46 protein-coding genes and 2 tRNA genes (1 of these 48 running past the window's edge) are annotated in these 57,671 nt (G+C 33.7%); 23 read left to right on the forward strand and 25 right to left on the reverse strand.

Going from position 1 to position 57,671, the window contains the following annotated elements:
* The first annotated feature begins 191 nt into the window (after positions 1-191).
* From IR010_RS06920 to IR010_RS06930, 3 genes are all read left to right on the forward strand, one after another.
* Positions 192-1,133 (forward strand): L-threonine 3-dehydrogenase, encoded by a 942-nt coding sequence (locus tag IR010_RS06920; protein WP_029271529.1) that lies wholly within the window; start codon positions 192-194, stop codon positions 1,131-1,133.
* A gap of 93 nt (positions 1,134-1,226) precedes the next feature.
* Entirely contained in the window at positions 1,227-2,981 is a 1,755-nt protein-coding gene (locus IR010_RS06925) for a DUF885 domain-containing protein (protein ID WP_194602708.1), read from the forward strand.
* A 194-nt stretch (positions 2,982-3,175) separates the two neighbouring features.
* The gene (locus IR010_RS06930) at positions 3,176-4,375 is read left to right on the forward strand and encodes a DUF418 domain-containing protein (protein ID WP_194602711.1); all 1,200 of its coding nucleotides are present in this window, start codon (positions 3,176-3,178) and stop codon (positions 4,373-4,375) included.
* A gap of 78 nt (positions 4,376-4,453) precedes the next feature.
* Here IR010_RS06930 and IR010_RS06935 read toward each other — a convergent pair whose 3' ends face one another.
* Together IR010_RS06935 and IR010_RS06940 are read right to left on the reverse strand one after the other, a co-directional pair.
* Complete coding sequence (locus tag IR010_RS06935; RefSeq protein ID WP_194602714.1) at positions 4,454-6,334, reverse strand: M1 family metallopeptidase; 1,881 nt, start codon at positions 6,332-6,334, stop codon at positions 4,454-4,456.
* A 61-nt stretch (positions 6,335-6,395) separates the two neighbouring features.
* Positions 6,396-8,021 (reverse strand): S8 family peptidase, encoded by a 1,626-nt coding sequence (locus IR010_RS06940; protein ID WP_194602718.1) that lies wholly within the window; start codon positions 8,019-8,021, stop codon positions 6,396-6,398.
* Between the two features lie 306 nt (positions 8,022-8,327).
* Between IR010_RS06940 and IR010_RS06945 the strand changes: the two genes are divergently transcribed.
* Together IR010_RS06945 and IR010_RS06950 are read left to right on the forward strand one after the other, a co-directional pair.
* A complete protein-coding gene (locus IR010_RS06945) occupies positions 8,328-13,571 on the forward strand; it encodes a T9SS type A sorting domain-containing protein (protein WP_194602721.1) in 5,244 nt (1,747 codons plus the stop codon).
* A 2-nt stretch (positions 13,572-13,573) separates the two neighbouring features.
* On the forward strand, positions 13,574-14,269 hold the full coding sequence (locus IR010_RS06950; RefSeq protein WP_194602725.1) for a hypothetical protein: 696 nt from the start codon (positions 13,574-13,576) through the stop codon (positions 14,267-14,269).
* A gap of 278 nt (positions 14,270-14,547) precedes the next feature.
* Here IR010_RS06950 and IR010_RS06955 read toward each other — a convergent pair whose 3' ends face one another.
* The 4 genes from IR010_RS06955 to IR010_RS06970 all read right to left on the reverse strand — a co-directional run bounded on the left by IR010_RS06955 (position 14,548) and on the right by IR010_RS06970 (position 19,484).
* On the reverse strand, positions 14,548-16,188 hold the full coding sequence (locus tag IR010_RS06955; RefSeq protein WP_194602726.1) for a hypothetical protein: 1,641 nt from the start codon (positions 16,186-16,188) through the stop codon (positions 14,548-14,550).
* 6 nt (positions 16,189-16,194) lie between these two features.
* On the reverse strand, positions 16,195-17,337 hold the full coding sequence (locus IR010_RS06960; protein ID WP_194602729.1) for a hypothetical protein: 1,143 nt from the start codon (positions 17,335-17,337) through the stop codon (positions 16,195-16,197).
* A 284-nt stretch (positions 17,338-17,621) separates the two neighbouring features.
* The gene (locus IR010_RS06965; RefSeq protein WP_194602747.1) at positions 17,622-18,479 is read right to left on the reverse strand and encodes an MBL fold metallo-hydrolase; all 858 of its coding nucleotides are present in this window, start codon (positions 18,477-18,479) and stop codon (positions 17,622-17,624) included.
* A gap of 84 nt (positions 18,480-18,563) precedes the next feature.
* Positions 18,564-19,484, reverse strand: a complete 921-nt coding sequence (locus IR010_RS06970) for a hypothetical protein (RefSeq protein ID WP_194567779.1) — start codon at positions 19,482-19,484, stop codon at positions 18,564-18,566.
* A gap of 358 nt (positions 19,485-19,842) precedes the next feature.
* Between IR010_RS06970 and IR010_RS06975 the strand changes: the two genes are divergently transcribed.
* The 7 genes from IR010_RS06975 (at position 19,843) to sufD (ending at position 25,117) form a co-directional block, all read left to right on the forward strand.
* Positions 19,843-20,172: a HesB/IscA family protein gene (locus IR010_RS06975; RefSeq protein WP_029271517.1), complete on the forward strand. Its 330-nt coding sequence runs from the start codon at positions 19,843-19,845 to the stop codon at positions 20,170-20,172.
* Positions 20,173-20,266: 94 nt separating this feature from the next.
* Complete coding sequence (gene sufB, locus IR010_RS06980) at positions 20,267-21,715, forward strand: Fe-S cluster assembly protein SufB (RefSeq protein ID WP_194602750.1); 1,449 nt, start codon at positions 20,267-20,269, stop codon at positions 21,713-21,715.
* A gap of 74 nt (positions 21,716-21,789) precedes the next feature.
* A complete protein-coding gene (locus tag IR010_RS06985) occupies positions 21,790-21,993 on the forward strand; it encodes a DUF2683 family protein (protein WP_194602752.1) in 204 nt (67 codons plus the stop codon).
* A gap of 36 nt (positions 21,994-22,029) precedes the next feature.
* Positions 22,030-22,518, forward strand: coding sequence for a flavodoxin family protein (locus tag IR010_RS06990; protein ID WP_029271513.1), 489 nt, complete (start codon positions 22,030-22,032; stop codon positions 22,516-22,518).
* Between the two features lie 14 nt (positions 22,519-22,532).
* The gene (sufC, locus tag IR010_RS06995; RefSeq protein ID WP_029271512.1) at positions 22,533-23,279 is read left to right on the forward strand and encodes a Fe-S cluster assembly ATPase SufC; all 747 of its coding nucleotides are present in this window, start codon (positions 22,533-22,535) and stop codon (positions 23,277-23,279) included.
* 84 nt (positions 23,280-23,363) lie between these two features.
* Positions 23,364-23,753 carry a four helix bundle protein gene (locus IR010_RS07000; protein ID WP_194567777.1) on the forward strand — a complete coding sequence of 130 codons (390 nt, stop codon included), beginning with the start codon at positions 23,364-23,366 and terminating at the stop codon, positions 23,751-23,753.
* Positions 23,754-23,800: 47 nt separating this feature from the next.
* Positions 23,801-25,117 (forward strand): Fe-S cluster assembly protein SufD, encoded by a 1,317-nt coding sequence (sufD, locus tag IR010_RS07005; RefSeq protein WP_029271510.1) that lies wholly within the window; start codon positions 23,801-23,803, stop codon positions 25,115-25,117.
* 288 nt (positions 25,118-25,405) lie between these two features.
* Here sufD and IR010_RS07010 read toward each other — a convergent pair whose 3' ends face one another.
* Positions 25,406-26,755, reverse strand: coding sequence for a serine hydrolase domain-containing protein (locus IR010_RS07010; RefSeq protein WP_194602755.1), 1,350 nt, complete (start codon positions 26,753-26,755; stop codon positions 25,406-25,408).
* A gap of 221 nt (positions 26,756-26,976) precedes the next feature.
* Here IR010_RS07010 and IR010_RS07015 point away from each other — a divergent pair, with 221 nt between their 5' ends.
* The 6 genes from IR010_RS07015 to IR010_RS07040 all read left to right on the forward strand — a co-directional run bounded on the left by IR010_RS07015 (position 26,977) and on the right by IR010_RS07040 (position 31,137).
* Positions 26,977-28,188: an aminotransferase class V-fold PLP-dependent enzyme gene (locus tag IR010_RS07015; RefSeq protein WP_194602758.1), complete on the forward strand. Its 1,212-nt coding sequence runs from the start codon at positions 26,977-26,979 to the stop codon at positions 28,186-28,188.
* Between the two features lie 10 nt (positions 28,189-28,198).
* Positions 28,199-28,624, forward strand: a complete 426-nt coding sequence (locus tag IR010_RS07020) for a hypothetical protein (RefSeq protein WP_194567771.1) — start codon at positions 28,199-28,201, stop codon at positions 28,622-28,624.
* Positions 28,625-28,626: 2 nt separating this feature from the next.
* A complete protein-coding gene (locus tag IR010_RS07025) occupies positions 28,627-29,049 on the forward strand; it encodes a SufE family protein (RefSeq protein ID WP_194567769.1) in 423 nt (140 codons plus the stop codon).
* A gap of 139 nt (positions 29,050-29,188) precedes the next feature.
* Positions 29,189-29,512, forward strand: a complete 324-nt coding sequence (locus IR010_RS07030; RefSeq protein WP_017494560.1) for an SUF system Fe-S cluster assembly protein — start codon at positions 29,189-29,191, stop codon at positions 29,510-29,512.
* A gap of 86 nt (positions 29,513-29,598) precedes the next feature.
* Entirely contained in the window at positions 29,599-30,108 is a 510-nt protein-coding gene (locus IR010_RS07035) for a DUF2480 family protein (protein WP_194568291.1), read from the forward strand.
* Positions 30,109-30,186: 78 nt separating this feature from the next.
* The gene (locus tag IR010_RS07040) at positions 30,187-31,137 is read left to right on the forward strand and encodes a DUF3078 domain-containing protein (RefSeq protein WP_029271504.1); all 951 of its coding nucleotides are present in this window, start codon (positions 30,187-30,189) and stop codon (positions 31,135-31,137) included.
* 172 nt (positions 31,138-31,309) lie between these two features.
* On the opposite strand, the gene hflX is transcribed toward IR010_RS07040, so the two are convergent.
* From hflX to IR010_RS07075, 7 genes are all read right to left on the reverse strand, one after another.
* On the reverse strand, positions 31,310-32,551 hold the full coding sequence (gene hflX / locus IR010_RS07045) for a GTPase HflX (RefSeq protein WP_194602761.1): 1,242 nt from the start codon (positions 32,549-32,551) through the stop codon (positions 31,310-31,312).
* A 169-nt stretch (positions 32,552-32,720) separates the two neighbouring features.
* Positions 32,721-33,587: a hypothetical protein gene (locus tag IR010_RS07050; RefSeq protein ID WP_029271502.1), complete on the reverse strand. Its 867-nt coding sequence runs from the start codon at positions 33,585-33,587 to the stop codon at positions 32,721-32,723.
* Positions 33,588-33,722: 135 nt separating this feature from the next.
* Complete coding sequence (locus tag IR010_RS07055) at positions 33,723-35,072, reverse strand: DUF5689 domain-containing protein (protein WP_194602765.1); 1,350 nt, start codon at positions 35,070-35,072, stop codon at positions 33,723-33,725.
* A gap of 18 nt (positions 35,073-35,090) precedes the next feature.
* Positions 35,091-37,928 (reverse strand): carboxypeptidase-like regulatory domain-containing protein, encoded by a 2,838-nt coding sequence (locus IR010_RS07060; protein WP_194602768.1) that lies wholly within the window; start codon positions 37,926-37,928, stop codon positions 35,091-35,093.
* Between the two features lie 224 nt (positions 37,929-38,152).
* Entirely contained in the window at positions 38,153-39,373 is a 1,221-nt protein-coding gene (locus IR010_RS07065; RefSeq protein WP_194602771.1) for an MFS transporter, read from the reverse strand.
* Between the two features lie 260 nt (positions 39,374-39,633).
* Entirely contained in the window at positions 39,634-40,674 is a 1,041-nt protein-coding gene (locus tag IR010_RS07070) for a Gfo/Idh/MocA family oxidoreductase (protein WP_194602774.1), read from the reverse strand.
* Between the two features lie 179 nt (positions 40,675-40,853).
* Positions 40,854-41,924 (reverse strand): NADH:flavin oxidoreductase/NADH oxidase, encoded by a 1,071-nt coding sequence (locus IR010_RS07075; RefSeq protein WP_194602776.1) that lies wholly within the window; start codon positions 41,922-41,924, stop codon positions 40,854-40,856.
* A gap of 199 nt (positions 41,925-42,123) precedes the next feature.
* Between IR010_RS07075 and rseP the strand changes: the two genes are divergently transcribed.
* From rseP to IR010_RS07090, 3 genes are all read left to right on the forward strand, one after another.
* A complete protein-coding gene (rseP, locus tag IR010_RS07080) occupies positions 42,124-43,464 on the forward strand; it encodes an RIP metalloprotease RseP (RefSeq protein ID WP_194567755.1) in 1,341 nt (446 codons plus the stop codon).
* An 86-nt stretch (positions 43,465-43,550) separates the two neighbouring features.
* Positions 43,551-43,624 (forward strand) — tRNA-Asn (locus IR010_RS07085).
* Positions 43,625-43,662: 38 nt separating this feature from the next.
* Positions 43,663-43,736, forward strand: a tRNA-Asn gene (locus IR010_RS07090).
* Positions 43,737-43,792: 56 nt separating this feature from the next.
* On the opposite strand, the gene IR010_RS07095 is transcribed toward IR010_RS07090, so the two are convergent.
* Both IR010_RS07095 and IR010_RS07100 read right to left on the reverse strand, forming a co-directional pair.
* Positions 43,793-44,494 carry a hypothetical protein gene (locus tag IR010_RS07095; protein WP_194567753.1) on the reverse strand — a complete coding sequence of 234 codons (702 nt, stop codon included), beginning with the start codon at positions 44,492-44,494 and terminating at the stop codon, positions 43,793-43,795.
* A 195-nt stretch (positions 44,495-44,689) separates the two neighbouring features.
* Positions 44,690-45,886: an aminopeptidase C gene (locus IR010_RS07100; RefSeq protein WP_029271494.1), complete on the reverse strand. Its 1,197-nt coding sequence runs from the start codon at positions 45,884-45,886 to the stop codon at positions 44,690-44,692.
* Between the two features lie 265 nt (positions 45,887-46,151).
* Here IR010_RS07100 and IR010_RS07105 point away from each other — a divergent pair, with 265 nt between their 5' ends.
* Both IR010_RS07105 and IR010_RS07110 read left to right on the forward strand, forming a co-directional pair.
* Entirely contained in the window at positions 46,152-46,982 is an 831-nt protein-coding gene (locus IR010_RS07105) for an AraC family transcriptional regulator (RefSeq protein WP_194567751.1), read from the forward strand.
* Positions 46,983-47,058: 76 nt separating this feature from the next.
* Complete coding sequence (locus IR010_RS07110; RefSeq protein WP_194567749.1) at positions 47,059-47,922, forward strand: CPBP family intramembrane glutamic endopeptidase; 864 nt, start codon at positions 47,059-47,061, stop codon at positions 47,920-47,922.
* Positions 47,923-47,994: 72 nt separating this feature from the next.
* Here the strand turns inward: IR010_RS07110 and IR010_RS07115 are convergent, their stop codons facing one another.
* The 9 genes from IR010_RS07115 to IR010_RS07155 form a co-directional block, all read right to left on the reverse strand.
* The gene (locus IR010_RS07115; RefSeq protein ID WP_194567747.1) at positions 47,995-49,152 is read right to left on the reverse strand and encodes a BamA/TamA family outer membrane protein; all 1,158 of its coding nucleotides are present in this window, start codon (positions 49,150-49,152) and stop codon (positions 47,995-47,997) included.
* 77 nt (positions 49,153-49,229) lie between these two features.
* Positions 49,230-50,198 (reverse strand): transporter, encoded by a 969-nt coding sequence (locus tag IR010_RS07120; protein ID WP_194567745.1) that lies wholly within the window; start codon positions 50,196-50,198, stop codon positions 49,230-49,232.
* Positions 50,199-50,255: 57 nt separating this feature from the next.
* Complete coding sequence (locus IR010_RS07125; RefSeq protein ID WP_228515117.1) at positions 50,256-51,272, reverse strand: helix-turn-helix domain-containing protein; 1,017 nt, start codon at positions 51,270-51,272, stop codon at positions 50,256-50,258.
* A 328-nt stretch (positions 51,273-51,600) separates the two neighbouring features.
* Complete coding sequence (locus tag IR010_RS07130) at positions 51,601-52,185, reverse strand: DUF4136 domain-containing protein (protein WP_029271488.1); 585 nt, start codon at positions 52,183-52,185, stop codon at positions 51,601-51,603.
* Positions 52,186-52,440: 255 nt separating this feature from the next.
* Positions 52,441-53,187, reverse strand: a complete 747-nt coding sequence (locus IR010_RS07135) for a DUF6515 family protein (protein ID WP_157495016.1) — start codon at positions 53,185-53,187, stop codon at positions 52,441-52,443.
* Between the two features lie 20 nt (positions 53,188-53,207).
* The gene (locus IR010_RS07140) at positions 53,208-53,948 is read right to left on the reverse strand and encodes a DUF2092 domain-containing protein (RefSeq protein WP_029271486.1); all 741 of its coding nucleotides are present in this window, start codon (positions 53,946-53,948) and stop codon (positions 53,208-53,210) included.
* Positions 53,949-53,975: 27 nt separating this feature from the next.
* On the reverse strand, positions 53,976-55,373 hold the full coding sequence (locus IR010_RS07145; RefSeq protein ID WP_194602779.1) for a DUF2252 domain-containing protein: 1,398 nt from the start codon (positions 55,371-55,373) through the stop codon (positions 53,976-53,978).
* A 52-nt stretch (positions 55,374-55,425) separates the two neighbouring features.
* Complete coding sequence (locus IR010_RS07150) at positions 55,426-56,835, reverse strand: DUF1254 domain-containing protein (protein WP_194602782.1); 1,410 nt, start codon at positions 56,833-56,835, stop codon at positions 55,426-55,428.
* Positions 56,836-56,859: 24 nt separating this feature from the next.
* Positions 56,860-57,671 carry the 3' portion of a DUF1254 domain-containing protein gene (locus IR010_RS07155; protein WP_228515118.1) on the reverse strand. It continues 679 nt past the right edge of the window, so only the last 812 of its 1,491 coding nucleotides appear in the window; the start codon falls outside the window, past its right edge; its stop codon occupies positions 56,860-56,862.

A 57,671-nucleotide genomic window follows, 5' to 3' on the forward strand; every position in this document is an offset into this window, starting at 1 on the left:
CATTTAGCTTTGCGAACTTTTTGTTTTAAAAAAAACTTATTGATTAAAAATTTTGCGTGCTTTGCGGTTAAATTTCATTTCGAGAATAATCCAAAAAACAAACTTTATCTTTGTTAAATTTATAATTTCATCTCCTAAAAAGTAAAATTATTTGCGAAAACGTTATATTTGCCATACTAAAATCTTCATAAATGAATCCAAAAATATTGATCATTGGCGCTTGCGGTCAGATTGGGACAGAGCTGACTCAAAAGCTGCGTAAGTTATACGGAACAGAAAATGTAATTGCTTCTGATATTCGAAAATTAAATACTGACGTTGTAAATTCTGGACCTTTTGAAGTGGTCAATGCTTTAGATTTTAATCAAATTGAACATCTTGTTGAGGTGCATCAAATTACCGATATTTATTTGATGGCAGCACTTTTGTCTGCTACAGCCGAAAAAAATCCTGCATTTGCCTGGGATCTAAATATGAATTCATTATTTCACGTTTTGAATTTGGCGAAAGCAAAAAAAATAAAAAAGATTTTCTGGCCATCCAGTATTGCTGTTTTTGGACCAACGACTCCAAAAGAAAATACACCGCAGTACACTATTATGGAACCTTCTACAGTTTACGGAATCAGTAAACAATCTGGCGAAAGATGGTGCGAATACTATCATAATATTTATGGTGTTGATGTTCGCAGTATTCGTTATCCAGGTTTAATCAGCTGGTCGACACCTCCAGGCGGCGGCACTACAGATTATGCGGTTGATATATTTTATAAAGCGATCGCCGATAAAAAATACGAATGCTTTTTGTCATCTGAAACCAAAATGCCGATGATGTATATGGATGATGCTATTGAAGCCACCATCAATATTATGAAAGCTCCGGCTGAAAAAATCAAAATACATTCTTCATACAATTTGGCTGCAATGAGTTTTACTCCGACCGAAATTGCTGCAGAAATTAAAAAACATATTCCTGAATTTGAAATTACCTATAATCCAGATTTCCGTCAGAAAATTGCGGACAGCTGGCCGGCAAGTATCGATGACTCTTCTGCAAGAGAAGATTGGGATTGGAAACATACTTTTGATCTTGAGTCAATGACAAAAGATATGCTGGAACATTTAGGAGCATAAAAAATCCGTTTTTGGTTTGAAAATTTGCTATTTTTGATTGTTATTTATTGAATTTCAATTATTTAATTAACCTATTTTCAAACCAAAAACATTATGAAAAATATTTTCATTCTATCTTCCATTTTATTTTTTTCGATTTTTAGCTGTAATAAAAAACAGGACGATTCTTCAGGATCTGGCGACGAAGCTTTTCTAAAATTATCTGAAGAATACATTACCCAAAATCTAGAATGGAACCCGCAAATGGGTGTTTATTTAGGACTTCACGAATACGACGGAAAAGTAGGCCACTTTAATAAAAAAACTATTGCTGCCCGAATTGCTGCACTTAAAAAATTCGACAGCCAATTCGCTGCTATTGATTCTTCTGCTTTAAACAAAAAAAACTACTACGATTGGAAAATCATTAAATCGAATGTCAAAAACGAATTATTTTCTTTTGAAGATTTAAAACCTTTAAACAAAAACCCCATGACATATGCGGGCGCAATTGATGTCAACATTTATATTCAACGAAATTTTGCTCCGTTAGAACAACAAATAAAATCGATTATTGCCATTGAAAAAGAAGCGCCGAGAATTTATAAAGATGCTAAAGAAAACTTGCAGGATTCACTTGCCCTGCCTCACATTCAATTAGCGATCGATATTGCAAAAGGTTCTGCTTCATTTTTGGGAAATGATTTATTAGTTGCTTTAAAAAGTGTTAAAAACGACAGTTTAATGAAGGCTTTTACAGAAGCCAATAAAAATGCGATTGCGGCCATTAATGATTATGCCACATTTTTAGAAAAAGAAAAACTGCCAAAAGCGACTAACAAATATGCAATTGGTGTAGACAACTACAAAAAAATGCTGTTGTATCAGGAAGAAATTAAATTGTCTCCAGATGAAATTTTGGCAATTGGTTTAAAGGAATTAAAAAAAGAACAGGCTTCTTTTAATGCTGCAGCAAAAATCATCAACCCAAATAAAAAACCGATTGACGTTTATAATGACATGCAGAAAGAGCATCCAACGGCTCAAAACCTGATTCCGGATGCCAAAAAGAATATCGAAGCAATTCGTCAATATTTAATTGATCATAAAATCGTAACGATGCCTTCGGAAGTTCGTGTCAAAATTCAGGAAACTCCTGCTTATGCACGTGCTACAAGCACTGCTTCTATGGATTCTCCTGGTCCTTTTGAGACAAAAGCTACTCAGGCTTTTTACTACATCACTCCCGTAGATCCTAAATGGACACCAAAACAGCAAGAAGATTGGCTGGCACAATTTAATTATTATACAACTGATATTGTTTCTATTCACGAAGCATATCCTGGACATTATACACAATTTTTACATTCGAATGCTTCTAAAACATCTAAAATTCAAAAGGTTTTTATGAGTTATGCTTATGTTGAAGGCTGGGCGCATTATACTGAAAAAATGATGATTGACGAAGGATACGGCAATAATGGAGATCCGATTAAAGCCGCAAAATATCGTTTGGCGCAATCTGGCGATGCACTTTTGAGAATTTGTCGTTTATGTGTTTCTATTAATACTCATTGTCACGGAATGAATGTTGATGATGCCACTAAGTTTTTCATGAATAACTGGTATCAAGGCGATAAACCATCACGTCAGGAAGCTTTAAGAGGAACTTACGATCCAGGTTATTTGTTTTATACTTTAGGAAAATTACAAATTTTAAAACTTCGTGAAGACTATAAAAAGCAAGAAGGCAGTAATTACAGCCTGCAAAAATTTAACGACGCCATGCTGGATAACGGCATGCCTCCAGTTCAGATTTTAAGAGAATTATTATTGAAGGACGAAAAAAGCTGGGGAGAAATTTTATAGAAAAACTAAAAAAATGCTCATTTTAAGAAATGCATCATTATAAAAGCCTGTCTTTTATGATGATGCATTTTTTTATTAAAATAAATTAAGATAAAATTTGCCAATTACATAATTTTCTTACTTTTGGTTGCTTTAAAATAATTTCAAGTTTATCTTAAATCATCAATCAAATCACAAACAAAAATGTTAATCAAATGACAAATTCTTATCATCCGATCGAACAAAGCAAAAGAACTGCTATTGTCGATATCCTTAGAGGCTGGGCAATTTTAGGTGTTGCTATTGGCAATTACTCTGATTTTTTATACATCGGTGTGCCTCACAAAATCAACAACAGTATTTTATCTGAAGTACTTATTTATTTTAACCGGTATTTTTTTGCCGCAAAGTCTTGGACTTTATTAACGCTCTTATTTGGCTATGGCTTCGCTATCTTAATTAATAATGTAGCTGCGAAAGGCAAAAACCCAGTCACATTTTTTGCCTGGAGAATGATTTTGCTTTTTGTATTGGCTTTTATTAATTCGGCTTTTTGGCTTGGAGACATCTTAAAAGATTATGCTTTTTTAGGACTTGTAATGTTGCTTTTTTACAAATGTTCTGCTAAAACATTGGCCATAATTTCCGGCGTTCTTGTTCTTACTATTCCGTTTGTAATGGCTTATGTTAATGGTTTGAAAATTGAACATCCTGAAATTGCCACTAATCCTGAATATTTAAAACTATATCATTCCGGAAACTGGATTGACTTTTTTAGATTTAATTTATTGGCTTCATTTTACGAACAAATTATTATTCCAGGATACGCCATTACTGCACATATTGTAATGTTTGCGTGCATGCTTTTTGGCTTCTTGCTTCAAAAATTAGATTTCTTTAATCGTTTAAACGAATTGAAAAAAGTATTAAAACGCACACTTTGGATTAGTTTAGCCATAGCCCTTATTATTGGTGTAGGTTTTAATTTGATCATTTTTTATAAACAAGTTGCCATTTTCAAGATCTTTCATCCAATTTATTGGTTGTTTTTAAGTACAATGATTTTTATCGCAACCGGGATTTCTTTATTGTATACGAATGGGAAACTAAAAACGATTTTCAGTTATTTTAGTGCCGGCGGAAAAATGACTTTAACCAATTATATGACACAAAATATATTGGGTGCTTTTATCTTTTCTGGAATTGGTTTTGGGATTGCAGACTCAATGCCGTATTGGTTTTACTTTACCTTGGCTGTTTTTGTTTTTATTCTTCAATTGTTTATCAGCAAATGGTGGCTTTCAAAATTCAATTACGGACCAATCGAATGGTTATGGAGATCGGCAAGTTACCGAAAATTATTTCCTTTTAAGAAAACACAGACAGCAGTTGTTACAGAAATAAAAACAACATAAAATCTTAGATAAATTTGAAAAAGAAAAAGCCCTTAAAATTAGTTTTAAGGGCTTTTTTTATTTGATTTCTTTTTGAAATTACTTCACTTCAAAAACATTATTTGCAGCTTTTACATCAGCCATTAATCCGCTTGGATCGATCGTGATTTTTTTGATTGCTGTTTTGTTTTTGTCGATTGTAAAACTGTAGTTTGACTGTGCCCAAGCCCAATCAGCTAAAACAGTTCTTTTTTCGTTCGGGTTTGGATTTGGCTTAATGAAATTCATCATTCTTAACGGAATGTAGAAAGCTTCAGAAGTTCCGTCTGTATACTCTACTTTTAAATCTATTGGCATTGGCATTCTTCCAATTCTTTCTAGACTAACTGTAGTTTTCCCTGAATTATCTTCTACATTTTTAATTCCATAATCAATTGTGTTAGTCGTTTCAGCCCAGTCAATTAAATACCAATCTAACTCTGCTCCAGAAACTCTTTCCGCAGATCTTTTGATATCGTTTGGCGTTGGGTGCTTGAATTTAAAATCATTAAAATATCTTTTTAAAGTAGCATCTAAATTCTCTTGTCCGATAACATAAACTAATTGCGACAAGAAAATACTTCCTTTTATATAAGATGAAACACTGTAAGGTCTGTTTTCGTCATAACGGTCACCGTGAGTAGTTTGCGGCTGTTCTTTTCCTGATTGAACTAATTGATAGTAAGAGGTATAATTTCCTTTAAAAGGATTTACTTCTTTTTTATCTCCTTTTAATTCATTCAAAGCGCTGTCTTCAATATAGGTTGTAAAACCTTCATCCATCCATGGGTGTTTAGACTCGTTTGAAGCTAAAATATGCTGAAACCAAGAATGTCCTAATTCATGTGTTGCAGTCCCTAAAATTCCTTCAAGAGTACCGCTTCCTAGCATCAAAGTACACATTGCATACTCCATTCCGCCGTCTCCACCTTGAATAAATGAGTATTGTTTGTACGGATAAGCGCCTACTTTATGATTGTAGTAATCCATTACTTTTACCATTAAAGGCTCTAATTGTTTCCAATTTCCAGTTGTTTTTGGATCGTTTTTGTAGAAGAAGTGCAAATCGACATCGTTTGGTCCTTTTACAATATCATGTGTATAATCTTTATCAGCGGCCCAGGTAAAATCATGAACGTTTGGCGCGATAAAATGCCAAGTCAGCGTTTTTGCTTTTTTTGGATAAGTAACTGTTACGCCAGCATCTTCATAACCATGACCAATTTGATTTTTATCTTGTAAATATCCAGAACCTCCAATTGTGTATGTTGCGTCGATTGTAATTTTTACATCAAAATCTCCCCAAACCCCGTGAAATTCTCTTGCAATATAAGGATCTGCGTGCCAGCCTTCAAAATCGAATTCAGCTAATTTAGGATACCATTGCGACATCGAAAGTTCAACTCCTTCTTTATTATTTCTACCAGAACGACGAACTTGGACCGGAACCTGACCGTCAAAATCTAACGTAAAAGTTGTTTTAGAATTTGGTAAAATAGGCTTAGCCAAAGTTACTTCTAAAATAGTATTTGAAGTTCTTGTCTGTGCTGTTACGCCATCTTGCTTAAAATTGCTAATTTTTAAAAATCCTATTTCGTTTGGTTTTAAAGTTTCAATTCGACTTTGCTTAATATCTTTGCCGTCAGCGTCTTTTATTTTATTTACCATTCTTGCATCCGGATCTTTTATAGAATGCAAACGAGCATCCATTTCGCTTCCTGGCTGAAAAGCGTTTGGGTATAAATGGTAGAAAACTTTTCTTAAAGTATCAGGAGAATTATTGGTATAAACCAATTCTTGTTTCCCTTTATATTGGTAGGTTTTTACATCCATTGATACTTCCATTTTGTAATCAACATGTTGTTGCCAATAGGGAGCACTTTGTGCAAATGCAGTGTTTAAACCTAAACTCAGAAAGGATAATAGTATAATTTTTCGCATGGTTGTTTTAATAAAAATGGAAGAGTTGCCACTCTTCCATCGGATTAGTATTTTATCTTAATTAGTTTTTAGACATTTTTTCAGCCATCAATAAGGCATTGTATGCATTAACTATTTTACCTGTTGTAGAAGTTTCCGCAGCTGGTTTCGGTGCTCCGTCTTCACCTAAATTTACGGTTGCAGGAAGTAAAATCCCTGAATCCATCAAGATGTGTTTTACTTGAGAGGCCGTTAATTTTGGATAATAAGAACGAATTAATGCTGCTACTCCAGCAACATTAGGAGATGCCATTGATGTTCCTTCTAAATATTGGTATTTGTTGTTTGGTACACTTGCATAAATTTTTACACCCGGCGCAAAAACATCAACATTTATTTTTCCAAAATTAGAAAAATCTGCGATAACATTTTCTCCGTAAGCATTGTTTATTGCTCCAACTGTTATTACGTTGTCTACAAACTCTTTAACATTATCTTGAGCGTCATTTGGATAACTGATGTTTTTTACATCATCAATATCATAACCGTCGTTTCCTGCTGCATGAACAATTAAAACATCTTTATCGGCTGCATATTTTAAAGCATCGAAAACCCATTGTTTATGCGGAGAAAATCCTTTTCCAAAACTTCCGTTAATTACTTTTGCTCCATTATCTACTGCATAACGAATTCCGAGTGCAATATCTTTATCGTATTCATCACCATCAGAAACAGATCGAACTGGTAAAATTTCAACATTCTCTGCAACACCGTCTCCTCCCAAATTGTTGCCGCGAAGCTGTGCTATTATTCCGGCTACGTGAGTCCCGTGAAGTGCTTTTTCTTTATTTGGACCAAAAACAGTATTGTTTCCGTAATGATTATCATTGATATCATCTGGATTATCTCCCACTATTTTTCTTCCGTCAAAATCTTTGTTTAAATTGAAATTCAATTCATTGTAAACCTGTTCTCTGTATTCTTCAAGCTCAGCTTCTGGATCAAAATCATCGTCAGAGTTAGCAAAAACCTGATTCATCACCATTTTGCTTTGCGCCAACTTGGGATCAACAGAAGTAAGTGATTTTAAATCTTCGGCTTTATAAGTTGATTTGTTCAACGCTTTTTTTATCGTGTTATGAACATCTAATAAAAAATCTACTTGTTTTTTACTTTCTAATGCCTTGCTCATTTTTTCGTTGTACTGAGCCAGAGCATTTTTATATTCTGCAGATCCGTCGTCTCCTTTTTTAATGATACGAGTCATTTCAAGATTTTCGTCTACAGCATCTCCCAGAAAATTCCATCCGTGAATATCATCTATAAAACCATTTTTATCATCATCGATTCCGTTTCCTGGAATTTCTTTTGTATTGGTCCAGATTTTTCCTTTTAGATCTTCGTGGTCAATATCTATACCTGAATCAACAACACCTACAATTACTTTCTGGCCTGTTTTTCCTTTTAATATTTCGGCGTAAGCCCTGTCAACGCTCATTCCCGGAATAGTATCTTTCACCAAATCTAAATGGCTCCATCTTTTTAAATCATTCTCAGAAACTGGTGCTTTTTTTACGGTTGTTACCGGAATTGCAATTGGTGTCAATGTTTGTGCAGCAACAGTAATTGATGCTTGTTTTCCTGCTCCACAGCTTGCTAAAACAAGCATTGCAAATGCAGAAATACAAATAGGTTTTATGTGACTCATGTATCTTATTTTTAATAAAAGTTAAAAGATGCGCCTAAATTATGGTTTTTTGTTACAAAAAGCTAACCGTTAACACTGTCTTATGACTTTTTGATTAAAATTTAAGAAAAACCAAAAAAGAATTCAAAGTCTTTTATACCAAACAGTTATGTATATTCTTATAAAAAAAGTTATAGTGTAAAAAAAAAGCTTCAAAAAATCATAACTCTAAAAAAAACCAAAAAAATAGCAACTCGATTACGTTTTCCCGTAAGGAAACTTGGTTTAATATGAGTACACTTGCGCGACCAATCATAAAATCATTCTATGAAAACAAAACTACTCTTATTGCTTTTATTGGCAAATTTTTCAATTTATGCACAAGTTAACTTAGTTCCGAATGGAGGACTGGAAAGTTGGACAGGCAATGTACTTCAAAATTGGAACGTTACAAACTCTGTTGCTTCCAGCACTGATAGAGTGTTAGGAAATTATAGTGCAAAACTATCGTTTACAACAGTATCTCCAAAAATTCTTGCTCAAGTTCCTATGAAAGCTGGCGTAACTTATACTGTTAAATTCAGGTATAAATATGTGAGTGCAAATTATAGCGGAGATCATCCTATTGCTTTAAACATATCAAAAGCCGGAAGTTCAAGTACTTTATCAAGCAGTACTTTTGCGACTAATAATTTATGGACTGAAAAAGCAACTACTTTTACTGCAGATCAAGACCTTTCGTACGATTTGTCTATCTCTACTTTTAGTTTTGACAGCAAAACTTTTGATGTTTTGATTGATGATGTTCAAGTTTATGTTCAAGGTACAGAACAATATACCCTTATTCCTGATGTAGAATTTGAAAAAACATTAATATCGATGAGAATTGACTCTGGTGTACCCGATGGAAAAGTACCCACTTCGAATATCAATGCTTTAAAATCCCTTGATATTGCATCGATAGGAAATAATATTACCAATTTGACAGGTATTCAGGATTTTGCAGCTTTGACTACTTTAAATTGTAATTTTAGTCAAATATCAACTTTAGATGTTTCTAAAAACACCTTATTAACGAGTTTATCTCTTCGCTTTAATAAATTAACCTCGATTGATTTATCAAAAAACACTTTGCTGACAAATGTTGATTTATATTCTAATAGCCTGACTACTTTAGACGTATCAAGCAATACAGCGCTAACTTCTTTAGTATGCGGTTCGAATAAGCTCACTGTGCTAGATGTTTCATCTAATCTAAATTTAATTGGCTTAGATTGCTCTGGCAATAAACTTAAAACCTTAAATGTTTCTAAAAATACTTTATTACAAACATTGATTTGTCCTTTGATTGAGGCAACAAGTTTAGATTTGAGCAACAACCTAGCTTTAACTGATTTAGATTGTAGCGGTAACGCTTTAAAAACTTTAGATGTAAGTAAAAATACTGCTTTAATTAAATTAGCTTTTGGATCGAATAACTTAACAACTATAGACTTAAGCAAAAACACTAATTTAACCTTCTTGGACGCAAGTTCTAATTTATTAGAAACCTTCGATGTGACTTTAAACACAAATCTTGAATATTTAGTTGGTGGTAATAATGGAGGCAATAATAAGTACACCACTTTAGATGTTTCTAAAAACACTAAATTAATTGAATTAAATCTTAGCAGACTTCCTTTAAAAACACTTGACGTAACAAAAAATATTGCTCTTAAGCAATTAGACTGCAACGTTAATAACCTGACGACATTAGATGTTTCGGCCAATACAGCACTAGAAACATTATTGCTTGATGGCAATAAACTGACAAGTTTAGATGTAAGTAAAAATAAACTGTTAAAAGACTTATCATGCAGTTCTAATCAATTAACCTCATTAGACGTCAGCAAAAATAATTCTTTAGTTTTGTTAAGTGCAGGCTATAATAAATTAACCAGCCTTAATGTAAAAAATGGAAACAATTCTAATTTATTAAAAAATCATGGAATTTATTTTAGATATTTTTACGGAAACGCAGGTTTAGACTATACTTTTAATTTTAAAGGAAATATTGGTTTATCATGTATTCAAGTTGATAATGTTGATTATTCTAGAACAAATTGGGCAACAATAAAAGATGCTGAAGCATATTATTCTTCGTTAGATTGTAATATTTCTACAAATATTGCTGATCCGAAATTTGAAGATAAATTAATTGCTCTTGGAATTGATACAGATGGAAAAAATGGAGGTGTTTTAAATTCAAGCATTAACACAATAACTTCATTAGATGTCTCAGGAACTTCTATTTCTGATTTAACAGGAATTCAAGGCTTTACTGCCTTGACGAATTTAAATGCATCTGCTAATTCATTACAGAAATTAGATCTTTCTAAAAATGCTGTTTTAAACACATTAAATACTTCAAGTAATGCGGCTTTGACTTGCATTAAAGTTTCAGATTTGGCAGTCACTTCAAATTGGAATGTTACTAAAGATGCCGGCGCAAGCTTTAGTTTAGACTGTAATGTTTATACGCTTATTCCTGATTCAAAATTTGAAGACAAACTTATTGCTCTTCAAATTGACAGAGATGGTAAAAATGGAAAAGTTAAAACCGAAAGTATTGCAAATATTCTCTACTTAGACTTATCACTCAGTAATATTTCTGATTTAACTGGAATTCAAGATTTTACCTCTTTGTTACAACTTACAGTTAACAATAATAATTTAACTTCGATAGATATTTCAAAAAATTTAGGTTTGAATTATTTAAATGCTAGATCAAATCAACTGACAAGCGTCGATGTTTCTAAAAATGTTGCTTTATTCTCTTTAACTTTAGGTTCAAATTTTATTTCAAATATTGATATAACAAAGAATATAAATTTAACTTCATTACAAGTCGACAATAACAAACTTTCATCTTTAGATTTAAGTTCAAATACAAAATTGGCTGTTATTTCTGCATATAATAATAGTTTAGTTACTATTGATGTTTCAAAAAACACAGAGTTAGCTCAATTATCTTGTGGAGATAATCAAATTAGAACATTAGATTTATCAAAAAACACAAAACTGTATTCTTTGTATGCCTCTAACAGCAAGCTGGTAAACGTGAATGTTAAAAACGGAACGAATGTTACTCTAAAATTAGATGCTTATTTTACAGGAAATCCTGATTTAACATGTATTCAAGTTGATGATGTTTCTTATTCAAATACAAATTGGGCGACTAAAAAAGATGCCACAGCAACTTTTTCAGCAGTTGCTTGTCCTGTAGTTGTGCCTTATACTTTAATTCCTGACTCGAATTTTGAAGATAAGTTAATTGCTCTTGGAATCGATAAAGACGGAAAAAACGGAAAAGTTGCAACAATGAGTATTACTTCTCTAACAAGTTTAAATGTATCGAACAGCAATATTGCAGACTTAGCAGGAATTGAAGACTTTACTTTGCTTACTTCGTTAGAATGTAATAACAACCTATTAACAACGATTAACATTTCGAAAAACCTTTCGCTGACGAAATTAAACATTAGCAATAATAAAATAAGTGTATTAAATGTTGCATCTCACACGTTACTAAGTAATTTAAACTGCAGTAATAATGAGATCATAGTTTTAGATGTTTCTAAAAATACTAAACTTACTAATCTTAGTGCAAGCTTTAATAAATTGAAAGATTTAGATGTTTCTAAAAATACTATTTTGAAAGAATTTGATTGTGCGGGCAATGACTTGTACAATTTGAATTTGAAAAACGGAAACAACGCAAATATGCAAAATGTAATTTTTGGAAATTTCACAAAAAATCCAAACTTGCTTTGTATTGAAGTTGATGATGCCGCTTTCTCTACCGATAAATGGATTGCAAAAGATGCAATTGCAACATACTCGACAGCAGCTTGCGAAAAAAATTATCAGTATACTTTAATTCCTGATGCTAATTTTGAAAGAAGATTAATTAGCAGCGGACTAGATTCTGGTGTAGTTGATGGAAAAGTTTTAACCTCAAATATTGTAAACGTAAAATCTTTATCTGCTTTTGGTACTCCTGATAAAATCACAGATTTAACTGGTATTGAAGATTTTGCTTCACTAGAAAATTTAAGTTCTTACCATGAGGCGATTACAAAAATTGATCTTTCAAAAAACGTAAAACTTAAAACACTAGATATTGCAGACAATAAAATTGCTGTTTTAGACTTATCTAAAAATACAGCTCTAGAAAGCGTTAATTGTGGTACAAATAGTTTGACAGAATTGAATGTTTCTAACAATTTAGCCTTAAAGACTTTAATTGCTTCAAGCAATAAACTAACAAGTATTGATCTTTCTAAAAACAAAGTATTGACTAGGCTGGATGTTAGCTCAAATCAAATATCAAATTTAGATGTTGCTGCAAATACAGCCTTAACTTATTTAGATTCATACAATAATAAGATAGCTGTGTTAGATATTTCAAAAAACTTGGCTCTGACTAGTTTAAGTACAGGTTTGAATGCATTATTGACAAGTGTAGACGTTTCTAAACAAACGGCTTTAACTTATTTAAATGTTAAAAGCAGTCAGTTAACTTCGATAGATGTATCTAACAATAAAGCTTTAACAGGCCTAGATGTTTCTAGCAACAAAATCACAGCGATAGATCTGTCAAACAACACGGCATTGACATCCTTGAAAGTAAATTCTAATCAATTGACGAGTTTAAATTTAAAGAATGGTAAAAATAATTTACTGACAAATGTAAATGTATCCTTTTCAGGAAATTCAAAATTATACTGCATACTTGTTGATGATGTAACTTATGCAAATACAAACTGGACGAATGCTAAAGATGCTATTGCAACTTTCAACACAGAATGTTCTGGAGAATTAGTTTTACCAGCAAACAATTTTACTGTTGAAACTAAAGGAGAGTCTTGTCTTGGTGAAAACAATGGTGAAATCAGTATCGTAGGAAAAACTGCATTGGCTTATACAGCAACTATAAACGATAAAGCATATACTTTTACTAATAATAGCCTAAAAGTTACCGCTCTAGCTCCGGGAATTTACAACATTATGATTAGTGTTCCAGGCGTGATTTTCGAACAAAACTTTACAGTTACAATTGTAAAAGGCGGCACTATCGCTGGAAAATCTACTGTAACTTCTAAAAAAGTTGATGTTGAGATTACTGAAGGAACTGCTCCTTTTACAGTTTATATTGATGGAGCTGAGCAATTTCAAACTTCTGAATCAGCTTTTACTTTGGATCTTAGTCAAAATGTATTATTAGAAGTTGCGACATCAAAAGCATGCGAAGGTGTTTATGCTAAAAAAATTGACAACATTTCAAGTTTAAGTGGTGTCTTGACTGCATATCCAAATCCCACTTCTGGAAGTTTTGAAATCGAAATTCCAACTGGAAAAACTGAGGTTGCTATAGAATTGTACAATTTCGGTGGTCAATTAGTTTCTAAAGGAATTTATACAATCGAAAGCGGAAAAGTAACATTAAATCTTGAAGGTCAGCCATCAGGAATTTATGCTGCAAAAATCTATTTAGAGACTCCAGAATATATCAAAATTATAAAAAAATAAAAATGAAGAATTTTATATACCTATCAATTATCGGTTTGTTATTTGCATCTTGTGGCAGTGGCGGAGATGATCCTGTAACTCCACCAGTTGTAAACAAAGCACCATCTGTTCCGGTTTTAACAGCTCCGGCTGACAATAAATTGTGTTTAGACAATGTTGTTTCTTTTCAATGGAATGAATCTACGGATACTGAAAAAGATGCTATTGTTTATCAGATTCAAGTTGCAAAAGACAATGCATTTTCACAAATCATCACAACTTTAGATAATACATCAAATCCGACTAATATTTCATTAGAGAAAAATACATCTTATTATTGGAGAGTAAAAGCTACTGATGCTAAAGGCTTAGCAAGTGCCTATACTGCAACGTACAAATTTTATACAGCGGGAACAGCAGTGGTAAATCATTTACCATTTTTACCAACATTAGGATTGCCAGCTATAAATAGTGTTTTGACTGCTTCGACTGCCACTTTAAGCTGGACAGCTTCTGATGTAGATACTGGAGATGTTTTGACGTATGATGTTTATTTTGGAACTGCTAATCCGCCAACAGTTAAAATTGGTGAGAATATATCGGCAGTTAATGTTACCACTGCAGTTGAACCTACGAAACAATATTTCTGGAAAGTTGTTGTAAAAGACAATAAAGGCGGAGAAACCATTGGCCAGGTTTGGAAGTTTAAAACCAATTAAAATTTGATTTTAAAATCTATATAATACTAAATCCCATTTTCAACGCAATGAAAATGGGATTTTTTTTGCATCTGGTTTGACACTATATATTATTAGCCAATGTGTAATAAAACAACTTTTATTTCCAATTGAAACTAATTTCTTTAAGAATGTATTACAGTCGAATCTTTAATTTTATTTAATAATACTTGCTTAAAACACAATTTCACATTCTTATATCTACAATAAAAGGGCTGTCGTTAGACAGCCCTTTTATTAAATTATACTTGAAATCAAGATTATGAATTACCACAAAATTTACTGTAATCATCATACATTTTGATATACGTTTCTTTGTTTTCAAAGTCATAAGCACCCTTGTCGATACTTTCTATCATTTGAGGACAATCAGAGAAATATTCTTTTAATGCTTTTCTTCTTCCAAGGAAAATTGGCGGAGAAAAGAACTCATCCTCGATTGATTTTTTCAAAGTATACGCATCTTGTGGGAAGAACTCATGATATAAAGAAACTTTTCCGCCTTTTTTAACTTCTTCAAACATTGAATATCTTTTTGAGCTTGTTGCCGGCTTGTCTCCAAATGAAATTGCAGGAACTCCTCTTCCAGTTTTACCTACAATGTAGATTCTGCCTTCTTCATCTTTAATATTAACTACTTTTTTCAAGTTTGTTCTTTCCGGTTTTTTCTGTCCGTCGATATAGATGTAAACACTGCTTTTTTCAGAACCAATTCCGTCCATCATCGATCTTAAACCCGATACAGTTTCTTGTGTTCTTAAATCTACCAACTCAGGATAATCACTGATAACTCTAACTTTACCTTTCCAAACTTTAGAATCTGTATCTAAAACTTCACCTGGAAATTCTGCATATCTAAACGCTGTTGCTGCTTTTTTGTATGAAGGTAAAACTGGTTCTTGAGGAATTGCCTCAATAGTAAATGCTTTTTCAGTAAGTTTTTTGTATTTTTCAATATCCTCAACTACACTTGTCATATATGGAAAATCTTTTCTAATACCCAAAAAGCTTTTTTCATTCTCTTTTATTCCCGGTAAATACTTCGAAGCTTCCTCTGGATTTCCTAAAAGAATATAAGTTGCCGCTAAATTATAGTTGGCACTGAATCTGATTTGTTTGGCTAAATCTTCATCATCTTTATCTTGAAAATTCACAAGCTCTTTCCAGAATTTTTGAGCTTCTCCAAATAAATCTGCCCAGTTTTCTCTGTCTACATCAACTAAAGTTGGCATAACCTGAAGCGACTGATTGTATTCTTCAATGTTAAATGTTGATTTTGATTTTTTCTTTTTTTCAAGATCAGAATATCTCATGTTTGTAATCTTTGGCCCGTACAAGTAAAAACCTTCAAATTCTTCAATCATGCTGTAGAAATTGTCAGTCAATATTTTATACGTTAAATTATCATAAGTCTCTGACGGATTTATCACATACATACAAACCTTAGGAGTAGTATATCTTTTGTAAATCACTTTTCCTGTTTTGTCTGTTATTTCAAGATTAGACTCTAAACCAATGTAATATGCTGGAGCTTTTTGATATGTATTTTGCACATAATCCTCATCATTTACAAGTTCAAAACGAGTTAAATTGTATTTTACTTTAAAATCGCCTTCCTTTTGTTTTTTCAAACCAGAAATTGCAAAAGCTTCATAATATTTTTCTGCAGAATAAGGAATTTTTCTATTATTCATACTGTTTTCTAATCCAGGTGCAAGATCCAGAATCATCTCGTATGATTTATATTTTCCGTATTCTAAGTTTGTTGGGGGTACAGGACCACGTAAATTAAGCGAGTTTGATACTACTGCTTTACCAAACCAACCTGTAGATTGAGCACTGACAGTCTGATTCATTCCTGCTAGTACAACAAGTAAAATAATCTTTGTAATTTTTTTCATGAATTTCTATTTTAAAGCTGGGTTATGTGTCGTATTCAATTTTGATGCCTTAAAGCTTGCAATTAAATTATTTGCTCTTTCTATCAATGCTTTTCCATCACTTTTATCATAATCATTTGCGATTAATTTCTCAGATTCGGCAATAGTTTTTTCCGGCTGATCTAACATAAGGTAAATAACAGCTAAATTATAATAAGCTGAATATCTCATTTTACGCGAAGGTTTATTATCCTCAGTATATTTTGTTTTCAATGACTCAAAATACTCGATAAGAGGTTGCATATTTGTTTTTAATTCATCTATTGGCTCGTCAGCTTTCATGGTAGCAAATAAAGCTTTAACTGCCTGAATTGCCTCAATTTGAGTTTTTCCTTCATCACTTTTGGCATCCAAAATCCATAGAATTTCGTTATCGCTTTTAGGTTTAAAACCATAAACTCTATCAATATTATTACCGAAAGCAGACAACGAATTATTAGCAAAATCTCTTAATGTTTGATCTTTGATAGCAGTTCTGTTCATGTTAAACTCCTTCAAAGGCAATGACGGATCTAAAGATTCTTTTGAAGTGTATTTTAGTTCACCATTGAAGCTAACATTAAAACCTTCGTTTGATGCAGTAGAATCTTTTTTCACAACTGCATTTTTCAAAAATCTGTTGCTTGCAGCTGCAACTTGTTTTGCTTTTTCGGCTTCGATTTGTTTATCTGAAACTGGCACCGCAGTAACGGGACCTTTTACTTTAGCATAACCTCTAGTCGCATAGGTTGCAACTACATAATAATATACTTTTCGAGGTGTTGTAACTTTGCCGTCTTTATCTCTTTTCTCATCTTCAATTCTTGTCTGGGTTGAAACACCTCTTTCAACAAAATCTTCTAAATTAAGTTCGATATCAACAGTACCATTCGATTCAACTTTTTTCCAGCCTGTTATATAAACTTTTTCATTTGCAGTTTCTGGATTTACATAACTGTATAAAGCTGAGCCTAATTTTACTCTTGATGAGAATGTTCTTTTTTCGAACGGAACGTATTCTTTTGGAAGAATTTGATAATTTACACCAAAATAAAAACGATCAAGGTCTACTTTCTGAGCTTTGGAGCTAAAAACAGACATTAATAAGGTAAAAATAATGATTTTTTTCATAGGTTAATTATTAATAATTTTGAGTTGCAAACCTATCTAAAAAAATTTTAAAAAACAACATTAAAACCCTGTAAATGAAAGAAGTTTTGAATTTATATTAACAAATATAAAGCCTCTCTAATCAGCTGGTTATAAAAAAATATGTGTTAAAAAAAAGCAATAAAATTAACGAATAAAATCTCACTGAAAATACACCAAAAGTGATTCAAATTCGTGTTAAAATCAGAAAAAACCTCTCACTTTTTATATTAAAATGAGAGGTTTTTTTGTTTTTTTAACAAGTATTAAAAAATAGCTTCGCAAGAAAATACTTCTTTTAATCGAACGCCCTTCTCGGTATGTTCGACAGTGATGATTTGGTTATGAGCATCATGCTCTAAAAATAAATAATAATTTAGATCAGCAGCACTGTTTAACAATTTTGCTTTTTCGGGCATTGTCAAAAGTGGTCGAGTATCATACCCCATAACATACGGCAACGGAATATGGCCGGCAGTAGCAAGCAAATCGGCACAAAAAACGATTGTTTTATCCTTATATTGAATATGCGGAATCATTTGTTTTTCGGTATGACCGTCGGCATAAAAAATTCCGAAACCTAATTCTTTTGAAAATCCGAAATCGCTATCAGGTTTTTCAACAAAATGCAATTGTCCACTTTCCTTCATTGGCAAAATATTCTCCGATAAAAAAGAAGCTTTTTCTCTCGGATTGGGTTTCGTAGCCCATTGCCAGTGCTTTTCGTTGCTCCAATATTTAGCATTTTTAAAAGCGGGCTCGTATCCGGTTTTATCGGAATTCCATTTTACGCTTCCGCCACAATGGTCAAAATGCAGATGCGTCATAAAAACATCGGTAATATCATCCCGGTGAAAACCATATTTTGCGAGAGATTTATCAATAGAATGCGATCCCCAAAGCGAGTAGTAGCCAAAAAATTTCTCTGATTGCTTATCGCCCATTCCAGTGTCAATCAAAATCAAACGATTTTCATCTTCAATAAGCAAACATCGCGCTGCAATGTCTATTAAATTGTTGCTGTCGGCAGGATTTGTTTTGTTCCAGATTGTTTTTGGTACAACTCCAAACATAGCGCCGCCATCTAACTTAAAATTTCCAGATTCTATAGGGTAAAGTTTCATGTAGCTATATTTCTAATAAGAAAACAAAACTAGGAAATCCAATTTCCTTACGCTACAATTTTCAAGTTAAAAATTCGGATTCCGTTATTCTAATGTTATCGAAGTGCTTCCCATTATTTCTTGTTTGTCGAAGAAATTGACAAAATAAGTTCCTTTTTTAAACTGGCTTTCATCAGCATTTAAAACGCCATATACATTTGCAGTTTTGCCCTGAAAATCAAGAGCTACTAAAAAACTATAAACTAAAGCCTTATCATTATCAAATTCAATCAGTTTATTTTCTCCCAAAACTGTGTTTTTCTGATCTAGAACCTGTACATAATATACTCTCTTACCGGTTTTTGCTACAGCATTTCCATTAACAGAGAAACTTATTTTTAGTTTTTTTGTGTTTTTTGCCTTTTCTGTTTCTAATTCTTTCCCGGAACTTTTTTCGCGAAGCGCTATTGCTTTAAAATTACTAAGAGATAATTTTGAAGCATCTTTTAGCGTCGATTCTAATCTTTGCTGTTTAGAAATTAACGTGTCATTTTCAGCTTTTTGCTTGTACATGACCACATTTTGAGTTTCAATTTCCGTTAGCAGATTTTTATTTTGAGACTTTAATTTTTTAATTTCTACAACTTTTTCATCCAATGAAGTTTTTAAATCTGAAAGCTGCTTTCGATAAATTTTAATTTGTTGAATGGAGGGATTTTTAGATGCTTTTATGATTTCCATCAAATTTTCGATATTCCTTTTTTGGAGTTCTAATTCTTGTGAAAGTGCTGTTTTTTCAAAAATAGCCACGTCATAAGCCAGCTTTAAGTTATTTAAGGAATCTAATATATTCTCCTGAGCAACTGACTCATAATTTGATCCCATAATTTCCAGTCTGTCATCATCAGACTGTTCTATCATTTGTTTTGGTTCATTGCTAAAAATCAAGTATGTAGCACCTATTCCAAAAACAAAAACTACCGCAAACAGCGCTTTGATCCAGCTATCTTTGTAATGTTTTTTCATAATTACTCATAATTTTCTGCAAAAATAACCTTATTTCATCATCTGTAACAGGTAAAAATACGGTATTTTAACCCTTTTAAGCCATTATTATTAATTTATCAACAACGGAAAAGCAATTTTGTAAGTTTTTATTTTATTTTTCTTCAAAAAATTGAAAACAATCTAATTTCTTGGAAGCAAAATAACTTCTATCTATTTTAACATTTGTTATAATAATGTGAACCGTTATGGAAAAAGGTTTTTAAGTCGTATCTTTGCAGACAATTTCATTTGAACATTGTAACAGCATTAAAAATTGTAATCCTTTAATTACTATTTATATGCGAATTAAAATGAATGAAAACAAATACCATAAACAATGATAAAAGTTTCTGATACAGCCAAAAAGAAAATCATCGATTTGATGCATGATGATGGTTTTGATGCCGCTAGCGACTACGTACGTGTGGGCGTGAAAAGTGGCGGATGCTCTGGTTTGTCTTATGATTTAAAATTTGATAAAACCAAGGGTGACGACGATAAAATATTTGTAGACAACGACATAACAATTGCAGTTGAAAAAAAATCATTCCTATATTTAGCCGGAACAATTCTTGAATTCTCAGGCGGATTAAACGGAAAAGGATTTGTATTCAATAATCCAAATGCAAGCAGAACTTGTGGTTGCGGAGAATCATTCTCTCTTTAAAATAATTAAATGATTGCAAAATTTAAAGATTTAAAAATTACAGAAGTGATTGTATTTAAATCCTTCAATTTTTAAATCTTTCAATAAAAAAAAAATGAGCAAATACACAGAAGACGATTTAAAAATCGAACTCGAAACTAAAGAATACGAATACGGATTTTACACCGATATTGAATCGGAGACGTTTCCTATTGGTCTAAACGAAGAAATTGTAAGAGCTATTTCTCTTAAAAAAGGAGAACCAGAATGGATGACCGATTGGCGTATAGAAGCTTTTCGTGCATGGAAAGAAATGATCGAGCCAGAATGGGCAAATGTTCATTATCAAAAGCCAGATTTTCAGGCAATTTCATACTATTCAGCTCCAAAACAAGTTGATCCGAACAAAACTTTAGACGATGTAGATCCTGAACTTTTAGAGATGTACAAAAAGCTTGGAATTTCTGTAGATGAACAAAAAATGATGAACAATGTCGCTATGGATATTGTGGTCGATTCTGTTTCTGTTGCTACAACTTTCAAGAAAACGTTGGGAGAAAAAGGAATTATTTTCTGTCCGATTTCTGAAGCAATCAAAGAACATCCAGAATTAGTTCGTAAATATTTAGGAACTGTTGTACCTCAAAAAGATAACTTTTATGCAGCATTAAACTCAGCTGTTTTCTCTGACGGAAGTTTCTGTTATATTCCAAAAGGCGTTCGTTGTCCAATGGAACTTTCTACTTATTTCAGAATCAATCAGGCAGGAACAGGACAATTCGAAAGAACTCTTGTTATTGCAGATGAAGGAAGTTATGTTTCATATCTTGAAGGATGTACAGCTCCAAGCCGTGACGAAAACCAATTGCACGCTGCTGTAGTTGAATTAATCGCTCTAGACGATGCTGAAATTAAATATTCTACCGTTCAAAACTGGTTTCCTGGAAACAAAGAAGGGAAAGGTGGAGTTTATAACTTCGTAACCAAAAGAGGTTTATGCGAAACAAACGCTAAAATTTCATGGACACAAGTAGAAACTGGTTCTGCAGTTACGTGGAAATATCCTTCTTGTGTACTTAAAGGAGATAATTCGGTAGGAGAATTTTATTCAATTGCCGTTACCAATAATTACCAACAAGCAGATACGGGAACTAAAATGATCCATTTAGGAAAAAACACTAAATCGACTATTATTTCTAAAGGTATTTCGGCTGGTAAATCACAAAACAGTTACCGTGGATTAGTGCAAATTAGCCCTAGAGCTGAAAACGCAAGAAACTTTTCGCAATGTGATTCTCTTTTAATGGGAAACAATTGTGGAGCGCATACTTTTCCTTATATCGAAAGTAAAAATCCATCGGCTAAAATAGAACACGAAGCAACTACAAGTAAAATTGGAGAAGATCAGGTTTTTTATTGCAACCAAAGAGGTATTCCGACTGAAAAAGCGATTGCCTTAATTGTAAACGGTTTCAGTAAAGATGTATTGAACAAATTACCAATGGAATTTGCTGTTGAAGCTCAAAAATTATTAGAGATTTCTTTGGAAGGATCTGTTGGGTAAAAATTTGTTTCAAGTTTAAAGTTTCAATTTGTTGACTTAAACAAAAAAGAAAATTTTAAACTAAAAAAGAAAATATGGATTTAATGCTGAAAAATGTAAAGAAAAAAGATTTGCCTCTTCTAAAAGCATTAGCAAAACGTCTTGATTTTGAGATTGAAGTGCAAGAAAAGCCATATAATCCCGAATTTGTGAAAGAGATTTTACAAGGACAAAAAGATATAAAGGAAGGCAGAGGTATAAAAATGAATATTGAAGATATAGACAATTTGCGGAAATAATCATTTTCATTAAAAGGACATTACGAATAAGTATTAATGGAAAATAGAAAAGTAATCATTTTAGGTTCTTCAAGAAAAAACGGAAACACAACAAAAATTGTTGATGAGATTTCTAAAGAACACGGAATAGAAGTAATTAATTTAAGCGATTTTAATATTTCTTATTACGATTACGAAAGCAAAAACAGAGAAGACGATTTTTTCCCTTTGATAAAAGGAATTATCGAAAATTACGACACTTTAATTTTTGCAACGCCTGTATATTGGTATAACATGAGTGGAATATTGAAGGTCTTTTTTGATCGTTTTTCAGATTTAATCCGAATTGAAAAAGAGACTGGAAGAAAACTTAGAGGAAAGAAAATTGGTGTGATATCAAATTCGCACGATAATGAAATCGAAGAAAGCTTTTATATCCCGTTCAAAAAAACAGCCGATTATTTAGGTATGGAATATTTAGGTCACGCGCATTTTAATGCCAACATCCTAAACCAACAAACAAAAATAGAATTGACATTTATATAAAATAAAAAAAAACAATGTTATCAATAAAAAACCTTCACGCCTCAATTGGTGATAAAGAAATCCTGAAAGGAATTAATATAGAAGTTAAAGCTGGCGAAGTACACGCTATCATGGGACCAAACGGTTCTGGAAAAAGTACACTTTCGGCTGTAATTGCCGGAAACGAAAATTATGAAGTTACAGACGGAGAGGTAATTCTTGACGGAGAAGATCTTGCTGATTTAGCTCCTGAAGAAAGAGCTCACAAAGGAGTTTTCCTTTCTTTTCAATATCCTGTAGAAATTCCTGGAGTTAGTGTAACTAACTTTATGAAAACTGCTATCAACGAAACTCGCAAAGCAAACGGTCAGGAAGAAATGCCGGCAAACGAAATGTTGAAAGTTATTCGTGAGAAATCTGAATTATTAGAAATCGACCGTAAATTTTTATCTCGTTCCTTAAACGAAGGTTTTTCTGGAGGAGAGAAAAAAAGAAACGAAATTTTTCAAATGGCAATGTTAGAGCCAAAATTAGCCATCCTTGACGAAACCGATTCTGGTCTTGATATCGATGCTTTGAGAATTGTAGCTAACGGAGTTAACAAATTAAAAAGCGACAAAAACGCAATTATCGTTATCACGCACTACCAACGTTTGTTAGATTATATCGTTCCGGATTTCGTTCACGTTCTTTACAACGGAAGAATCGTAAAATCTGGCGGAAAAGAATTAGCTTACGAATTGGAAGAAAAAGGATACGACTGGATTAAGGCAGAGAACTAGATTTTTGTTTCAGGTTTCATGTTTTTTTAGTTTCAAGTTACAAACTATATTTGTAAGTTTTAACTTAAAATAACAAAAGCAGAAATGGCAACAATTAATAGATTTGAGGATTTAGAAATTTGGAAAGAGGCTCGACGATTAGCAAAAGAAATACATTTTATTTCTGTTGAAACAGAGCTAAGATCTGATCTCAGATTTAAAAATCAAATCAAAAGTTCTTCTGGCTCAGTAATGGATAATATTGCTGAAGGATTTGAAAGAGATGGAAATTTAGAATTTCGACAATTTTTATCAATTGCAAAAGGTTCGGCCGGAGAAACAAGATCTCAATTATATCGGGTTTTTGATTTTGAGTATATTTCAGAAGAAAAATTCGAAGCTTTAAAAAAGGATTATGAAAATTTAAGCGGTAAAATAAAAAACTTTATCACTTACCTAAATAAAAAAGATTTCAAGGGGAATAAGTTTCAATAGGCAACCTGAAACTTGAAACCTGAAACACCGAAGGAAACAAAAGAACAATGGATTTAAAAGAAAAATTAGTATCGTCTTTTATGGCTTTTGAAGAGCGTGTCGATGTACATTCAGATTTACATGACATACGCACAAATGCTTTAAAAAACTTCGAAAATAAAGGTTTCCCAACCAAAAAAGAAGAAGCTTGGAAATATACATCGCTAAACGCCATCTTAAAAAATGACTTTACGGTTTTTCCAAAAGAAGAAAATGCAATCGAATTTAATCAGGTAAAAAAATATTTTTTACACGAAATTGATACTTATAAATTAGTATTTATTGATGGGGTTTTTAGTTCGCATTTGTCTTCTACAACTCACGACGGAATCGATGTTTGTTTAATGTCATCGGCATTGACCAAACCAAAATATAAAATGGTTATTGATACCTACTTCAATCAAATTGCAAGCAAAGACGAAAGTTTAACTTCGTTAAATACTGCTTTTGCATCTGAAGGAGCATTTATCAATATTCCGAAAAAGAAAGTTGCTGACAAACCTATCGAGATCATGTATTTCTCAACAGGAAATGAAGCCGCATTAATGGTTCAGCCAAGAAATTTGATTATTGTTGGAGAGAATTCACATGTTCAAATTATCGAGCGTCACCAAAGTTTGAATGAAAACCCTGTTTTGACCAATTCGGTTACAGAGATTTTTGCTCAAAAACGTGCAATTGTAGATCACTACAAAATTCAAAACGACAATCTTGAAGCGAATTTAATTGACAACACTTATGTTTCGCAACAACAAGAAAGTCACGTTTACGTACATACATTCTCGTTTGGAGGAAATCTAACGCGTAACAATTTGAACTTTTATCATTTTGGAGAAAGATTGACAAGCACCTTAAACGGAATCACTATTATTGGCGAAAAACAACACGTTGATCATTATACTTTGGTAAACCACGCGACACCAAATTGCGAAAGTTTCCAGGATTATAAGGGAATTTTCTCTGATCGTTCGACTGGAGTTTTCAACGGAAAAGTTTTGGTAGAAAAAGAAGCTCAAAAAACAAATGCTTTCCAAAAAAGCAACAATATTTTATTGAGCGATAAAGCAACTATCAATGCAAAACCACAATTAGAGATTTTTGCAGATGACGTAAAATGTTCTCACGGTTGTACAGTTGGACAGTTGGATGAAACAGCAATGTTCTACATGCAGTCTCGCGGAATCCCGAAAAAAGAAGCTAAAGCTTTATTGATGTACGCATTCTCAAATGCCGTTATCGAAAGCATCAAAATACCGGAATTAAAACAAAGAATTACTAAAATCATTGCCATGAAATTGGGCGTGAATTTAGGGTTTGATTTGTAGTTTTAGTTTTACCGCAAAGACACAAAGTTTACGCAAAGTTCGCAAAGGTTTATTACAAAACTTTGCGAACTTTGCGCTTTTTACCTTTTGCTTTACGGTAAAACTTTAGTTATTTTTTACTCTTAAAATAAACAATATAAATCCTAAAAAGATTAATCCTAATCCCAAATAAAAACAAATAGTACTTATTGGATGTCCAAGCTTTGTAGTAAAACCAAAGCCTCCAATAAACCAACCAATTATCACAATGAAAACTGGAAACAAAACATTACTTCTTTTCATTTTACATTATTTCTTCACACTATCAATTACCTCCTTCAAAAACCCATTAAAGTCAAAACTTTTATCACCTTCTCTTACTCCCATTCTCACAATTACCATATCCAGAGACGGAATAATTGCCACCATTTGACCTTGATATCCGCTGCAATAAAACATATCACGAGGAACATCTGGGAATTTCCCGCCTGCGTTTAACCAAAATTGGGCTCCGTATTTACCCTCAGAAGTATTGGTTGGTGTTGCGGTGTATTTTACCCAGCTTTCGTCAAGGATTTGCTCTCCATTCCAGTTTCCTTTATGTAGATATAACAATCCAAATTTTGACCAATCGCGCGGGGTTGCCCATCCATATGATGAACCTACGAAAGTTCCGCTCATATCCTGCTCTACAATCATCGAGTTCATTCCAATTTTGTCGATTACGGCACTGTACCAAAAATCTAGATATTCTTGCTGTGTTTTAAACTGAGATCTCAGAATTCTAGATAATAGATTTGTCGTTCCAGAAGAATAATTCCAATGTGTATTGGGTTTAAATTGTGCCGGTTTATCCATTTGTACTTTTCCCATATCTTCAGCTTCAAAAAGCATTTTTGTCGCATCGCAGATTGTACTGTAATTCTCTTCCCATTCTAAACCAGAATTCATGTGAAGCAAATCGTTAAGCGTAATATTTTTGCGTTCGTCATTTTTCCACTCGGCAACTGGAGCAGGTTTATAAATGTCGATTTTACCTTGTTTGGCTAAAACTCCAAAAGCAGAACTTGTAATGCTTTTCGTCATCGACCAGCCTAAAATTTTACTGTCTTTATTAAATCCTGTATCGTATTTCTCAGCTATTAATTTGTCTTTATATAAAACTACAACGGCACGGGTTCTTTTTGTTCCTCCGCTAGATTTATCAAAGACATTATCGACAGCTTTTTTTAATTTAGAGTAATCTACATTCGCAAACACAGTATCTTTTGGTTCATTATTCCCATAAGGAAAAGGAAGATTATTAACCAATTTGGTTCTCTTTGGAAGTAAATAAGGTTTTGAAACATCAAAATCGTCATTAATTAAAACTGCTCCTAAACCTTCTCTGTAAATCGCTTTTCTTCCTTTTAACCCGTAAAAATTTGAAGTTGCAAATTTTCCCGCATCATCAATTGCATTCGTTGCCAAATCAATCATATCGATATCATTGTCGGTTTTTTCAATTAATTCTTTCGAACGATTATCTATAAAATGTCCTGATGCAATGCTTTTTGCAGAGAAACCCGAAATTAAATCGAGTTTTGGATACGTTGTAAATCCGAAATATAAAAAGGCAAGAATTAAAGCAAGTGCAACTACTTTGAGAAATTTTTTCATAATGTTTACAGGTATTTTTATTGCAATATAATTAATTTATGATCACGTTTTTAGAACTCAATTTAGATTTCTAATTGGGATAATTTATAAAATAGAAATAAATTTTACGGAATTGCTATTTAGGCCTCTCACTAATGGCGCTATAAAAGGAAATTATAGTTTTCATGGGTAAACCAATTTAGTTTTAGTACTTTTGTAAATAGATTTTTTCTAAATAAGACATGCTAGATATTCAAAAAATAAGAGCTGATTTTCCGATACTTTCACAAACTGTAAACGGAAAACCATTAGTATATTTCGATAACGGTGCTACTTCGCAAAAACCACAAGTTGTAATTGATGCTGAAGTAAAATATTATCAGGAAATCAATGCCAATATTCATCGTGGCGTTCACACTTTAAGCCAGTTAGCGACTGATGCTTATGAGGTTTCTCGTGGAAAAGTAAAAGAACACATAAATGCAAAATTCGCGCACGAAGTACTTTTTACTTCTGGAACAACATTCGGAATCAATTTAGTAGCCAACGGTTTTGCTTCTATCTTAAAACAAGGCGATGAAGTACTTGTTTCCTCATTAGAACATCATAGTAATATAGTGCCTTGGCAAATGTTATGCGAAAAAACAGGAGCAGTTTTAAAAGTTATTCCGATAAACGAAAACGGAGAATTAATTTTAGAAGCTTTTGATGGTTTACTATCAGAAAAAACTAAAGTTGTAACTGTAAATCATATTTCCAATGCTCTCGGAATCATCAATCCGATTAAATATATTATTGACAAAGCTCACACGGTTGGTGCTGCCGTTTTAATTGATGGCGCTCAGGCTGTTCCGCATTTAAAACCAGATGTTCAGGATTTAGATTGTGACTTTTATGCTTTTTCAGGACATAAAATGTGCGGTCCTACCGGAACTGGAATTTTATACGGAAAAGAAGAATGGTTAAACAAACTTCCACCTTATCAAGGCGGAGGCGAAATGATTAAAGAAGTTACTTTCGAGAAAACAACTTACGCAGATCTTCCACATAAATTTGAAGCGGGGACTCCAAATATCGCTGGCGGAATTGTTTTAGGAACTGCTATTGATTATCTTAACAATATTGGATTTGAAAACATTCAGCAGTACGAAAATGAACTTTTGGAACATGCTACAAAACGTTTGCTGGAAATCGAAGGTTTAAAAATTTACGGAACTGGGAAAAAAGCTTCTGTAGTTTCATTCAATATTGATGGAATTCACCCGTATGATATCGGTTCAATTATTGATAAATTAGGAATTGCCGTTAGAACCGGACATCATTGCGCGCAACCTATTATGAATTTCTTCTGCATTCCGGGAACTATCCGTGCTTCATTTTCTTTTTACAACACAAAAGAAGAAATTGATACAATGGTCGAAGCTGTGAAAAAAGCACAAACAATGTTAAGCTAAAAAAACTTTTATGAAAATAGTATCTTTATTGCTCTTAACGATTATTATCGGAACGAGCTGTTCAAGTCAAAAAACCGCAGATATGACAGCAACACAAATCGAATACACTGCAGTTTCAAGAGGACTCTTTAAAAAGATACTTGTTCATGACAAAACTGTTTCAGTTACAAATGGCAGAAATACAGAAGCAGTAGAAACGAAAATTGACGATGCAAAGTGGAATCAGATTGCAGAGGCATTTTCAAAGATAAATTTAGACACTGTTCCAACTTTAAAAGCACCTACAGAAAAACGATTTTATGATGGTGCCGCAATTGGAAATTTAACCATAACACACAATCAAAAAACATATCAGACTAAAGGTTTCGACAATGGTTTCCCTCCAAAGGAAATAGAGAAATTGGTAAATTTGTTAGTCGATTTTGCTAAAGAATAATTATGACAATAAAAGAAATACAAAACGAAATAATAGACGAATTTTCGATGTTCGATGATTGGATGCAGCGTTATGAATACATCATCGAGTTAGGAAAAACGCTTCCGTTAATTAAAGAAGAATATAAAACTGACGAGAATTTAATTAAGGGATGTCAATCTAAAGTTTGGCTTCAGGGCGAACAAAAAGACGATAAAATTGTCTTTACAGCAGATAGTGATGCGATTTTGACAAAAGGAATAATTGCGATTTTAATTCGTGCTTTTTCTAATCAAAAAGCAGAAGATATTATAAATGCCGATACTCAATTTATTGATGATATTGGTTTAAAAGAACACTTATCGGCAACCCGCGCAAACGGCTTGGTATCGATGATAAAAAATATCAAAATGTACGCTTTGGCTTTTGATGCAAAAAACAAATAAAAATATTTAAACAGTAATGTTTTTAATTTTGAACCATTAAGTAATTAAATTAAGCTTAATAAAGCAAGCATGAAAACTTAATTCACTTTATATATTAATGGTAAAAAACAAAACACTTAGTGGTAAAAAAACAATAACAATGGAACAAGAAATAGACACAAACGAATTAGGAGAATCAATCGTAAAAGTTTTAAAAGGAATTTACGATCCAGAGATTCCTGTAGATATTTATGAATTAGGATTAATTTATGACGTAATGGTAAACACAGATTACGAAGTAAAAATCCTGATGACACTAACATCTCCAAACTGCCCAGTTGCAGAAAGTTTGCCAAGAGAAGTGGAAGAAAAAGTAAAAACAATCGAAAACATTAAAGATGTTGATGTAGAAATTACTTTCGATCCGCCTTGGAGCAAAGATTTAATGAGCGAAGAAGCAAAATTAGAATTAGGAATGCTTTAAAAATATTTGTTTCAGGTTTCAGGGTTTAAAGTTTTAGGTTGCTCAACTTGAAACTTGAAACCTCAAACTTGAAACTAACTTTTCATATGGAAGAAATCATCAATAAAGTAGCCAACAGCGCTTTAGAAGTTTTTGATCTTGAAGATTATTATCCGAAAGGCCCGCGCGTGCAGATTGACATTTCGCAATGGCTTTTGGAAGGTTTTTTATTGAGAGAAAAAGACTTTAGAGAACATCTCAAAAACCACGATTGGTCACAATACCAAGATCAGTATGTCGCTGTACACTGCAGTACAGATGCTATTGTTCCGGCATGGGCACTAATTTTAGTTAGTGTTCATTTGGCTCCTTATGCTAAAAAAGTAGTCAACGGAAATATTGAAGATCTGGATTCTAGCTTATATGAAGAAATTCTGACTAAGATCGATTACAGTGCATACAAAAACAAACCTGTAATTGTAAAAGGCTGCTCTAAAAAACCAGTTCCGATGCGTGCTTACATTTTGGCAACAACTTACTTGCAGCCTTTTGCAAGAAGTATAATGTACGGCGAAGCTTGTTCTGCAGTACCCCTGTATAAAGAATCTAAGAAATAACTTTCTTTTCGTGACAATAATCCCTGAACGTTTTCACGGTTTTTAGTATATTTGTTAATACACTTAAACTAAACAACCATGAGAAAGATAGCGTTATTACTCTTCATTTTAGCGAACTTTACTTTTGTTCAGGCCCAAAATACCGAAAAGGAATTAATTCAAAATACTGAAAAAGCAGTTAAAAAAATCAACGATACTATAGAAGGCGAAGGCTGGAAAACTAAAGGGACTGTTTCTCTTTTATTAAATCAGTCCAGCTTTAATAATTGGATTGCCGGAGGTGAAGACAGCTTTTCAGGAACGCTGGGAATCAACTACGATTTCAATTATAAAAAAGACGATGTAACTTGGGACAACAAACTTTTAGCATCTTATGGTCTTTTACAAACTAAAAACTCAGACTTCGGAAAAAAGACAGATGACCGTCTTGAATTTAATTCAATTTATGGAAAAAAGGCTTTTGGTCAATGGTATTACTCTTATTTTGTAAATTTCAGAACGCAGTTTTCTACCGGATATATTTATGGTCAAGATGTAAACGGAAAAGAAATCAGGACAGAACAAACTAAATTTATGTCTCCCGGATATCTTACCACTGGTCCTGGTATTTTTTGGACAAAAGATGACAATCTTAAAATAAATTTTGCACCTCTAACGTCAAAATTCACTTTTGTAGACAGCGCTTATACCACCGGAATCGATAGATTTACTGGTTTGCCTTATGTAGATGGCGATTATTTTGGCGTAGATGCCAATAAAAGCATGCGTTACGAATTAGGTTTTTATGCGTCCGTTTATTACAAATTGGCAATTATGACCAATGTAACGGCTGAAAATACCTTAAATCTTTATTCTAATTATCTTGAAGATCCTCAAAACGTCGATATCAACTACTCGCTGAATATTATAATGAAAGTAAACAAGTTTTTATCTGCGAACTTATCATTTCAGGCAATTTACGACGACAATGCATTTCAAGGTTTACAAACCAGAGAAGTTTTTGGTTTAGGAGTTAACTTCGGATTTTAATTAGAAACTGAAAACCGCTTATATTTTACCGCAAAGAGCTAATATTTTTATAAAATAGGCTTTTGAATAAAAAAAAAGTTCGCAAAGCTAAATCTATATATAGCTTTTGCGAACTTTGTGCTTTATAAAAATAATTTAATATAATTTAGCGCTCTTTGCGTAAAATTTATTTTTATTCTTCATCTTGTTCATCCTCTTTCTCGATTGCATCTTTATAATCTGGATACAAGAATTTATTATATGGGAATCGAGTAATATGAATCTGACGAACAGCCTCATAAACTCTTTCTCTAAATTCCTCAAAATTTTCTTTATTTGTAGCCGAAATAAACAAAGCATTGTCTTCACCTAAACGATGCATCCAAGTTGCTTTCCACTCGTCAAGCGTATAATATCTAGGTGTTTTTTCAGTCATTAAATCATCTTCATCAATCGTCAAATGTTTGTAGGCATCAATCTTATTGAAAACCATGATTACTGGCTTTTCATGCGCTTTAATGTCCTGCAAAGTCTGATTTACAGATTCAATATGATCTTCAAAATCTGGATGCGAAATATCAACAATATGCAATAGCAAATCGGCTTCACGAACCTCATCAAGTGTACTTTTAAAAGAATCAACCAATTGAGTTGGCAATTTTCTAATAAAACCTACTGTATCAGAAAGTAAAAATGGCAAGTTTTTAATTACTACTTTTCGAACTGTTGTATCTAAAGTTGCGAATAATTTATTCTCAACAAAAACATCACTTTTACCAATAGCATTCATCAAAGTCGATTTTCCAACATTCGTATATCCAACCAACGCTACACGAACCATCGCGCCGCGATTGCTGCGCTGTACTCCCATTTGCTTATCAATCGTTTTGATTTTATCTTTCAACAACGAAATTCGGTCACGAACAATACGTCTGTCTGTTTCGATCTCTGTTTCTCCAGGACCACGCATACCAATACCACCTTTTTGGCGTTCAAGGTGTGTCCATAAACCAGAAAGTCTTGGTAATAAATAGATACATTGTGCTAATTCAACCTGTGTTCTTGCATACGAACTTTCAGCTCTTTGCGCAAAGATATCCAGAATCAAATTCGTTCTGTCTAAGATTTTACAATCAATAATTTTAGAGATATTTTTTTGTTGAGAAGGCGATAATTCATCATCAAAAATTAATGTTGATATATCGTTTTCTTTTACAAAAAGATTGATCTCCTCAATTTTTCCCGTTCCCATAAAAGTTTTAGGATTCGGGCGTTCCATTTTTTGCGAAAAGCGCTTAATCACTTCACCACCAGCGGTAAAAGTCAAAAACTCTAATTCGTCTAAATATTCGTTAAGTTTTTCTTCACTTTGATTTTGAGTCACAATACCTACGATGGCAGTTCTCTCAAAATTTATAACTTCTTTATCTAACATAGCTTTGAATAAGTTGCAAATTTAATGATTTGTAAGACACTAAACCTTATAGAATTTTGATTTTAAGTTCTATTTAGGAAATTAGTATATTCTTAAAAAAACAAACCATTTAAAAATCAAGCAAGACTCGATTTCTAAATGGTTTGTTTTAATAATCTGGAAAGAGAATTTATTCGTAAATAAAGGTCTTTTCCGTTTTTACAATTCCGTTTTCCTCAATCTGCGAACAGAAGATGGGAAAGTTTAATTTATTGTATTTGTATTTTCTGCTTACAGCAACCAATGCCGTAGACGACGGGCTAAAGTTTACTTCATTATTATACGAGATTGACTCAAAACTAAACTCATCTTCATGATACGAAATCATCGGTACAATAATTTTATAATTATCACCAAATAAACTCTGAACAATTAATTGATCAACAGATTTTTTATCGTCAAAAGTGTAGGTTTTAGAGATTTTATCTCCAACCAAACCTTTATGCTTGACAACATTATCATTGGTATAAACATATTCAATTTTACCATTAATCTGTTTGTTTTTGTCGCGCGAAGTACGTCTTACTATAATGCCGTTTTCGACGATATATTCAAGATCTTCAACTAAATTCTGATGGTTTGTACTCTTTTTAGTGGTTACCTTTATTCTTGCGCCTTCGTAAGCAAAAGTCACCACTTTTGTAATGTAATCAGGACCGTCCTGATATTTTTTTACAAATTTAATAATGTTATTATCTGCGTCATAAGTATAATTTACAACTTCTTTCCAGTCGCTGCCTACTTTGTCTTTTACAGTCATATCCAACAATCCGGCTTTGTTGTAAAAGAAGTGCTGCACAACATCAGAGGTAGTAATAGTTTGTATTTTTCCTTCCTTAAACACAAAAGTTTTGTTTACAATCTCACCATCCTTAGAGTTTTGATAGTTTGTTTTTACAATATTGATTTGCTTTAATCGAACAGGAGCGTCTTGATCCTGGCTGTGCAGTAAGCATGGAAATACCATCATCAAGATGGCGATAAAGTAGGTTCTCATAGTTTTTGTATCGATTTGGGATGACCAAAATACAAAATCCAATTAAATTTTAACAATTTTAAGGTAAGAAACTGTGTATTATTAGGTTATTGTCTAAAAATCAATACTTTAATTATATTTTTAAAAAAGCAGAACTTATTTTTCTCCAAAAATTTTAACGTCGTCAACCATAAAAGCACCGTTTAATGTTTTGTCTTTTCCAGATCCAATATATTTAAATCCAATATTAATATTTCCAGAATAAGCTGATAAATCTATCCCGCCAGAGCTTATAAATTGACGGGAAGGAGTTGAAATGTTTGGAAATTTAGCTTCTAGTTTTGTCCATTTTGCTTTCGTAACGTTCGAGCCGTCAAAATTTGTTGAAACATAGACTTCGAGAGAATTTAAAGGTGAATCTACTTTTAAATCATGCTGTGCGCTTCTAAAAGACAACACTGCATTTTTATAATTTGTCATATTAATTTTAGGAGAAATCAGCCAAGCAACATTTTCTGCGGCGGTTGTGCTTGTGGTATTAAACTCTGCGTAACCATTTCCGCTATAAACCATGCTTTTCCATAATTTGGTAGCTTTTTCTACAACATTGCTCCAGCCAGGCAACGTAAAATTCACGTTATTTTTTACGGATTGAAAATCTTCTGCAAAGAAAGGAACATTTCTTTTTCCATTCATCACAACATCTTTTTCCGAACGTATCATCATTTGATAATCAGAGCCGAATTTTGTCAAAATACCACGAACAGTACCACTGCCTTCTGGAACTAAATGATCTGAAAAATTCGCATAACTGCTTGTCCTAAAAATAATTTGATTTCCTGTTTTATCACGCAGATTCCAGTTAGTTGAACCTCCAACATTATTTGTTTCTTCAAAATAATGACGGCCTAGCGCCGCTTCTGTAAACTCAACATCTGTAAGTTCTATTAATGTATTTAATTTCCTGTCATATAATGCTTCTTCTATAGAAAGCTTTTCTACCAATTGATTTTCGTTTATGACGGTGCAAGAGGCATTCAAGACATTTTTATATTCATTTTGGGAAATTCTGCCAATAGTTGGATCTCCAGCATTACTTACATATAAACTCCCAATTCGCAATCCGCCATAATATAAATCTGTAAACTGATTTTTTAATTTCACATAGACTTTATTCCCAACACGATAATCTATATACGTATTTGATGCATCAACAGGCACGCTGAAACCGATGGCAGACATTTTCTCTGTTGCCAAAGTCTGAAATGAAATACTCTTAAAAAAATTACCGTCTTCATCACTTGACACTACATAAGCTTCTACGATATCATCATATACATATTGTTTGGCGACATTTCCTGAAAGTTCATACACTTTCTCTACTGTTTTATTTACAGTAAAATTGGGTTGTGTGCATTCTAATTTAGGAGTTTCAATTTCATTATTACAACTCCAAAATAGTATTGCTGACAATGCAAAAAATGAGTTCAAAAATATATTCTTCATGATAATTCTGTTTTAAATTTATAAGCCGATCGTAAGATTTAAGAAATAAGTTCGGCCGTATCCGTAATAATATTTTGGTCCAAAAGAGGGAGTTCCGCTGGAAACATCTTGATTTAAAGCTCTAAAATTGGCGTTTCTAGCCTGCTCGAAACCACCAGTTTTATAAGTCAGATTCAACACATTATTTACACTTGTAAAAAGTCCAACATACTTACCGTAAATACGCCAAGATTTTCCTCCTGAAATATTCAGCAATGAAATTGGATCGAATTTTTCCTGTTTTAGCAATTGATCTCCACGTTCTTTTGTGGCTTCCGGAAACGGAAAACCATTTGCTGGATTGATATAAAATTGCGCCGTTCTTGCAATTGGAGAAACATCAATATAACTTTCTGCCAGATAATTAATATTTGCCCCCAGCCACCAAAATTTTGGATCTCGATATTCTAGTCCTACAGAATAAGCTTGCTGAGGCATTCCGGCTTGCTTGTAATTTTTAAGGTAAGCTTTTCCAAAATCAAAAGTGGTCTGTGCACCTGGCTTTGCTGCATTTGCATCATTCGTTATTGCAATATCTGGATTGCTGTCATAAGTGTAATTACCATACGCTGCAGATAAAGTAGTTTTTAATGTTGATGAAATCTGATATTCAAAACTCAGCTCGGTTCCAATATTTTTCTTGTTCATGTGCGTTAATGTCTGGCTTACAAAAGCATCTGTAGCATCATTACCTGCTCCATTATCAAAAATTCCTTCAGCATAAAAAAAGGAAGTTTTTGTACTGTTTTTAATCAAAGCATAATACGCCGTCAAACGCATTTTAAGCTTAGGCGAACGATACGCATAATTTACTTCGGCACTGCTTATGTTTTCACTTTCAATTCCGGAAACAATAGAATTATTCAGACGGGAATTCGAAAAAGTATTTCGGAGGGAAGGTGCTCTTGTAAGGTGCGATCCGTTAAAAAACAGTGATTGTTTTCCTGAAATTTTATAGGTAAATCCACCTTTGAAACCAAAATTTTCAAAATTTACCTTATCGCTTTTTCCTAAAGAATTTGAAGAGTAAATTCCGTTTTGATACAATCCTTCTCTCTGATAATTCGACATCGAATATGATTGCGCGAGATAGAAATCTGTCTTTTTGTAGGAGAATCTAAACTGCGTAAAAGCATCAATTGTGTTGGCTAAAAAATTGTAATTGTATCCGTAAACCTCTCCTTCTTTTACTTGACGATTTGGATTTTGCAGATCTGATTGCGACTGATTTCCTTTATAAAATGGATCAATATCTTCAAAATATGATCCTCCAAGCAAGTCTAATAAATATTGAAAATTATGCGATTTTAAATTTCGAAAAGTCACTCCTGCATCAAAAAAGATATTTGAAGTAAGCTGTGCATTTAAATTTGAGTTTGCCGCAAAAGTTTTGTCATCAGTGCGATCTTCGTATAAAACATAATGACTTTGTGCTGGTTCAAATCCTGAAATATCACCTTCAGAATTTACCATTATAGTTTGATTTCCTCTGTAAATCGACTCCCAATCGATTTGGGAATTCTCCAAAAAAGTCATTTTACTTTTTTCGGCACTTTCATAATCGGGCGTAAATTCTCCTGAGAATTCTCCGTGATCCTTTGCGTAAAGTGAAGTAAAGTAGCTTGGCATTTTTTTATAATAAACCGGATCTGGACTGTCGCCTTTTTGATAATCAATATTGCTGTTGCCCACTTTTCCAAATTGGTACATTACAGCTGAATTCAAATTTGTCTTATCATCAATTTTTAAATAATGATTGAGCATTAATAATGGTTCTTCTACATTTTTTGCTTTCGCATTTCGCTTTTTACCGCTTTGCCAGCCCCAGTACGAATTGTATTTTTCATTCGTCAATTGTGTAACTTCATTGGTATTAGCCGAATTTTTTCCGCGTGAATTTGGTGTGTAGAATCCTGTAAAATTCAAAGATTGTTTAGCATTTAATTTTTTTTCGACACATATAAAAAATGAGTCTGCATTAAAATTTGTCCCTTCAAAAAAACCTTCTTCAGACCAGCGTTTTCCTGCAGAAATGGCATACGCCCAACCTGACGCATTTATTCCAGAAGCGTAAGATCCGACAGCTCGCCAATTGTATGTAGTATTGCTTCCTGAAAAGGTAAGGTTTCCGCCTTTTCTATACATCGATGCTCGTGTAAATATCTGCTGTGTTCCTAAAATGCCTCCAAAAGTATAATTTGAAGTTGCCGCACCAACAGAAAATTCCTGATTCCGAAGTACATTATTCAAACCTCCCCAATTGCTCCATTGTGGTCTTCCGTCATAAATTTTGTTCATGATCATGCCGTTTAGCATCATGGTTCCGTTTTCGCTGTCGAGGCCACGAACTCTAAATCGGGCTTGACCCCAATTAAAAGCGGAAGCCTGCATAAAAGCATCTTTTGAAGATTGAAGCAATCCAGAAGTCATTTCGGATGAACTGTTATCTTCTGAAAAATCGCTGTCTAATAATGTGATTAATGCGGCCGGAGTTTCATCAGAAAAAGTATCTTCTAGCTGTAATATTCCTAGATTAACCTTAAATCCAAAATTGGATTCTATTTTTAAAAGTAAATCTTTGTAACCCTGACTGTGAATTAAAAGTAGCTGCTGTCCTTTTATTTGAGAATGCAGTTCAAATCTTCCATCTGCTGATGTAAGTTGTGTTAGAGAAGAATTTTGAATAGAAACCACAACATTCTCTATTGCATTTTGAGTTTTGGCATCAATGACGAATCCAAAAAAAGTCGTTTCTTCTTGTGCAAAAACAAAATTAAGAGGCAGTAAAAATAAAAAGACCAAGTATTTTTTTCTCATGAAAAATCCCAATTTACTTTGAAAATAGATTTTGGATATTAATCCTATTCAAAAGATAAAATTGGTTTTTGGAAAAAAATCGAATTCAGGTTTTGGCTCTGAATTGAAATTCAAATGTACAAGAAATATTTAAAAATATACAAAATTTCCTACTAATGTTTTGGTTGAAATTTGAAATTAATTTAATAGATTTGTGGATTTTTTGTTTTTTTTAAATAAAAAACTTAAGCTGAAGTTCTAATTTTAGAAACCATAAAAGCAATCAGCACGCCAAATATTCCGATAAAAGCAAAAGAAAATTGAAGTCCAAAATTTTGCGCGATGTGCCCAATTACAGGAGGTCCCATTAAAAAACCAAGAAAACTTACACTCGAAACAATCGTTAAGGCTTCTCCAGGCGGTACTGTTGGATTTTTACCTGCCATACTGTAAACCGTTGGAACAATTGTAGCGACTCCTAAACCAACAGCCATAAAAGCAATTGTACACGGAATGATGTAGGGAAGAAAAACTGCTGTAAAAAGTCCGGCAGAGATCATGACACCGCTAATCTGCATGACGCGTTCACGCCCGAATCTATTGATCAAGCCGTCGCCTAAAAAGCGCCCGCTGGCCATCATAATCATAAATGAAGTATATCCTAAAACTACCAATGGTCCTGGCGCTTGCAGAATATCTTTAAAATAAACTCCGCTCCAGTCAAACATCACACCCTCGCTGGCCATACTGCAAAAACCGATTACGCCAAGCCAAATTAAAGCTGTATCTGGTTTTGTGAATAATTTTTTCTTCTCGCTATTTTTATGCTGGAGTTTTTCTTTGGCTTTGACCAAAAATTTAAAATTAAAAACCACCATCAGTACGACTACGAGACCAACAATTAAAAAATGATGTAATGGTGAAAGATTCAAAGCCAGCATTCCTAATCCGACTAATGCTCCAGTAAAACCAGCAAAACTCCACATACCGTGAAATGATGACATGATCGTTTTTCTAAAAAGCACTTCGGTATAAACCCCTTGAGTATTTACTGCGATGTTGGCAAGATTTCCAAATAATCCAAACAAAAACAAGCCTAAAGATAATTGCAAGGCCGTTGTTGCCAAACCTAAATTAGCCAAACACAAAACATACATTATTAAGGAGAAAATCAAAATACGGTGGCTCCCAAATTTAGTTACCATTTTTCCTGAAAAAGGCATAATTACCAATTGCCCCATTGGGAGTGCAAAAAGTATAGAGCCTAAATCGCCTTCGGTTAAATGCAAGGCAGTTTTAATATCTGGAATTCGGCTTGCCCATGTCGCAAAACTTAATCCCATTCCGAAATAAAACATTCCCACGGCAAAACGAATTCGGTTTAGATAAGAAGCTTTTGCCTCTCTATAGACTTTCTTGATTTTACCTTTGGTCTGAAAAAGTGATAATGGATTAAAATCGATCAAAATATTGCATTTTAGGTTGATACTATAAAAGTACTAAAATCTTGCTTTATGACCTATGGATAGCTTTCAGATCCTGAATTTATAACGTTATATGTTTATAAATTCTTTAAGAAACTAAGGTTCTGAGGGGCAAAGGGACAAAGTTTTTCTATATGTTCGCATAAAAAAAGACGCACTATTGGTGCGTCTTTACTTTTCAATTTAAAAGATAAAAATCTCTAAAAATCTGTTTAACTCCTAAATCAGTAGGCCAATTTTATTTATAAATTAATCACCTTTTGCTTTGCATTGCTCGCAATTGCAGCTTCAATAATCTGCATTACTTTTATGCCATCTTGTGCCGTAACCGGTTCTGTTTTGTCGTTTGCGATTGCGTCGTAAACCCCATCAAAAAATGAAAAATAATTTCCTTGAAGCGTTGGCACTTTTTCACGAATTTGTTTTCCGTCAATTTCAGTATTCAAAAGTCCTTGCAAATCTTCAGATTCTGTTCCCCAAGTTTCTAAATTTGGTTTTTTACCTACTTTTAGATCATCTTCCTGAACGTCACCGCGAGGTTTTAAGAAAGAGCCTTTTTTACCGTGAATGGTATAGGCAGGATTTGCTTCTTTCACAAAAAAACTGGCTTTTAAGCGTACTCTAAAATCATCATAAATCAATAACAAATCGATCCAATCGTCGACCAAAGAATGTTCTCTTGTATAACGAATATCTCCAAAAACTCCTTTTGGCGAACCAAATAAGCAAATCGCCTGATCAATTAAATGCGGCCCTAAATCTTTCAGTATTCCGGCGCCGTCATTAACGGTTTCTTTATGTGCTTTCGGGCTCAATAACGGATTGTATCTGTCAAAATGAAATTCTGCTTCGACCAAATCTCCTAAAGTTCCTTCTTTAATTATTTTTTGAATAGTCTTAAAATCGCTGTCCCATCTTCTGTTTTGGAAAACCGCTAATTTCAATCCTTTTTCTTTCACAATTTTAGCTAGTTCCTCAGCTTCAGCCACAGTTGTTGTAAATGCCTTTTCGACTACGGCGTGTTTTCCGGCCAAAAGCACTTTTTTAGCATATTCATAATGCGTTCCTACAGGTGTATTTACGATTACCAAATCAACCTCATCTGCTAGTAAGTCATCGATTGAAGGATAACTTTTTACATAGGGATAATCTTCCTGAATTAGTTTTTTGCTTCTTTCCCAAGAACCTAATAATTCAAATCCCGGATGAATATCTAAAAAGGGCGCATGAAAAACTTTCCCAGACATGCCGTATGATAATAGTGCTGTTTTTATTTTTTGCATGGTGTATGTTTTTTTCTTGACACAGATTATTATGACTATAAGAATTTTTTTGTTGCTATGACTTTCACTTAGTTACATTTATTATAAAGTTCAAAAACTTAAATAAATTCGTTAAAATTTGTGTAATTAGTGGCGAAAAACATTAAAAAGAAATCACTTTAATCTGTGACTAATAAAATTTAGATTTTAGCTCTCTCGTATTGTTTTGGCCACTGAATATCGCTATCTAATTCTTTAGCAAAATCTAAAGGTAAATTCGGATTTCTTAATGATTCTCTGGCAAATAAAATTAAATCGGCTTGACCATTATTTAAAATTTCTTCGGCTTGTTTGGCTTCAGTAATTAAACCCACTGCCCCGGTTGAAATATTGGCTTCTTTTTTTACTTTTTCTGCAAAAGGAACTTGATAACCCGGACCAAGTGTAATTTTTTGATGCGAAACCAATCCGCCAGACGAAACATCAATTAAATCTACTCCTTTTTCTTTTAAAATTGCGGCAAGTTTTACCGATTCTTCCGGATTCCATCCGCCCTCTGCCCAATCTGTAGCTGAGATTCGAACAAATAAAGGCAAATCCGATGGCCATTCTGATTGAACAGCGCCTACAATTTCTAATGTAAATCGGATTCGGTTTTCAAAACTTCCTCCGTATTCATCAGTTCTTTCGTTTGTTAGAGGCGATAAAAATTGGTGCAGTAAATAACCGTGTGCGCCGTGAATTTCTACAACCTGAAAACCTGCTTCGAGCGCTCTTTTTGTGGCTGCTTTAAAATCTGCAACTACTTTTTGAATTCCGTTTTTATCCAAAGCTGTTGGAAGAAATGGTTCCCCTTCATGATATGGAATCGTGCTCGAAGAAACCGTTTGCCATCCGCCTTGAGCGAAATCTAATTTTTTATTTCCTTCCCACGGAACTGAAACACTTGCTTTTCTGCCGGCATGCGCCAACTGAATTCCGGGAATTGAATTTTGAGAAACGATAAATTCGTTGATCGTTTTTAATTTTTGAACGTGTTCGTCTTTCCAGATTCCTAAATCGGCTGGCGAAATTCGGGCTTCGGGAGAAACGGCTGTTGCTTCCTGAATAATCAAGCCAACACCTCCGCTCGCACGACTGCCTAAATGAACCAAATGCCAATCGTTTGCAAATCCGTCAACTGCGGAATATTGACACATTGGAGAAATTACGATTCTATTTTTTAAAGTGATTTTTTTGATGGAAAGTGGAGAAAATAATATCGAAGCCATAAATATGTAACTTTTAATGGTTTTAGGCTACCAATGAATAGGATTGCCTTTAAGAAAGTAAAGTTAAACCATCTTGTTAAAAGTAAAAATCTAATTTTTATTAATTAACAAACATTTAAAACCTTATGTCTTATATTGCACTATCAAATTAAAATAGAAACGTTACTTTTGTGCGTTAAATACGAATTAAAAATACAAAATGGATATAGTTATCAAACTCTCTCAATTTCTATTGAGTTTATCTTTACTTATTATTCTTCACGAATTAGGACATTTTATTCCTGCTAAATTATTTAAAACCAGAGTCGAAAAATTTTACTTGTTTTTTGATGTTAAATATTCTCTATTAAAAAAGAAAATCGGTGAAACAGAATACGGAATTGGATGGCTTCCATTAGGAGGTTATGTGAAAATTTCTGGAATGATCGATGAAAGTATGGACAAGGAGCAAATGGCGCTTCCGCCTCAGCCTTGGGAATTTCGTTCTAAGCCAGCTTGGCAGCGTCTTATTATTATGTTGGGCGGTGTTACCGTAAACTTTATTTTGGCGTTTATTATTTATATCGGAATGGCGTTTGCTTATGGCGAAACTTATGTAGCAAATGGCGATTTGAAAGATGGCGTGTATGTAACAAATCCAGCACTTGAAAAAGCAGGGATTCATACAGGTGATAAAATAATTTCGATCGACGGCAAGAAAATTGAAAATTTTGATGATGACACGAACATGAAAGTGGTCATGGCAAAAGAAATTTTGATCGAAAGAAACGGACAACAGCAGACCGTTAAATTCCCTACGGATTTTGTTGATCAAATGTCAAAATACGAGAAAGGCTTATTGATTACACCAAGAATACCTTTTGTTGTTGGAGCGGTTGCTGAGGACTCTCAGAATAAGTCATTAAAAGCAAAAGATTTGTTTGTGACACTAAACGGTCAGCAAGCGAAATACTTTGATCAGGTGAAAGCAATTTTGAGTGCTAATAAAGGCAAAACGATTCCTGCAGTAGTTTTGCGTGATTTAAAACAAACTACAATTACGGTAAAAGTTTCTAAAGAAGGAAAACTTGGAGTTGCTCCTGGAGGTTTAGATATTAAATCTTTAGAAAAATTGGGTTACTACAAAATCAGCACAAAAGAATATAGTTTTGCAGAATCGATTCCGGTTGGACTTGAAAAAGGAAAAAATCAATTGATTGGTTACGGAAAACAATTGAAAATGATTTTTAATCCAGAAACAAAAGCATACAAGCAAGTGGGTGGATTTGCAGCGATTTTTAACATTTTCCCGAGTTCTTGGAGCTGGGAAACGTTCTGGTCGATCACTGCTTTATTGTCAATTATGCTTGGAGTTATGAATTTATTGCCAATTCCGGCACTTGACGGAGGCCATGTGATGTTTTTATTATACGAAATTATCAGCGGTAAAAAACCGAGTGATAAATTCCTTGAAAACGCCCAAATGGTTGGTTTCGTTCTACTTATCGCACTGCTTTTGTTCGCCAACGGAAACGATATTTATAAGGCGATTGTCAAGTAGAAAAAATATTTTTTAAAAAGAGTTAAAATATTTTTGGGAAATTAAAAAATCAACTATATTTGCACTCGCTAAAAAGAGCAACAACTTCCTCCTTAGCTCAGTTGGTTAGAGCATCTGACTGTTAATCAGAGGGTCCTTGGTTCGAGCCCAAGAGGGGGAGCAACTTTTTTTAGCAAACATATTTACCTTTAAGGTGATTCCTCCTTAGCTCAGTTGGTTAGAGCATCTGACTGTTAATCAGAGGGTCCTTGGTTCGAGCCCAAGAGGGGGAGCTTAAAAAAAAGACTATCATTTTCATGATAGTCTTTTTTTTGTTTTATAGTAAAGATTAATTCCTCACAACTTTATTATGCCTCACCACATTATTCCCAATATTTTTACTTTCAAATAAAAGCATGGCTTCGTTTGCTTTTTCTGTCTGGTCGATTCCTTTTAGGGACTGTGCGTAACGATAATAATACATATCGTCTAATTGCACATCCATAGCCAGTAATTCTTCGTAGTATTTAGCTGCTGTTGCCAGATCGCCTTCAAAATAAGCTCGATCTGCCACTTTCTTGAGCATCTCTGCCGATTTATAACCTTTGTCTAAAACTTTTCCGTACGTATCAGCAACATCGATCTTTACGTACGGCGTAGGCGCTATTACTTCAACTTTTATGGGCTGAATAGCAGCAGACATTGTATCGACTATTTTTTTTGATTGGAGGCTGGCTTCGACTGCTTTTACTTTGGGTTTTCTGTAAATGGGCATTACAACCCTAGTATTGTTTGGGCCCAGGTCATTTGTATAGACCATGTCTAGTTTTGAAACTTCATATTTAGTAACCCTTTTCCCAAAAGTCATATTTATCGTTTCTTCTACATAATATCCCACTATAACAAGATCATTATTTGATTTGTTCTCGGACGGTGAATGTGTATTTCCTGTTGTCGCAATTATGGGTGCATTAGAAACATTATGCTGTGCAAAACAGTAAAAAGGAAAAACACATACAATTGCTACAAAAAGCACTGCATTTGTTTTCATGTCGATCTCATTTTGTGGTTGGTGATATAAATTTACATAATTTTCTGATTTATAGCACTATAACATCTTTGAAGTACTTATAAACACGTTTAAGTGGTGATTTTCATTTCGATTTCAATAAAAAAAATTATAAAAAAAAGCTTCACTACTATTAGTGAAGCTTTTTTTAAAACTAGTAATGTTTAGAATAAATTCTTAAACCCCTAACTTCTTAGCAATCTCAGTTGGAATTCCTCCTTTATTTACTAACAAAGCAGTAGTTTTATATTTTACGAAATTTTTGGTTACAAACAAGAAACCTTTGTAGTCGTTTGTTTCTCCCCAAGAATTTTTTACGATATAATATTCTCTTCCGGTTTGATCTTTGGCTAGACCAATAATATGCATTCCGTGATCGTCTGTTGTTGTATAATTATCAAACGCAGCTTGGCGCATTTCTGGCGTTATTTCTGGTTCTGGTTTTGGTCCGTTAAACATATCTGCTTTTTCTTCAGCGGTCATGTCATCGAATTTTTTCATCGGAACATAAGCTACACCGTTTTTCCAGCTAAAGCTTTTCTCACTTACATCAGTTGCCCAAGCTACAGTATATCCTTTTTTCAATGCGTTGTCGATAACATCAGTCATGTCATTAACTTTTACATTATACACCTGATCAAATGACCAGTTGTCCGGCACCATCATTGTTGTTTTTTGGTAGTATGGAGAAGTTGTAAACGATGACATTTCGATATATTCGTCAGGATTAATTCCAACTACTTCTTTAGCGAAAGATTGCGGCGTATAACTTTTTCCTTTATACGTAAAATTATCCGGTACTTTTCCTAAATAAGAATCGATTACAGCAGCGTATGCTTTTTGCCAGTTTGGTGTTAATTCACCATTTGGGTTTTTAACAACAGCACCTAAAACACCTTCGATAAGTGCAGCCATTTCGCCAAATTTATTTTTATCAGTTCCATAGTTTAAGCCTGTGTAAACTTCTCTTGGCACCGTTCCGTATTTTTTATACATGTTAATTACATCATGCAAAGCGCCTCCGTCACCTAAAGTAACTGCTCCATGCATACGCACATAATTAATTCCTTTTTCAACATACACATTTCTCGCTGCGTAAATTTGAGATAATTCTACCGGCTGTTTTCCTAAACGAATCATTTCTGACTCTAAAAAAGAGTTTGTCGAATAACTCCAGCAAGTTCCTGAAGAACCTTGTGTTTTTACCGAAGTTGTTCCTAAATTAATCTGCTCTGTGAATTTAAAGTTCTCTTTACTTTTATCACTTGCATTTAGCTTTAGCGAATTCACCAAAACATCCTGCGCAAAACAGCTGCTCACACCAACTAAAAAAGCCGATGCAACGAAAACTGATTTCATCGTAATTTTATACATAATCAATGATTTAAATAGTTAACTTATTAGTAACCTTTAATTAATTTTTGTTACAAATCAATTAAATAATAAGTAAAAAAACTAACACTTTCGCGTTAATGTTTACACAATGTTTTTATTAAGCTATAAAACCTTACAAAATATGCAAAAGACAATTTTCTAATTAGAGAATGTGTCAATTTGATAATTGGATAATTTTGAAATGAATTGAAACTTAACTTTAAAAAACATAAACAGTAAATTTATATGTAAATAAAGTGGTATTTTGGCTCTTGATTCTGCCTGCAATAAACTGAATATGTACGAACTCGAAAAAGAGAAATACTTAGGAAATACCAAAAACATATTCAACAATATGCAAGGAATTGCAGTGGTCGAAACCGAGTATCAAAATAAGGTTTACGATGGCTGGCATTCGCACAATAATGCACATATTACTCTTTTTTTGCGAGGTGGTACCTCTGAAAAACGAAAAAATTACAGCGAAGCAGTTGGTCCGGGTTCTTTACTTTTTTATCATAGTGATGAACTTCATCTCAATCACAATACGCTTTTTCCATCTAAAAATATTAATATTGAAATTGAAGAAAATCTGCTGAAAGAACTTCAAATAAGCGAAGCTATTATTGAGAAATCGCTTCAAAATGCATCACTTGCCAAATTCTTAATTTTAAAGATTTTTAAAGAATCTCTTGTTGCCGATGCTTTTTCTGGCGACACCATTAATATGTTGTTTGCGCAATTATCAAACTCAGTAAATCATTTAGAAAAATTTGAAAAAAGTCCGTTTTGGGTTAAAAGCTTAACCGAGTTGCTAAACGACTGCTGGAATGAAAATCCCAATCTGCAAGATTTAGCGCAAGTTTTACAATTGAATCCGATTACGATTTCAAAACATTTTCCGAAATATTTTGGCTGTACTTTGGGCGAATACATGCGCAGAATAAAAATTGACCGTTCGCTTTCGCTGATAGCATCTAACCAAAGTAATTTGACTGAAATAAGTTTTCAATGCGGTTTTGCAGATCAAAGTCATTTTATCAGAACTTTTAAAAATCAAACCGGATTTTTACCCAAACAATTCCAAAAATTATAAGAGGCAAATTTCATTCTATTTTTTGGTTTAGGTGTAATATACCTTTGTTTCAAATTAAAACCTAAACCAAATCAAAATGGAAACTTTAACTGCAAAACAAAAAATCTTTAATTTCCCTTTAACCAAAATTGTATTAGCCTTAATCGTTTGTCTTCTCTTTATAAATATTGGTCAGGCTATTGCTGGAAAATTATTGCTCTTAACACCAATTAACCGCGATTTAAGAAATCTTATAAAAGGAATTATTGTTTCTGCTTTAGCTTTAACAAGCTATATTATTTTCTTTAAAAAATATGAAAAAAGAGAAATAACAGAATTCGCTTTAAAAGGACTTGGGCGAAATTTAATCATCGGAATTTTAATTGGAGTTGTTTTGCAATCACTGACCATTTGGATTATTTATATAAATGGCGATTATATGGTTACTGCTCTAAATCCTGTTTCGTTTATTGTTATTCCGCTTACGGTGGCTTTTACTGCTGCAATCATTGAAGAGATTTTAGTTCGCGGAATCCTTTTTAGAGTTATGGAAGAAAAACTCGGAAGTTATGCAGCGCTGTTTATTTCGGCATTGATTTTTGGCGCACTGCATTTAGTAAATCTGCATGCTACTTTACTTTCTGGATTATCTGTTGCTATTGAGGCGGGTTTATTATTAGGTGCAGCTTATATTTACAGCCGCAATTTATGGTTTCCGATCGCTTTGCACTTTGCGTGGAATTTTATGCAATCTGGAATTTTTGGAGCCATAACATCGGGAAATGAAAAAGGAACAAGTCTTCTGGTTTCAAAAATAGAAGGTTCTGCATGGATTACCGGCGGTGAATTTGGTCCTGAAGGATCAATTCAGGCATTATTATTCTGCTCTGTTGGTACGATTATATTATTGGCTTTAAGCCATAAAGAAAACAAAATTATTAAACCGTATTGGAAGAAATAAAGTTTTTTTACTGCCAACATCAATTCAAATTCCGGTAGCAATTATCGCGAATTTGAATTTTTAATTAAACATTTATCTCAGCCAATTACTTCCAAAAACAATATAATACGCCCAATCTTCCGGTCCTTTTGCAACATCAACTCCCATTCTTAGTTTGAATTTTCGCGCTAATAAATACCTGAAACCGGTTCCGTAACTGTATTCTAAAGGTTTATCAAAGGCTTGATCCCAGTCATCAAAAGCGTTTGCACCACCAGCGTAGCCCATTATACTCCATCGCTTGTAAAAATCCCATCGGAATTCGGCTTCAGCCACTAAACTTGTTTTTCCTTGATATCTTCCCATCGGAATTCCTCTTAAATTAATTCCTGGCAATAAATAAAACGGTGGATTTCCAAAAGCCTGTTCACCTTCAAACCGAAGTCCGAGAATTAATTTTTCGGTTATCGGCGTATAACCAATGGCAGAAAAATTCAATCGCCAAGCATCATAATCACTTCCAATTGCATTATCTGACCAAAAGAAATCAGACTGAATTCTGACTCCTTTATCAGGTGTAAAAATATTATCCCGACCGTCAAACTGAATCGCACCTCCTAATTGGCTTACCAAACTATTGACATCTTTTGGCTGTACAAAAGGCGGTGGGAGGTTTATGTCGGGCAATTTGATATTAGAATTCAAGAAGAGGTATTGAGGACCAGCACTCCATTTTGCATTCCTGAATTGTTTTAGCCATTGTGTATAAAAAACAGTAGATTTAAAATTGAGCTTAAATTCCTGATCCTTTTGGTTTGGCAAATTGTTGGCATAAAAAGATAAATTCATATCGCCATAACCGGCCATAACACGATATAATATTCTGGATTTTATAAGACTTCCTGAACGAAAACCGCCTACCATCCAGCTTTTATTTCCGGTATACATTCCGATTCCACCCGTGATATCTGGATTTATAAATCGTTTTTTGCCGTTTTCATCAATAACTGGCGCGTGTTTTTTAAGAAAAACTGGCACAATTGCACCGCCAATTCCGCCTAAAGCAGGCTCTGTTATGACAGTTGGCACGACTATAAAACCGTGTGCATAAATAATATAATCGCTTAAATCGATAGCATGATCAAGAGAATCTCTAACACTGATTTTATATTTTTGTCCTACCATTGAAAATGATAAAATAAAAAAGAGATTTGCGAGAATGATTTTCTGAAAGGATTTTGTTTTTTTCATAGTAGTAGAATCTGACTATTTATTTCTCATTTTACTCGCTTTAGAATTCCTCTTATTCTCTAAATTCTGTTAGAGCATTATTCTTTTTTAAAGCTGAATACATGGGCCAAAGTAAGAAAGAAGGTATTTCCTTGAAATCTGTTTATAGCATCGACCTCGCCTATCCAGCGTAATCCAGCAGAAGTTTTACAGCCAATATGAAAATAATTGATCTCAGCACCAATACCGCCAACTCTGTCTTTTTCACCTTCTACAACACCAACAATCGGCAGTGGAATTTTATCGCTGGTTACTTTGTATTGCAGATAGTAAATTAAACCTGCATTTAATATTCCGGTTGGAGCCGTTTTTTCAGCATTCATCATATAAAATGTTTTTCCCAAACCGCCTTCAACACTTAAAATATCTCCGGTTTTTATATCAGTATCTTTCTTTTTTCCATTTATTTCGTAAGATGCTAAAGCTGAAAAATGAAACGTTTTTTTATCGTTAAAAAACAAAGTTGTTCCTGCTGAAAATTCATTCATAAACATGCCCAGACCGCTGTTGTCTGAAGCTCCAGCTTCAAATTTTCCGGTTGGCAAATACATTTGATAACTAAAGACAAAATCAGCCCTTTTATGATGCCAGCCCAGTTGAAGCGGCTGTACATACATATCTGTAAAAGCTAAAGAGTTATTTACATTTGTATTATTTCCTTGAATTGTATTGGCGGCAAAAGCAAGCAAAATAGTCGCTCCGTAATTAGCTCCTAAAATTTTAAAATCACTTACATACGATGCACCCGCGCCTGTAATCGTCATGGTTAAATCTGGATTTACAATTGCTTTGTCTCCGTTGGCATCTCTTAAAGACGAGGCTGTATAAAAATATCCTGGAATATAAACACTAAGTGTATTTGCTGGGGTTTGCGTTCCGGACTGCAGTCCCATGGCGCCAAGAATATGACCGCCTTTTAGCTGCGCATTGGCGGAAAAACAAACCAATATGAAGAGTAAAAAAACTGAATTTATTGCTTGTCGCTGTTGATTTAATTTCGTTTTCATTGCATTCGTATTAAAAATTAATGAGCCTTGACAACCAATCTCTGCAAACATTGTTTCTCAGTTTGAAGATTGTTTTAAATAAAAAGTATTTGTTTTATCAGGATTTATTCGAATAACCTTGAAGTATTCTGAAGGCGATTTCCCGGTATGTTTTATAAAAGCTCTAAAACATGTTGTTCTCGATTTAAAACCAGAACCCCAGGCCATGCCTTCAAGAGATAGATCTTTCCATTCTGGGTCGTTTATTTTTTCTTTGAAATATTCAATTCTCTTTAAATTCACATAATCCTGAAAGTGCAGGTTGAACTCTGAATTAATTAAATTAGAAATATGATGTACTGAGATTCCTGTAGCATCTGAAATATCTCGAATTACTAAATCTTTCTTTAAAAAGAGCTCTTCTGAGGCAAAAATGCTTTCTAATTTGTCCAGATATATTTGTTTTTTTTCATCTGTTAATTCCTTTATCAAGGGCAAGACGTTTTTATTTGCAGATGATTTTATCAGAATCAGATGATTTTCTTTCAAATCAAAATTTTCAGCACTATCTTCTATCTCATTTTCTTCATTCGGATCATAAAAAATCTGTGGCTTAAAATAGAGCCATCCAACAGTAAAAACAAGTACAGATGAAATAAGAATGTAACAGGAGAAATCGATACTGTCGATCTTATTAGTCAAGAAATAATGAACAAAAAGTGTAGAGAACAAAAATAATATCATTAAATTATATAGCCTGATCCAGCTTAAAACTTTGATACGATTAAAATGATTTTCTTTGAATTTTTTTAAATCATAACTCAAAATCATCATTGTCTGACAAAATGCGTACATAAGCCAAATCGTTAAACTCAGCATCGAGAAAGGACTTTTTATTTTAGCCGAAAGGTGTTCTGCAATATGAAGGTCAATAACATTTCCTATCCAGACAAAAACCGTTAAGCTGAAATATAAAAGGAAAGGCAAAAAATGAAGCCAGTCGTGTTTTTTAAATATTCGATCTGAAAATAAAACACTTCTCACATATAAAAAAGCAGAAGGAGCTACTAAAAAGATAAAGGATTTTGTGATCATAAAAAGATCAGGGAAGTGCTTAAAAATATTGGCCGATAAATAAAAATTATAGATACTTACAACTGCTAGACTGAACAGGAATAGGCCTAAGAAAAAACTTTTTGAATAATTTTTTTTCGAAAACAAGACCATAAACGATGTTGCAAAGCCAACCAATGTAGCTATAAAAAAGAAAAGTGAAAGTACTATATCGAGCATATATTTAAGCTTAGGTTATGGAATATCTTTATCTTATTAAAAAGAATAACTAAGAAAGTGATGCGTACTTTGCTTAAGTTATACTTATCCTGCTACAGATAAGCATAACTTTTATAGAACAAGCCTTAAGCTATTTTTTTGCTGCTCCTGGAGGAAAACCTGCTAATATTTTTTTGATAGCACCAGCAATAAATTCTTCTGGATTATCTGGTTTACTGTCAATTTGAGCATTTCCGATGCCTTGCCAAACCAGTTTTTGTGTTTTGGTTGATACAATATCAATTACCAGTGATCCGTCAACATAATCGTAGGTATTAAATGTGGTAGAACCGCCACCCATCATGGCGCCTCCTCCCCAATATCCGTACGGACGATACATACCGCCGTAACCATAGAAATTGCTGTCGGCTGTAACTTGTGTTTTGTTTTTTAGGATAGAAACAGCATTTACTTTTAAATCTGGGTTACTGCTGGTTTCTGTAAATCCTTTGGCTATCATCTCTGCGCGAATTGCCTTTGTAACCCGATCAACATTTAGCTGATTTACCTGTCCTTCCTGTGCTCTTAAATCATAAACCGCAAATGTTTTATATTCGCCAAAATTGGCAGCATGATCATAATCTGTAGTAACACTTACTGTTGGTGAACAGCTGTAAATTAAACCCAAAAAAAGTATTGGGATTATTATTCGAAGATTCTTTCTTTTAATATTCATTTTGTAATTTTTTAAATTAGCAATTAAATTTTGTTTAACTTGAAATTATTAAAATTCAAAAAATCTTAAAATGAGCGTAAAATCGTATTAAACAAGTGTAATTTTTACACAAAGTGTTATAATACAATACATTAACATAATCTCAAAGATATATTATTTTCTTTAATTAACATAGCACAATCGTAAAATTCTTACTTATTTTGCTAGACATAATTAGACATAACTTATAATAGAAACAAGCTCACAGTTTTTGTTTTATTTTCCTTGAACAACAACATAACTGTCTTGCCCATCTTTTGATATGGGCTGGTAATAAACATTATTGTAAATCATATATTTTTGCCCGTCTATTGTTTTCTCTTCAGAACCTTCGGGAAGATGCGTAACGACAGCGCCTACAGGTGCATTTATCACTTTATATTTACTGGAGTCTTTAGTATAATAAGTTCCTCCATAATAATAATAGTCTTTTCCCGAGACATTGATCGTGACATAGCCTTTTGGCAGTTCTGAAATTGTCGCTCCAATTGGCGCCGGAACCACTTTGTATCCGCCAGAATCTTTTACATAATAAACTCCTTCATCATAGTTATACTGATTATTCTCTATTGTAATTACAATTGCAGCCGTCGTTAATGTCGCCGCAAAGAACCCGATTGGATACCAAGTTGGTCCCCAATAATACGGAACAAACGGATGATAAATATAGGGATATGGCACCGGATACGGGTGAAACGGCGGTGGAGGCAATGGCCTAGGATATGGATGTGGCGGTATTGGTCTTGGTGCGGGTGGAATAGGTCTTGGCCCTGGTGGAATAGGTCGAGGTCCCGGAGGAATCGGTCTTGGCTCCGGCGGATGAAATGGCATTGGCCTTGGCATTACGGCATGTGGAGTAAAATGCCCGAAACGCTGTGCATTTGCAGATTCTGGTAATAGCATTATTACAAATACTCCAGCAAGAATCAAGGATTTTATATGTTTTAATAGATCTAATTTCATGATTGTAGAATTTATTATGATTATTTTTTTATCTCTCTCGGTAAAATTTTCACCTTTGAAGCTTTTGGAGGTGCTATAAATTCAAACATATACTCAGGAAAATCGGGATTTATAATCCAATCTTTATAAACAGCTTCGTACTGTGGCTTATCTTTATCGCTAGTATAAATTATCACCATTTTTAGAGGCAGAAAAAAATCATCATTCGAAATCCAGAATTGAAAACTTTTGTTTTTATCTGTTCCTGCAATATGATAACACTCTTTGTCATCGATGATTGTTTTTCCTAAATAGATCAAATTTCCTTGTTCTGATCTCAGATCATCTAGAAACGATTCATAGAAAAAATCAGCAGCAGGAAACTCGATTCCAAATTTCTTGCTGGTTTCATCAATGGTTTCAATAACTGATTTGGGTGCTGGCGTATCGGCATACGTATTATTATCAAAAGAGTAATAACTCAATGTTTTGCCATTGTACCACAAGCTTCGATTTCCTTTATCACCTGACGAAATGATTTTCATTTTATCTGGAAATTTAATCGATACTTTTTCATTTACAGAATGCTTGATTAAACCCAGGCTTTCATTAAAAACATCATAAGTCAATGTCGATTTGAAGCTGCATGATTTTATATACTGCAATGATTCAGTAGTTCTGTTTAATATAAAAACAGCAGTAGAATCAATACGTTGCGTTTGCCCTTTAGCTGTGATTGTTATAATCAACAAGCCTATTAAAAATAAAAACTTTTTACTCATACTTACCTTTTTTAATTAATGCAAAAGTTAGATTTCAGCAGAAACTGGCAATCTTCCTTCTTTTATAGCTTCTAACATTTTATTATAATCGGCTTCATTTTGATCGGCGTAAGCCATAGAAAATCTAGAAATGGCATTGGCAAATTCGTTACTGTTACCAATATATCCTGATAATTCTGAGGGATCTCCTGTACGGGCATGTGCTCGCGCCAGTGCCCAACCGCAGGCTTTAGCATAATCAACCATATTTCTTGCTTTCATGATTTCGAGAATAGGTTTTACTTTAGCATCTCGAAGCTGCCTTATATAGAAAAACTTATTGTGATCATCATTTGTCCATCCTAAAAACATATCTGAAGCAGACTGCATCAGCTTTTGCCCCATTACGATTCGTTCGCCCTGATGGGTGTATTTGCTTTTTGCATTTACATTTTCTTCTAAAACACTTTTTCTAGCTTCTTTAAATTGTAAAAAAATAGGTTCTCCCGTAGCCGACATCAATAAACTGATCCCGCAAAGTGTTCCTACACTTCCTACGCCTACCACTTTTATTGCCAAGTCATGCAAACTGTACCTACTTAAAAGCACTTTTTTTTCATCAGATAAAGTTTGTATATAGCGTTTATGAACGATTTCGGCTTCTTTTAAAATTCGCTTTCCTTCTTCTCCTGAAGGATGAAAAATTAAGGGCGGATCATCTTTTATCCGAGCTCGAGAACCATCTTGATACGTCATTTTTGCAAACTCTTTTTCATGAGCTGTATATTCTGCTGCTTTTTTTATTCGCTTTTGCTGAAATTCCTTAAGTTCTTCATCTTCTCCTCTTTCAATAAGTTCCGCTAAATCAATATCAGCATACCAAATTTGAAGTGCCGATAATTTACTGTAATCCAGCATATGCCTTTTATAACTGTCGGCAACATTCCATGCAAATTCTTTACAGGTTTTATTAGAAAATTTTCTCCATTTTCCGGCAATGGCAAAACTTGCTGCAAGTCTTTTTACATCCCATTCCCATGGGCCGGGAAATGTCTCGTCAAAATCATTTATATCAAAAACCAATTTGCGCTCTGGTGTTGCAAATCCTCCAAAGTTCATTAAATGACAATCGCCGCAAAGCTGTAAATTTATTCCGGTATTAGGTGTGTGTCTCAAATCAGCAGCCATAATTGCTGCAGCTCCTCTAAAAAATGAAAAAGGCGATTCCATCATGCGGCTGTAGCGAATTGGCAATAAACTTTCCATCCTTCCTATACTTGTTTTTATCAAAATTTCGACAGGGTCTTCTCGATTTTCTGATGGATTCCATTCTTGCTGCGACGAACGAGGCGTAATTTTTCTGATAGCCACGCCTTTTTCAAAACGTGTCGCTTTTGATGCTGCTGGATCAAATAGATTTTCGATATTTTCTAATTTTTCAGCCATAATACCCGTTTTACTCCTGATCACTTTGTCTGTAAAGCTTACATGTTTACACCTAATTTGTTTTTTCTGGTAATGGTATTTTCCACTCTCCGCTTGTAACATTTTTGGCTGGTCCATAAAGCCTGACAATAATGTTATAACCTCCTTTTTGAGGCGATGGCAGCCAATTATTTTCTTTGTCTTTTCCTGGCGAATCCGCTTGCAGATAGATAATTAAATCTCCATTTGCTTCATATTTAATTCCTTTTGTACGGTCGCCTATAGAATATCTGTTAATTGGATTTTTTACCAAATTACGTTGTGGCAAATTGTACATCGTTATACTCCAAAAATAATCTACAGCCGGTAATTGTTCTTTCTTGAAATGAAGGACATACTTATTGGCACCGTCTAATGGTTTTCCATCTTTATCATTCATGGAGCCCACATAAACTGCTTCTTCTTTTGTATTGCCATATATTCCCATTGCAGCGGCAGTAGCTCGTGAAACATAGTTGTTTTTTAAATCAGCACGGCTACCAAAAAGATTAAGAGAACTTGTAGTTTTACTAATACTTTCTTCTAAAACTTTTCCTCCCTCTGCAATACCTTCTCCAATGGCTTTAAGAATCTCGGGAGAGAATTTAGATTTATCGAAAGGAACGCCCGGAACAATTCCGATTTTGGCAAAACGTGCCAAAAGTTCTTTTTCACTTTTATCAGTAACGGTGTATTGCAGTAAAGAATTAAGAACATTGATAAATTCAAGTGATTTATAGTCGGCTTCTTTCCACTCTGGCAAAGGCATAGCATATTTTACTGCTTCCGGAGCCGTGGTTTTGGTATACTCTTGCAACGGAATTAAGCGATAACCGCTTTGAATTTTTTTGATAACGTTTGTTTCACCCACATTATCCATTTCGGTACGTCCCAAAATCGTTACTAAATTAGTCTCAGAAGTAAAAACTTTATCGATGCCTTTAGGCGTTTCTCCTTTCCATTTAGGCCCTGCAATAAGATATTTACCCGCTTTATTTCCTGTTGCTCTTGAACCTACATAGGCAAAATTATAGGTGTACGCATCTATAAGCTGCATAACATAATATCGCTTGTTTGTAATTTCAGGAACTTCTAGTACGATAGGCTCATCTGAAAGGTTCAGTATTGCCCAGGAATATGGTGTATCATTATTCGGCGTTACGATGGTAGTATCTGATGCCGTAAAACTGTTAGAATAATTTTTAAAAGTATTAAAGTTCTTCGCACCATTTGGATTGTTTTTGTCTAAAGCATAAGAATATACCGTTTTGTAATTGTAAAATATAGGGAAACCATAAATCCAGGCTTCTTTTGCAATTGCTCTGGCAGAATCAACTGAAATAGACGCATCTGAATTGACAACAGTTTCGTCTTTTTTATCTTTTTTACACGAAACAACTATCAATATCAGGATCGAGAGAAATAAAGTTATTTGCTTTTTCATTTTAATTGATTTGTCGGTTACTATTTATTTCACTTCTTTAATATCATCCATTTTCCAGCTTTTATCAAAATAAGCCGAAGTTGGTCCATAAAAACGCATATAAGTAAACCAGTGTTTTCCGGGTAAAGTCTGCACCCAGTTTTTCTCTTTTCCTGCCGGAGCTTTTGGCCCAAAATACAAATCAACAGAGCCATCTGCATTTTTTATCAGATCCTTGCGAGAAGATAAATCGGCATTCTTTTGCGGATTATCAATCAAACAGCGCGTTGCTGTATCGTAAACCGTAATCGACCAGAAATTAACTGCCGGCGGATTTGCAGGAACTTTCAGCGTGTAATTTTTACCGCCGTCTAACCAGTTTCCTTCACTGTCATAATACGAGCCTAAATACGCCTGACCCACATTTGGAATTTTGGTAATCATCGCTTTTGAATACGTAACGGCTTCATAGAAATAAGAAGTTCTTTCGAAGAATTCATCGTAATTATCGGCATGTTGCGACGGGTCTTTAATAATCATTACATAATCCCATTTTTTATCTGGCCAGTGTTTTACAGCTGCGAATCTTTTGTTGAAAGAATTTGCCATGGCCATTTGTTGTCCTTTCGCAGCAGCGGCAATTAAAATTTTCTTCTGACGTTCGTCTGGCGTAAAAGGTTTTCCTTTTTCGATTCCGAGATTTCTAAGCCAAGCCATAAAAAACCGATCACGTTCTTCTACAGGTTCATTTTGTAAAATGGAATGAAGACGTTCCCAATAGGCGATTCCTGTTGGCTGAATTCCGTACCATTTTTTCCCTGCCGGCGGACTTACTACTTTTGTCGGCGTTGGATTCG

Source organism: Flavobacterium sp. MR2016-29, from assembly GCF_015350695.1.
Lineage (GTDB): Bacteria > Bacteroidota > Bacteroidia > Flavobacteriales > Flavobacteriaceae > Flavobacterium.

Bases quoted from the DNA above. Each gene is read 5' to 3' on its own strand.
- IR010_RS06920 (WP_029271529.1), top strand. From the start codon at position 192: ATGAATCCAAAAATATTGATCATTGGCGCTTGCGGTCAGATTGGGACA.
- IR010_RS06925 (WP_194602708.1), top strand. From the start codon at position 1,227: ATGAAAAATATTTTCATTCTATCTTCCATTTTATTTTTTTCGATTTTT.
- IR010_RS06930 (WP_194602711.1), top strand. From the start codon at position 3,176: ATGACAAATTCTTATCATCCGATCGAACAAAGCAAAAGAACTGCTATT.
- IR010_RS06935 (WP_194602714.1), bottom strand. From the start codon at position 6,334: ATGCGAAAAATTATACTATTATCCTTTCTGAGTTTAGGTTTAAACACT.
- IR010_RS06940 (WP_194602718.1), bottom strand. From the start codon at position 8,021: ATGAGTCACATAAAACCTATTTGTATTTCTGCATTTGCAATGCTTGTT.
- IR010_RS06945 (WP_194602721.1), top strand. From the start codon at position 8,328: ATGAAAACAAAACTACTCTTATTGCTTTTATTGGCAAATTTTTCAATT.
- IR010_RS06950 (WP_194602725.1), top strand. From the start codon at position 13,574: ATGAAGAATTTTATATACCTATCAATTATCGGTTTGTTATTTGCATCT.
- IR010_RS06955 (WP_194602726.1), bottom strand. From the start codon at position 16,188: ATGAAAAAAATTACAAAGATTATTTTACTTGTTGTACTAGCAGGAATG.
- IR010_RS06960 (WP_194602729.1), bottom strand. From the start codon at position 17,337: ATGAAAAAAATCATTATTTTTACCTTATTAATGTCTGTTTTTAGCTCC.
- IR010_RS06965 (WP_194602747.1), bottom strand. From the start codon at position 18,479: ATGAAACTTTACCCTATAGAATCTGGAAATTTTAAGTTAGATGGCGGC.
- IR010_RS06970 (WP_194567779.1), bottom strand. From the start codon at position 19,484: ATGAAAAAACATTACAAAGATAGCTGGATCAAAGCGCTGTTTGCGGTA.
- IR010_RS06975 (WP_029271517.1), top strand. From the start codon at position 19,843: ATGATAAAAGTTTCTGATACAGCCAAAAAGAAAATCATCGATTTGATG.
- sufB (WP_194602750.1), top strand. From the start codon at position 20,267: ATGAGCAAATACACAGAAGACGATTTAAAAATCGAACTCGAAACTAAA.
- IR010_RS06985 (WP_194602752.1), top strand. From the start codon at position 21,790: ATGGATTTAATGCTGAAAAATGTAAAGAAAAAAGATTTGCCTCTTCTA.
- IR010_RS06990 (WP_029271513.1), top strand. From the start codon at position 22,030: ATGGAAAATAGAAAAGTAATCATTTTAGGTTCTTCAAGAAAAAACGGA.
- sufC (WP_029271512.1), top strand. From the start codon at position 22,533: ATGTTATCAATAAAAAACCTTCACGCCTCAATTGGTGATAAAGAAATC.
- IR010_RS07000 (WP_194567777.1), top strand. From the start codon at position 23,364: ATGGCAACAATTAATAGATTTGAGGATTTAGAAATTTGGAAAGAGGCT.
- sufD (WP_029271510.1), top strand. From the start codon at position 23,801: ATGGATTTAAAAGAAAAATTAGTATCGTCTTTTATGGCTTTTGAAGAG.
- IR010_RS07010 (WP_194602755.1), bottom strand. From the start codon at position 26,755: ATGAAAAAATTTCTCAAAGTAGTTGCACTTGCTTTAATTCTTGCCTTT.
- IR010_RS07015 (WP_194602758.1), top strand. From the start codon at position 26,977: ATGCTAGATATTCAAAAAATAAGAGCTGATTTTCCGATACTTTCACAA.
- IR010_RS07020 (WP_194567771.1), top strand. From the start codon at position 28,199: ATGAAAATAGTATCTTTATTGCTCTTAACGATTATTATCGGAACGAGC.
- IR010_RS07025 (WP_194567769.1), top strand. From the start codon at position 28,627: ATGACAATAAAAGAAATACAAAACGAAATAATAGACGAATTTTCGATG.
- IR010_RS07030 (WP_017494560.1), top strand. From the start codon at position 29,189: ATGGAACAAGAAATAGACACAAACGAATTAGGAGAATCAATCGTAAAA.
- IR010_RS07035 (WP_194568291.1), top strand. From the start codon at position 29,599: ATGGAAGAAATCATCAATAAAGTAGCCAACAGCGCTTTAGAAGTTTTT.
- IR010_RS07040 (WP_029271504.1), top strand. From the start codon at position 30,187: ATGAGAAAGATAGCGTTATTACTCTTCATTTTAGCGAACTTTACTTTT.
- hflX (WP_194602761.1), bottom strand. From the start codon at position 32,551: ATGTTAGATAAAGAAGTTATAAATTTTGAGAGAACTGCCATCGTAGGT.
- IR010_RS07050 (WP_029271502.1), bottom strand. From the start codon at position 33,587: ATGAGAACCTACTTTATCGCCATCTTGATGATGGTATTTCCATGCTTA.
- IR010_RS07055 (WP_194602765.1), bottom strand. From the start codon at position 35,072: ATGAAGAATATATTTTTGAACTCATTTTTTGCATTGTCAGCAATACTA.
- IR010_RS07060 (WP_194602768.1), bottom strand. From the start codon at position 37,928: ATGAGAAAAAAATACTTGGTCTTTTTATTTTTACTGCCTCTTAATTTT.
- IR010_RS07070 (WP_194602774.1), bottom strand. From the start codon at position 40,674: ATGCAAAAAATAAAAACAGCACTATTATCATACGGCATGTCTGGGAAA.
- IR010_RS07075 (WP_194602776.1), bottom strand. From the start codon at position 41,924: ATGGCTTCGATATTATTTTCTCCACTTTCCATCAAAAAAATCACTTTA.
- rseP (WP_194567755.1), top strand. From the start codon at position 42,124: ATGGATATAGTTATCAAACTCTCTCAATTTCTATTGAGTTTATCTTTA.
- IR010_RS07095 (WP_194567753.1), bottom strand. From the start codon at position 44,494: ATGAAAACAAATGCAGTGCTTTTTGTAGCAATTGTATGTGTTTTTCCT.
- IR010_RS07100 (WP_029271494.1), bottom strand. From the start codon at position 45,886: ATGTATAAAATTACGATGAAATCAGTTTTCGTTGCATCGGCTTTTTTA.
- IR010_RS07110 (WP_194567749.1), top strand. From the start codon at position 47,059: ATGGAAACTTTAACTGCAAAACAAAAAATCTTTAATTTCCCTTTAACC.
- IR010_RS07115 (WP_194567747.1), bottom strand. From the start codon at position 49,152: ATGAAAAAAACAAAATCCTTTCAGAAAATCATTCTCGCAAATCTCTTT.
- IR010_RS07120 (WP_194567745.1), bottom strand. From the start codon at position 50,198: ATGAAAACGAAATTAAATCAACAGCGACAAGCAATAAATTCAGTTTTT.
- IR010_RS07125 (WP_228515117.1), bottom strand. From the start codon at position 51,272: ATGATCACAAAATCCTTTATCTTTTTAGTAGCTCCTTCTGCTTTTTTA.
- IR010_RS07130 (WP_029271488.1), bottom strand. From the start codon at position 52,185: ATGAATATTAAAAGAAAGAATCTTCGAATAATAATCCCAATACTTTTT.
- IR010_RS07135 (WP_157495016.1), bottom strand. From the start codon at position 53,187: ATGAAATTAGATCTATTAAAACATATAAAATCCTTGATTCTTGCTGGA.
- IR010_RS07140 (WP_029271486.1), bottom strand. From the start codon at position 53,948: ATGAGTAAAAAGTTTTTATTTTTAATAGGCTTGTTGATTATAACAATC.
- IR010_RS07145 (WP_194602779.1), bottom strand. From the start codon at position 55,373: ATGGCTGAAAAATTAGAAAATATCGAAAATCTATTTGATCCAGCAGCA.
- IR010_RS07150 (WP_194602782.1), bottom strand. From the start codon at position 56,835: ATGAAAAAGCAAATAACTTTATTTCTCTCGATCCTGATATTGATAGTT.